The sequence below is a fragment of the Urinicoccus massiliensis genome, from assembly GCF_900120405.1.
GTDB lineage: Bacteria > Bacillota > Clostridia > Tissierellales > Peptoniphilaceae > Urinicoccus > Urinicoccus massiliensis.
Genome location: NZ_LT635492.1, coordinates 182,709 through 240,379 on the forward strand (window position 1 = coordinate 182,709; position 57,671 = coordinate 240,379).

The window sequence follows — 57,671 nt, forward strand, 5'->3', positions numbered from 1 at the left end:
GGTAAAAAATCCTTGGCAAATACGCCAAACCTTCTTCCAGTTTTAAAAGAGGCCAAGGTTGTAGATGCTGGGGGCCAAGGACTGATTCATATTTTAGAAGGAGCCTATTTGGCCTTAAAGGGTCAAGGTGTTCAATCCTTGACTGGAGAAGAAACCAAGGACCTTCCAAGTCAAAAGGCAGCCAGTCGGGAAAAAATTTCTACAGATGACATCCAATTTGGCTATTGTACAGAATTTATGATCCAAACAGATTCCAATGATATCGACGGTTTTCGCAATAAGCTTAAACCCCTAGGAGACTGCCTATTGGTAGTGGGTGGAGAAGGATTAATTAAGACCCACATCCACACCAACCATCCCGGCAAGGCCTTGGAATATGCTGTAGAGTTGGGTCAATTAAAAGATATCAAAATAGACAATATGCGCTTCCAACATGAAGAAGTTCTCTTAAAAGATGAGTTGGAGGAAATGCGGCGCCAGGAAGCAGAAAGTCCCCAAGAGGATAAGGACTATGGTTTTGTAGCCGTGTCCATGGGAGAGGGATTATCTGAAATATTTAAGGAAATCCAAGTAGACCAAGTTATCTTTGGCGGCCAAACCATGAACCCCAGTACCCAAGATTTTGTCAAGGCAATTCAAGCCATACCGGCAAGGACTATCTATCTTTTACCCAACAATTCAAATATCATCATGGCTGCCCAACAAGCTGCTGAAATTAGCGAAAAAGATGTTCGTGTCATTCCCAGCAAGACTGTACCTCAAGGAATTGCCGCCATGTTGGCCTTTAATGAAGAATCCGACCCCCATGAAGTGGAAGAAGCAATGACCCAGGCCATCCAAGAAATCCGGTCTGGATCTGTAACCTATGCGGTTCGAGATACCACTATAAAAAACCAAGAAATCAAAAAAGGTAACTTTATCGGCCTGCATGAAAAAGAAATTACAAGTTTTGGAGATGACCTAGAAGAAACAACCATCCAATTGATTCGGGATATGACCTTTGACGATGCCTACATGGTGACCATCTATTATGGACAAGACGTAGATGCCCAGGCTGCAGAAGACTTAAAAGTCAAGCTTGAAGAAGAGTTTGAAGATTTGGATGTAGATATTATTCCTGGAGGACAACCCCTGTACTACTATTTGATATCCATCGAATAAAGAAATGAAACCTAGGATCTTGTGTCCTAGGTTTGTTATTATGGAGGAAAAATGAACCTAGAGGGACCCATTTCGCAAATTAAGGGCGTTGGAGATAAGCGAAAAGAAAAATTTAAAAAATTGCGTATTGAGTCGATTCTTGACCTCTTATACTATTTTCCGAGAGACTACGAAGACCTATCCAGGTCCCAACTTTTTCAAGATGGTCAATTGGGAGAGAAAATCCTGGTCAGAGTAGAGGCCCGGACCAAGTATTCTGTGAATCGGCAGATGTGGAAATTAACGGTAGTGGACCAAGAACAGACCCAGGCGGAAATAGCCTTTTTTTCCCAAGACTATTTAAGGGGAAAAATTAAAGAGGGCTCTAACTACTATTTATATGGAGACCTAAAGGCCTTTCGAGGGCGCTACCAAATGGCCAATCCCAGAGTCTACAGTCTCTGGGAATTTAAAAAGGTCCAGGGAATCCGCCCCATCTATCCCCAGCAAAAAGGTCTCAAGCAATTTGAATTCGATCAATTGATTCAAAGGGTCTTACCTGAACTTCATGGCCTAGAGGAAGTGATCCCAAAGCCAGTGCGGCTTAAATACACTCTTTTATCCAGGGCTGCCAGCCTAAAAGAAATCCACCAGCCCACAAGCTATGAAAGACTTTTAGAGGCCAAGAAGAGGATGGTCTTTGAAGAATTTTTTATCTTGCAACTTTCAGTTTTTTATCGGCAGGGATACGACACCTCCCAAGAGGGCCTGCCCATGAAAAAAATTAATATGGGGAAAATTTTAAAAGAAATTCCCTTCCCCTTGACCCCAGGCCAGGCTAGAAGCTTAGATGAAATTATAGGAAGCCTTACTGGAGGCCGAGCCATGCGACGGCTCCTTCAAGGCGATGTAGGAAGTGGGAAGACCATGGTGGCCATGGTAGCCATGGCTTTTTGTATCGAAAATGGCTACCAATGTGCTATGATGGCGCCAACAGAAATTTTAGCCAGCCAGCACTACCAATCAGCCCTGGATTTTTTTAAGCCCTTTTCTTACCGGGTAGCCCTATTAACGGGAAAGACCAAGGCCAAGGACCGGAAGGAAATATTGGAGGATCTGAAGGCAGGAAAGATTGACATCCTATTGGGGACCCATGCCTTAATCCAAGATGACGTGGCATTTAAAAAGTTGGGCCTGGTAATTACCGATGAGCAACACCGCTTTGGAGTCAGCCAAAGAGAAAAACTTTTAGAAAAAGCCAAGGCCGTTCATTCCCTAGTTATGACAGCCACACCCATACCTAGGACCTATGCCATGGCCAGCTATGGAGACTTAGATGTTTCTTTTATTGACACCATGCCCCCGGGAAGAAAGCCTGTTCAAACAACAGCTGTGTCCAGGAGTGACTTAAAAAAGGCCCTGGACTTTACAAGGGCTCAATTGATGGAGGGCAGACAAGCCTATGTGGTGACGCCTTTAATTGAAGAAAATTACCAGCTGGACTTGGAGTCAGCCATTAAGACCTACCATGAATTGAAAGAAGAATTTAAGCCCTTTAAGGTAGCCCTTATGCATGGGCAGCTTTCTTCCAGTGAAAAAGAAAGCATTATGGAGGATTTTTACCAACATAAAATTGATCTTTTGGTGACTACCACAGTCATTGAGGTAGGAGTCAATGTGCCCAATGCCAACCTTATGCTAGTTTATGATGCCCAACAATTTGGTTTGGCCCAGCTCCACCAGCTAAGGGGACGGGTAGGCCGGGGAGATTACCAGTCCTACTGCATCCTCTACAATTCCAGCGACAGTGAAAAATCCTGGGAGCGGATGGGGATCATGCAAGAAACCACCAACGGTTTGTTGATTGCTGAAAAAGACCTGAGTTTACGAGGGGCTGGAGATTTCTTTGGCACAAGGCAAAGTGGGGCTTCTAGCTTTTTTATCGGAGACGTCTTGAGAGACTACCCCATCTTTAAGGAAGCCCAGCTAGAGGCACGAAGGTTTTTCCACCGCTACAAGTGGGACCAAGTAAAAGAAACTGCCTTGGCAAGAGAGATTCAAAGAAAAGAATCCTTAATTTCTAGGACCTAGCCAGGAGGGAGGATACATGCGAATTATTTCTGGAATTAAGCGAGGATTAAAATTAAATCCACCCAAGTCATTAGACACCCGCCCCACTGAAGACCGGGTTAAAGAAAATATGTTTAACCTCTTGGGAAACCTTCGGGACCTAAAAGTCCTAGATGCCTTTGCCGGGACAGGGGCTTTGGGTCTAGAAGCCTTAAGTCGAGGCGCCAGTTTCGTCTTGTTTTGCGAAAATAATCACAAAACTTTGACTACTTTAAAGGATAATATTGAAAAAGTTAATTTAAAGAGCTATACTATGTATAGTGGTGATGTCTATACTGCTCTAAACAAGACCAAAGAAAAATTCGATTTAGTCTTTTTAGATCCACCCTATCAAGATTTAGAAGCATATGGAAAAGTTTTAAATCACTTAGTAGACCTAGACCTTCTCAATCCTGGAGCAAGAATTGTCTGTGAAAGAAACCATGAAATTAACTTACCCCAGGGCTTTGATTGTTTGAAATCTCGCAAGTATGGTTCTAAATGGGTTGATATCGTAAAATGGAGTAAAAGATGAAAGTAATATATGCAGGCAGTTTTGATCCAGTTACCTATGGACATATGGATATTATTTACCGGAGTAGAGATATCTTTGGTGAAGTGGTGGTTGCAGTTTTAGAAAACAAGAGTAAGAAAAGTTTGTTTAGCCTAGAAGAACGGATGCAGCTCCTGGAAAAAACCTTTGAAAATGATAAAAATATCGAAATTGACAGTTTTCAGGGACTTTTAATTGACTATGCCAAGTCCAAGGGAAGCAAGGTCATTGTCCGGGGATTAAGAAGTGCAACGGACTACGAAGCTGAATGGGTTTTAGCCATGGCCAACCGTAGTGCAGAAAATTACGTGGAAACTTTATTTATTCCTTCATCCCATCATTTAGTCTATGTCAGCTCCTCATTAGCCAAAGAAATTGCAGCATTTGGAGGAGATGTATCGGATTATGTACCACCTATCGTCCAAGAGGCGCTAATAAATAAAATGAGAAAGGAGCACTAACATGGATGTATTAAAATATGTAGATGACTTAGAGGACATCGTCGAAACGTCAAGCACAATTCCCCTAACAGGAAAAATTATGGTGGAAAAAGAGGAGATCCTAGACCTACTGGAAAATTTACGTAGGGACCTACCCTTGGAATTAACAGAGGCAACTCAAATTCGCAAGGATAAGGATTTAATCATTAAAGATGCCCATAAGGAAGCAGAAAAAATTATCCAAGGAGCTAGGGCTCAAGCAGACCAATTAGTTGCTGAAGATGAATTGGTTCGTAAAGCCAATGCTCGGGCACAAGAATTGATGGATACTGCCAACAACGAATCCAACCAAATCAGAATAGGAGCTAGGGATTACGCCGATAAATTATTGGAACAAACCCAAGTACAATTGTCTGATGTAATTAAACTACTTAATGAAAATCGTCAAGAATTAAAATAAAAGCATTTAAAAACCTCTTTATCTTCGGATAAAGAGGTTTTCTTATAGGATTAAGGGGCTTTTTGTATAATCTGAAGGAGTCTGGGTTCCTAATAAGAGGTTCCTTAGGATGGTTTCTTGTAGAGACATCCGATAAATCTTTGCTACTGGGGAATCCAAGCCCTTGACAAACTTGGTTTGAAGCTTGTAGGGGCGTAAATAGGTCAAAGAATCTCTTCTGGCGGCTAGGAGTCTGTGGTAGTCTTGGACCAGGTCCAAAAGGTCTTTTTGGTCTTTTAAACTAAGGCCAAAAACTAAATGGATCAAGTCTCTTTGCAGGCGGGCCTGGGTGTATTTTTTTGTTGAAAGTTCTTTTAAGGGACGATTTTCTACCACCCAATTTTTATAGAGATAGCGGTGGATGCCGGGGTCTTGAAGGATTTGGTCCTGGCCTTGATGAAAGTGGTGGTCGTAGATAAAGAGTTCTTTCAATTTAGTCTCATAGGAAAAATTGGCCTCCTTGTAGGGAAGGTAGGAAAAGGGAGGCATGGACCGGAGGCCTTTTTCGTGGTTCTGGTCTTGGGCCCATCTTCGGAGTTGACTTGCTGAATGGACTGAGACCTTGTAGGGGTTATCTTGGTGGAGGCGGGAAATTGGGATTAGTTTTAGACCCAGATTAAAGTTGCTAATGGCCTGACAATATTCCAGGGCCAAAATGTCGTTGGGACTTTGGAGGATGGCACTTTCTTCTTTAGATAGGTCTATCCAAGCCTGGAGGGCTCTTGGCAAAGAAGCTTGCTTGAGAAGGTCTTGGAAGTCGGGGTCTTCTTTGGCCTTTATAATTTTTTTAGCCAGATTTAAATAGCTTTTAGGATCAGGAAATTCACTACCAAAAGAGAGATATTGGGCTCCCAGACTTTTCAAAAGAAGGATTCCGGCTTGAGCATAGCTTTCAGCCTTGGATGTGGCCAGGGCAAAGGGTAATTCAAAGACCATATCGGCTCCTGCTTGAACAGCACAAGCAGCCCGGGTCCACTTGTCCAAGATAGTGGGCTCGCCTCTTTGGCTAAAGTGGCCTACCATGCAGACTAGAATTTTAGACTCAGGATAGGTTTTTTTTAGTTTTTGAAGATGGTAGTAATGACCGTTGTGAAAGGGATTGTATTCTGCAATAACACCTATAATCATGGGAAACTCCTTTTTTATTTGTCTCTATTTTATCCAATGATTCTTGGAATTGCAACGGAGATTCTTCTTTTTGCTTGATAAAAACTAGGGGTTAATGGTATAATGGTACGAGTGTAATGAGCTTTATTTAGGAGGAATTGAATGAATATTTTAGTAATTAACTGTGGAAGTTCATCTTTAAAATATCAATTAATTGATATGAAGAATGAAAATGTATTGGCCAAGGGTTTAGTAGAACGGATTGGCATTGAAGGTTCTCAAATCAAACACGAAACCATTGGTAAGGAAGAAGTTAAAATTCAAGAAGCCATGAAGGACCACAAACGTGCTCTTGAATTAGTTTTAAATTCTTTAACAGATAAAAACTACGGAGCAATTGCATCCTTAGATGAAATTCAAGCGGTAGGGCACCGGGTTGTTCATGGTGGAGAATCTTTTGCAGATTCAGTTGTTATTGACGACCAAGTTATGAAGGCCATTAACGACAATGTGGAAGTAGCTCCACTTCATAACCCACCAAACATCATGGGAATTGAAGCTTGTAGCGAACTTATGAAGGGAGTTCCTCAAGTAGCTGTTTTCGATACAGCTTTTCATCAAACCATGCCTGAAAAGAACTACATCTATGCACTTCCCTATGAATACTATCAAAAATATAAGATTCGTCGCTATGGCTTCCACGGAACCAGCCATAAATTCATCACAGAAGAAGCTGCAAAGTTATTAAACAAGCCTGTAGACCAAGTGAATTTAATTACTTGTCACTTAGGTAACGGATCAAGTATTACTTCTGTTGTAAATGGAAAAAGCTACGATACAACCATGGGATTCACTCCCTTGGAAGGTCTAGTTATGGGAACTCGTACTGGGGACTTAGACCCGGCAATCATTCCATTTATCATGGACAAGGAAAACATGAATCCAAATGACATGAACACCTTACTAAACAAAAAATCTGGTGTCCTAGGCATTAGTGGAGTTAGCAGTGACTTTAGAGACTTGGAAGATGCTGCAAGCTCAGAACATAGGGCTCAATTGGCTCTGGATATCTTTGAAGCAAAGGTTCGTAAATATATCGGGGCTTACTATGGAACAATGGACCATGTAGATGGGATTATCTTTACAGCTGGTGTTGGAGAAAACTCCATTTCCATGCGGGAATCCATTATTGCAGGCTTAAAAAATCTTGGCTTAAAGATTGATTCTGAAAGAAATAATGTTCGAGGCAAAGCTCAATTGATTAGTACTGACGATTCCTCTTGCCCAATCTTTGTAATTCCTACCAATGAAGAATTAATGATTGCCAAGGAAACTTTGGAATTAACCAAGTAAAGCCAATTTACTATTGACATCCAGGCATATCCACCATATAATAAAGTGTATGTATATTTGAGGGGTGAATCATGGATTTATCTAAATTAAAAGATCTAACATTAGAAGGGCGACCTTATAAGGCAGAGATTTTAAAGGGTATCGACTCCATTGATACCGATGATTTATCGATAATTTTTCCGATTCATTATGAGGTCAGTGTGTATGCAACACATGACGTGTGGACTCTCATTGTAACTGTAAATTATGCGGTTCAAACAAATTGCAGTCGCTGCTTAAAGGAAATGGTGGATAAGGTTTTTGTAACATCGGAGTTTCTTGTTACTGAAACTGAAGAAGATGCTAAACTTTATAGTGGACAAACTGAAGATGAAGTCATTATCTGGCAAAAGAGGGATTCCTATCTCGACGAATTAGCCATGAGTATTGTGATTACATCACTTCCGATTCAGCCGCTTTGTTCGGAGGATTGTAAGGGTTTATGTCCAATATGTGGAAACGACTTAAACAAAGGAGATTGCCATTGCAGCGATCAGTCCATCGATTCTCGTTTCGCAGCATTGCAAGGTCTATTTGACGAAGAATAAGGAGGTGTAGAAATGGCAGTACCTAAGAGAAAAACGTCTAAGCAACGTCGAAATAAACGTCGTGCTTCATCTTACCAACTACCTAAGACAACAGTTGTTGAATGTCCAAATTGCCATGAAAGCAAACAACCACATCGTATTTGTCCTAAATGTGGCTATTATGATGGCAAAGAAGTTATTTCTATGGAAGACTAAGGATTTGACGAGAGTCATTTGACTTGAGGTAGATGTAAAACTACGAGCAAGGAACTTATAGAGAAGGAAGGGTCTTTTCATGAGTTGCCTGCTCGTATTTTTTTTGGAATCTTTAGAAAGAAGTCTTCTTATTTATTGCAAAGTCCCCTTAGTTAAGATAAACTATCTTTAGTAATAAAAGGAAAGATTGAAGGTGAAAAATGAAAGTAATCATAGATTGTTTTGGTCCTGACCTAGGTCCTGGGGTAATGATTGAGGGCGCCAGTTTATATGCAGCCGAAAAAGACTTTTATCCGATTTTTATAGGGAATGAAGACCAAATAAAGGAAGAATTAAGTAAGCATTCTTTTAAGGATTATGAAATTATTCATACAGACACTTATATTGAAAATACAGAGGAGCCTACAAGGGCCTTAAGGAAGAAAAAGGATTCATCTTTGGTCATGGCCTTGAGCCTATTAAAAGAAGGAAGGGCAGACGCAGTTTTAAGTGCGGGAAGCACCGGTGGCCTTCTTGCTGGAGGACTCTTTTTAATTGGCCGGAAAGAGGGGGTTGAAAGAGCCTGTCTTCCAGTGCCCATCCCTAAAGCCAAGGGACATGTGTGTCTTTTAGACGCTGGAGCCAATGTGGATTGTTCTGTAGATGTTATCCATTCCTTTGCCAAAATGGGGTCAGACTATGTTCGGAAGGTTTATTCTGTGGACCAGCCCAAGGTCTATCTCTTAAATATCGGCCTGGAACCGGGTAAGGGGAACAAACAAACCAAGGAAAGCTTTGACCGACTCAGTCAAGATCCCGATTTAAACTTCAAGGGAAACATTGAAGCTAGGGATGTTTTTAATACGGATGCAGATGTTATTGTTTGTGACGGCTTTGTGGGGAATATTTTCTTAAAAAGCATGGAAGGATTTGCTGAATTTATCTTTTCGAATTTTAAGAGTTTCTTAGTAAAAGATTCAGGGGCCCAAGAAAAAAATCCCCTATCAGAAAAGATGGTCCAATTAAAAAACATGTTTGACTACAAAAATGTAGGTGCTGTACCTCTTTTGGGGATAAAGGGCCTTGTCTTTAAAGCTCATGGCAGTTCAAATGCCAAGGCTATTTATAGTTCTTTAAAACAAATTGACCAGGCTGTTGACCATAAATTAGCGGATGAATTTTAATTTTAGGAGGAAATCATGAAAGACCGTATACTCGAAATTATCGCTGAACAGTTTAATGTAAAGGTAGAAGATTTAGATGAAGATACAAACTTTGTTGATGATCTAAACGTCGATTCTATTGAGCTTTTGGAACTTGTCATGACTATAGAAGATGAGTTTGACCTGGAATTAGAGGACGAAGTTCTAGAAAATCTTGCTACTGTTGGGGACGTCATTGACTATATCGACGCCCAAGACCTAAATGAATAAGTTTGAAAGCCTAGAAAAAAAGTTAAACTATGAATTTAAAAACAAGTCCAGTATAGAGGAGGCCTTCCAGCATGCTTCTTTTGCCAATGAAGAAGAGGGCTTGAAGAGTTACGACCGAAGAGAGTTTCTGGGAGATGCCCTCCTGGACATGGTTGTCAGCGAATACCTCTACCAGAAATATCCTTCAAAGGACGAGGGAGACTTGACAGTGCTCAGGGCCCAATATGTGGACGAGCATGCCTTAAATGCCATTGGTCTCTACCTAGACCTAGATTCTTACATCAAGTTTAGACCCCAAAAATACCACAAAAATCAAGTATCTGAGTCTATGCGAGGAGATGTCGTAGAGGCTATTTTTGCCAGTGTTTTTTTAGAAACGGGCTACCAGGAGGCCAGAGAGGTTATCCTCCATGTTTATCACTCTCTCCTTTCCCAGGATAAGGATGCTTTTGAGGGTCAAAAAAATTACAAGTCGATCCTTCAAGAGCACTATCAAAAAAAATACCATAAGCTCAGTATCAGCTACCAGGTCTATAAGACCCAGGGCCCCTCTTGGGACTGTACTTTTTACACTTATTGTAAAGACGGGGACCAGATTATTGGCCAGGGTTTTGGAGGGTCAAAAAAGGAAGCTTCACAAATGGCAGCCAAGGATGCCTTGGAAAGATTGAAGAAAAACCATGAGCAAATATAAAATTTTCCCCTTATTTATTAGTTTTCAGGGTTGTCCCCAACAATGTGTTTATTGCAATCAAAATGAAATTACTGGAAGTTCTGGAATGACACCAGACCTGGCTGGGCAAGAAATCAAAAAGGCAAGTCAAGAAATGACAGACTTTCAAGTGGCCTTTTATGGTGGAAGTTTTACGGCCCTGGACAAGGACTTACAATTTTCCTATTTTAATCAAGTCCAGGCTTATTTGGGCAAAGAAGTTAACAGTATCCGCTTAAGTACACGGCCGGATGCCATTGACCGAGACCATATAGGGGACTTGAAATCTAGGGGGCTAAGGACCATTGAACTAGGAGCCCAGTCTATGGATCCTAAAGTTTTGGACCAATCTCTCAGGGGACATTCGGACCAGGATGTTGTTGAGGCTGTTGGAGTTATTAAGAGTTTGGGACTGGAATTGGGAATCCAGCAAATGCTGGGTCTTCCGGGAGAAAACTGGGAGTCTTTTAAAGAGAGCCTAGATAGGATTTGTAAGCTCAAGCCGGATTTTGTTCGAATTTATCCTACTTTAGTCTTGAAAGAAACCCCCTTGGCCAGGCTCTATGAAGATAAAAGCTACACTCCCTTGAGCTTGGATGAGGCTGTTGAATGGGCAAGCTATGCCTATAGAAGATACAGAAAAGAGGGGATTGATGTCATTCGGATTGGCTTGCAAGCCACAGACCGGATAAACTTTCAAGGAGACTTGTTGGCCGGGCCCTTTCATCCTTCTCTGGGACAAATGGTTAAGAGTCGGGCTCTTGTAGATCAAATTAGCAGTTTTTTAGCTAAACGAGAAGTACATAGATTGGAAGAAATTCTTGCCTCAAAAAGAATGATTGCAAATATAGTAGGCCTCAAGGCCTGGGGGCGGAAGAAGTTAGAAGAGGACTTTGGCCCCATTCAATTTACCAAGCAAGAAGGAAAGCGGATAATCCTAAGGACAGAAGATCAGGAAATTGATCTTGGAGATGAAGAGAATGTATTTAAAATCCATTGAATTGCAAGGCTTTAAGAGCTTCGCAAAAAAGACAAAAATCAATTTTACTGAACCCATTACGGCCATTGTAGGTCCTAATGGGAGCGGTAAAAGCAATATTTTAGATGCAATCACCTGGGCCTTGGGAGAAACGCGGGTAAAGAGTCTAAGAGGGGCTAAAATGGCCGACGTAATTTTTTCTGGAACCCATCAAAGAAAGGCCCTGGGCATTGCAGATGTCAGTCTGACCTTTGACAACACATCAAAATGGCTGGATATTCCCTATAATGAGGTGACCATTCAAAGGAGGATGTACCGGTCTGGGGAAAGTGAGTATCGCATCAACCAAGAGACCTGTCGCCTAAAGGATATCCAAGAACTTTTTATGGATACTGGAATTGGGAAAGACGGCTACTCCTTTATAGGTCAAGGGAGGATTGATGCAGTTTTAAGCAATAAGCCTGAAGATCGACGGATGGTTTTTGAAGAAGCTGCCGGGATTACCAAGTTTAAAAAGAGAAAAAATGAATCCATTAAAAAACTACAAGAAACCCTGGATAATTTAGAGCGAATCCAGGATCTTTTGAATGTCTTAAAAAAGCAAGAACTTTCCCTGTCAGACGACCTGAAAAGATATTATGACTACAAGGAAGTCTATGAGAAAAGAAAATCTTTAGATGAGGATTTTTTTGTTTTAGAATACCAAAACTTTCAGGCTCGGAAGGGCAAGATCCAAGAGCTCATCCAAGAACTATCTGGGGAAATGGACCGGCTTAAAGAAGACCTGGCAAACAAGGCTCTGTCTTACCAAGAAATTAGTCAAGAGCTAGAGGAAAAAGAAAAAGACCTGGACCAAGACCAAGAAAAATTACAAGAAGCCATTGAAGAGTGGGTTCGCTTTGAGGAAAAAAGAGACCGCTATGAGGATCAAAAACGGTCCATCCAGGCCTCTCTGGATTTTGATAAAAATAACATAACCGATTTACAGGCAAGTCTACTGGAAAACCAAGAAAATCTACAAACAAACCAAGAAGACCAAGAAAAGAGTCTCCAGGAAGAAAAAGACCTGGAAGAAAAACTCCTAGGACAAAAAAAACTAGTTAATGAGAAAAAGGCTCTCTTAAATAACCTGGTCCAAAAAGAAAATCAGGTAAAGGGCTCTTTAGAAAGCGAAAACCAATCCAAATTGTCCAGAGACCTTAGGATCCAGTCCATGGAGGGAATGATCCGCGAAGTCCAAGCCAGACTTGAAAAATTAAAGAGTCTCTCCAATCAAATGGACAAGGAAATGGACTACTTAAAAGGTCAAATTCAAGAAGCCGACCAAGAAATCCAAGAAGTCACTGTCCAATCCAAGGACCAAGGTCAGGCCTTAGAAAAAACAAGACAAGCCTTACTTAAAAATGAAGAAGCCATCAAGGAAATATCTGAAAGTTTAAGAAAAATGGATTTAGACCGGAATGAACTTTTACGGAGTCAGGCTTTTTTACAAAACACCCTGGACCACTATGATGGTTTCAACCGGTCCGTAAAAAGTTTTTTAAAGATATCCAAAGACCAAGGTCTTTTTCAAGGGCAGATTTTAGGCCCACTGGCCAACTTATTCCAAGTGGATAAAAAATACGAGTTGGCCATGTCGGTGGCCCTGGGTTATGCCCTACAAAATATTGTAGTGGCCAATGATAGCCAGGTAAAAGACATGATTCGACTTTTAAAGGATAGGGCCCTAGGCCGGGTAACCTTTCTTCCCCTGAACCGATATGGGGATTATAGGATTTCCGGGAAAGCCCCCAAGGAAAGTATTGGCTATGCTAGAGACTTTATTTCATGTGATGATTCTCTAAAAAACCTCTTCCACCAGTTACTGGGAGATATTTTATTTGCTGAATCCTATGATGACGGTCTATTTTTAAGCCGGAACTACCGGAAAAAAATTATCAGCTTAAAAGGGGACCTTTTTCATCCCAAGGGGTCCATTACAGGGGGATCCATCCAAAAGGGATCTGTTCAAATCCTAAACCAAAAGAAAAAAATTCAAGAAAAAAATCAAGCTATCCAAGAAATCAACCAGGCTCTCCGGGAAAAAGAAGCCTTATTAAAGGAAAAACAGGAAGAAAAAGACAGATTGGATGCCAGCTATAGGGAGGGGAGCCAAGGACTTTCTGAAGCCAATGATAAAATTTTAAATTTAAGACAAAAAGCCTACTCCTTCCAGCAAAACATGGACTTGCAAGGCCAGCAAAAGAACCGCTACCAAGATGAAATTGACCAAATGGAGGCGGATTTAAAAGTTAAAATTGCGGACTTGGAAGCCTGTCACTTAGACCAAGAGCAAGATCAAAATCGCTTAAATTTAAGCCAGAACTTGGAAAAAATCCAAAAAGAAAAGAGCCAGGCAAGTCTTGAGTTAGAAGAAGAAAATGAAAAATTATTGCAAATGCGTCTCCAAGCAACATCTCTTAAGTCCACCATGGACTTCCAGACCAATGAGGGCAAGAGGTTGTTAACAGACCAAGAAAAAATAAACCAATCTCTGGATTCTGCCAAAAAACGGATGGAAGAGAATGAAAAGCTCCAGGCCCTGGTTGAGGAAAAACTCCTGGCTTGGGATGAAAATTATGGCTTGGGGGCAAAAGACCTAGAGCTAAAGAAACAAGCCCTCCAGGCTAAAAAAGATTTCCTATCTGCCTTGAACCAAAAAGCCAGCAAGTTAAACCAAGAGATTCTAGCCTTGAAGGAAGACCAGCAAGCAAGGGGAGAAGAAATCCAAAAAAGAGAATTTTCTCTGGAAAAGCTAGCCATGGAATATGGCAACCTGGAAGATCGATTTGTGGAAAGATATGGTATAATAAAAGACGATTTATTTAAGAAGGAGGTCCAAGAAAATCCCAAGATCATTGCCAGGGAGCTTTCCAAATTGAACAAGAAAATCGAAGAATTTGGGCCTTTGAATGAGCGAGTCGTTGATGAATACCAAGATTTAAAAGAGCGGATTGACTTTCAAGAAAAACAAAAGAGTGACTTAATTGAAGCCAAAGAGGAGCTTGACCAGGTCATTGAAAACCTAGACCGAAAAATGCGCCAGGTCTTTTTAAAAAGCTTCAAGGAGATTACGGAACACTTTAGCCTAATTTTCAAACAACTTTTCCGGGGAGGAACAGCCAATATTGACCTAGAGGAAGGTCCTGTTTTAGAGGCAGGTATTGACATTAAGGCCCAACCCCCTGGTAAAAAGCTCCAATCCCTCTCCCTCTTATCGGGAGGAGAACGGTCCCTTACGGCAGTTGCCTTAATTTTTGCCCTATTAAAATATCGACCGGCTCCATTCTGCGTTTTGGATGAAATTGACGCAGCCTTGGACGATGCAAATATCGACCGCTATGTGGACTATATCCGAAACTTAGAAGATACACAATTCATGATGATTACGCACCGGAAACCCACCATGGAGATTGCAGATATTTTATATGGTGTTACAATGGAAGAAAAAGGAATCAGTACCATTGTTCCGATGAAGCTCAAAAATATTTAATATAAGGAGGAGCCATGTTTGAGTGGATTAAAGACAAACTAAAGGGGACCAAGGAAAAGGAAGAAGACCTTTCCACCGGTAGCCCATTAGAGGATAAAGAAAATAATACCGAAGAATTCAGCCAAGAAGAAGGGGTTATTTTAGGCAAATCTTTAGAGGAAGCACTTTTAGAAAAAGCTGTAGACCCCATTGATGATTCAGAAATGGTCAACAACAACTTGGAAGTAGACCATGAGGGCCTGGTTGTCAAATCGGAGGAAGAAGACTCCCTAGAAGGCCTAGAAAGGGAGCTTGAAAAGGATTTTGATGAGGAAATCCAAGAAGACCCAGAAGAAGAGCATTTAAATCTGGAAGCCAAGGGCCAAGAAAAATTTACTGAACAGCTGGTGAATGAAAAAATAGAAGGATTTGAACCCCAAGAGGGAAATCAGACTTTAGAAGATCGCCAAGAAGAAGAGAAAATAGAAGACCAACCATTAGAAATTTCCAAGCCAGAGGAAGAGGCGGAAGAAGTCGTAGAAGAAGTAAAAGAAGAGACCGGGGGATTTTTTCAAAAGCTAAAGTCCGGCCTTTCAAAAACGCGTAAGCAAATGAGCCAAAAAATCAACCAAGTCTTGGGAGTCTATGTAAAAATAGATGATGACTTGATTGATGATTTGGAGGATGTCTTAATTTCTTCTGATATGGGCATGGAAACCACCATGGAAGCCATTGACCGGTTAAGAGATAAGATTATAGAAGATGAAATTAAAGATCCCCAAGCCATTTATCCTGCCTTAAAAGAGGTTATTCAAGAACTGTTGGACGAATGTAAGTTAAATGTAGAGTTGGAAACGGATAGCCCTATGATTATTCTTGTAGTGGGAGTCAATGGTGTAGGGAAAACCACAACTATTGGTAAGTTAAGCGCCCAATTAAAGGGGCAAGGGAAAAATGTTCTCATTGCAGCAGCAGATACTTTCCGGGCAGCAGCTATTGACCAGGTAAAAACTTGGGGAACCCGGGCCAATGTAGAGGTGGTCAGCCATTCGGAAGGAGCCGACCCAGCAGCCGTAACCTATGACGCCATCCAAGCAGCCAAGGCAAGAAATACGGATGTCCTTATTATAGATACAGCCGGCAGACTGCATAATAAGGCAAATTTAATGAAAGAATTGGAAAAAATAAGTCGCATTATAGAAAGGGAATATCCCGAGGCCAAAAGAGAAAATTTATTGGTCCTGGATGCAACAACAGGTCAAAATGCTATTTTGCAAGCCAAGACCTTTAATGAAGCCACCAATTTAACCGGCTTTATTTTAACCAAATTAGATGGGACAGCCAAGGGCGGAGTCGTCATAGGTCTCCAAAGGGAATTGAATGTTCCTATTAAATTTATTGGCGTCGGAGAACAAATAAATGACCTCCAAGTTTTTGACTCTGAAAAATTTGTAGAGGCACTCTTTGAAGATGAAGTAGAAATGTAAAAAGACAGGTGGGCCTGTCTTTTTAACTTTATGATTCGGAAAAAAAGTGAATGGAAGTCCCTTGGATAAAGGAGTATAAGATGAACATAACTCGACCAGCCTGGCTAGAAATCAACCTAGACCAGCTAGAAGAAAATATTAAAATCATTCAAAAAAACATTTCAAGCCAAAGCAAGATACTGTCTATTGTAAAAAGTGATGGCTATTGCTTGGGGGCGGCAAAAATCGTTGAAAGCCTCATTGACTTAGGAGTGGATTATTTTGGCCTGGCCACTACTAGCGAAGCCATCCAATTACGAAAAAAATATCCCAAGGTCGGTCTTTTGGTCCTAGGATTTACTCCGAATTTCTTACTAAAAGAATCCATTGACCAGGGAATTACCCTATCTGTCTATACTCTGGATATGGCTAAAGAAATTAATAATCATGCTGGAGAAGTAGGGAAAAAGGCAAAAATTCACATTGCCCTGGATACCGGGATGAACCGGATTGGTTTTTCCACCAATCAAGAAAAAATTCAAGAAACCTATCAAAAGATTGAAGAAATTAATGGCTTGGAGAACATTGAAATTGAAGGGCTCTTTACCCATTTTGCAGTAGCAGATACAGATGATGCCTTCACCCAACATCAATTTGACCAATACCAAATGGTCTATAGGGAATTGGGGAAAAGGGGAATTTCTATCCCCATGCGGCATGTAAGCAATAGCCATGCAATTCTTCGTCATAGGGCCTATGACTTGGACTATGTACGACCTGGGATTTTACAATATGGGTCTAGAGAAGAAGATCCCTATGGAGAAAATTTCTCTGTTAAGTTAATTGCCAACCTTAAGGCTCTAGTGGCCTATGTCAAGGAAGTTCCAGCTCATGAAGGAGTGAGCTATGGCTTAACCTATAAAACAAAGACTAGGACAAAAATAGCCACAATTCCCATTGGCTATGCAGATGGTTTGCCAAGAAACCTGAGTAACCAGTTGGAAGTTTTGATTCAAGGGAAACGGTGCAAGCAAATTGGCCGGATCTGTATGGACCAATGTATGGTGGATGTTACCGGTTTGGACGTCAAGGTAAATGATGAAGTCGTCTTATTGGGCCGCCAGGGGACAGAGGAAATAAGTATTGAAGAACTGGCCAAGAAGGCCGGGGAAATTCCAACCTCTTTTTTAACCCACTTTGGCAAAAGACTACCCAGGGTCTATTTAAAAAATCAAAAAGTAGAAGAAATTGAAGATATTATTTTAAAATGCTGATGAAATTTTTGTAATTTATTCTTGACATAAGTGGCTAATTTGATATAATTGTAAGGGTCAAGAAAAAAACTTGACCCCATGAAATGTGGTGATATGAAATGCTTGAAAGAACAGTTGAAATTGCCTTGCTCTTAGATAGTTATGAAAATTTGTTGCATGAGCGGACCAGGCAAGTATTGAAAGAATACTTTTCCTATGACCTCTCTTTGAATGAAATCGCGGAGAGACATTCAATTTCTAAACAAGCAGTCAGTGACCAGGTAAAAAGAGGAGAAGAAAAACTACACTCTTTTGAAGAAGCCTTGGGGCTAGTGGGGAAAAAACTGGCCCATGGTAGGGCAATCCAGGAAGCTCTCCTGCAAATTGAAAAATTTGAAAGAGAAAAAGACTTGGAGTCTTTGTCAAAAGCAAAAGAACTTTTAAAGGAGGTGTCCGATGGTCTTTGAAAATTTGTCTGATAAATTACAAAATACTTTAGGGAAATTAAAGGGCAAGGGTAAGGTATCTGAAAAAGATGTCGACGAAGCAATGCGTGAAGTTAAGCTGGCCCTCTTAGAAGCGGACGTTAACTTTAAGGTTGTTAAAAACTTTGTCAAAACAGTGAAAGAACGCTCCATTGGTAGTGAAGTAATGGAAAGTCTTACTCCTGGCCAACAAGTCATTAAAATCGTTAATGAAGAGTTGACAAACCTAATGGGGACTTCAGAGGTCAAACTCAACTTTGCCAAGCAAGGCCCTACAGTCATTTTAATGTGCGGCCTGCAAGGGGCTGGGAAAACAACAACTGTTGGTAAGCTGGCCAAAAAGTTAAAAAAAGAAGGTAAACGCCCCCTAATTGTTGCCTGTGACGTCTACCGTCCTGCAGCAATTAAACAGTTGGAAGTTGTCTCCCAACAAGTGGAGGTTCCCTTTTTCCAAATGGGGGATAAGATCTCTCCGGTAGATATTTCCAAGGCAGCCTTGGAACATGCCAAGAAGAATGGCAACAATGTCGTTATTATCGATACGGCAGGACGCCTGCATATTGATGAAGGCTTGATGGAAGAATTAAAAGAAATTAAGGCTTCTACCAATCCGGATGACACCTTGCTGGTACTAGATGCCATGACAGGGCAAGATGCAGTAAATGTTGCTCAACATTTTGACCAAGACTTAAGCATCACGGGAGTAATCCTAACCAAGCTGGATGGGGATGCCCGAGGCGGAGCTGCCTTATCCATAAGGGCAGTTACCGACAAACCCATTAAATTTATTACCATGGGTGAAAAGATGGACCAGCTGGAAGTCTTCCATCCGGACCGGATGGCATCAAGAATTCTAGGCATGGGGGATGTCTTAAGTTTAATTGAACGGGCCCAAAGTTCTGTGGATGAAAAAAAGGCCAGAGAACTGGAAGAAAAGCTAAGGTCCCAAAGTTTTACTTTTGACGACTTTTTAGACCAACTGGAACAAATGAAAAAGATGGGTCCCATCAGTGAATTAATGGGCATGATTCCAGGAGTAAATAAGCAGGCCCTCAAGGGCTTTGATGAAAGTGGCAGCGAAAAAGCCATGAAGCAAATGGAAGCCATCATCCGGTCAATGACTGTTAAAGAACGGGCCAATCCAGACATTATAGACAATTCAAGACGGAAGAGGATTGCCCAAGGATCAGGAACTCAACTTGTTGAAGTCAATCGCTTGATTAAGCAATTTAAAGATTTACGTAAAATGATGAAGCAATTTGGCAATTTTGGAAAGGGTAAAAAAAGACGGAAAATGAAACTACCCTTTTCCTTTTAAACTCGCTTAAAATTTATGAAGATAGATTTTATAGTTTTAATATGGAGGTGAAAATATGGCAGTAAAAATTAGACTTAGAAGAATGGGCGCAAAGAAAAATCCATTTTACCGTATTGTAGTAGCGGATTCAAGAGCACCTAGAGACGGTCGTTTTATCGAAGAATTGGGTTATTACAATCCATTAACTGAAGATAAAACAGTCAAGGTAGATGCTGAAAAGGCACAAAAATGGATTAAAAATGGTGCAAAGCCAACAGCAACTGTAGATCGCTTGTTTAAGGCAAATAACGTTTATGGACAAGAAGTTAAGGCAGAAGCTGAAGTTAAAGAAAATGAAGAAGCTTAAGGGAGGTTGACATGGTAGAGTTGATTGAATACATTGCTAAATCCATTGTTGAATTCCCAGACAAGGTTCTTGTAACCCAAGAAGAAAGTGAAAAGGGAATCGAACTTAGGCTATCTGTTGATAATAAAGATATGGGACGCATTATTGGTCGCGGTGGCAAGATCGCCAATGCCATGCGGACTGTATTAAAGGCTATTAGCACCAAGGAAAATAAGGCTGTTTTTCTAGAAATTGTAGAAGATGAGTAAGTACACAGTTTTAGGAAAAGTGGTCAATGCTCATGGCATCAAGGGAACCATTAAGGTTTATCCCTATACCGAGCACTTAGAACAATTTGTCCCAGGACAAGTTCTTTATCTGGGAGAAGACCACCAGGCTTTTGTCTTGGAATCTTCTCGGATACAAAAAAATATCTTGTATCTTAAGTTAAGGGAAATAAACACACGGACAGAGGCTGAGATGGTGAAAGATTGTCTTCTTTCCATCGAGAGCAAGGAACGTAGGAATTTAAAAGAAAATGAGTACTTTATTGAAGATCTCATTGGCTTTGATGTTTTTGACGACCAAATGCAAAAAATTGGCCAACTGAAAGATGTGGTTAAGGGAGCGGCAAATGATGTTTTTCGCGTTTCAGATGGTAAAACTGTTTGGAACATTCCCGTTGTCAAGGCTTTTGTCTTGGAAGTAAATCAAGAAGACCAGTTTATTCAGGTACATCTGATTGAAGGGATGGAAGAATGAAAATTTCTGTTTTAACCTTATTTCCTGAAGCATTTGCCTGGTTGAAGGACTATAGCATGATTGGTCGTGCCATAGAAAAGGGTGCTTTGGATTTAGATATTGTCCAAATTCGAGACTTTGCGGACAACAAGCATAAAAAAGTGGATGATTATTCTTTTGGCGGTGGACCAGGAATGGTTATGGCGCCACAACCTCTTTTTGATGCGATTACAAGCCTTCCTGATAGGCCAAAGGTTTACTATCTTTCCCCCCAAGGACGGGTTTTGGACCAGGAAAAGTTGTTTTCAATGAAAGAAGAAAAGAACATTATCCTATTAAATGGCCACTATGAAGGAATCGACCAAAGAGTCATTGATGAATTGGTGGATGAAGAAGTATCCATCGGAGACTATGTTTTAAGCGGTGGTGAAATGGCTAGTTTAGTCATTATTGATGGAATTAGCCGGCTACTGGATGGAGTTTTAAGTTCTGAGGAAAGCTATATGGACGAATCCCATATGGGAGGGTTTTTGGAATTTCCCCAATATACCAGACCAGCTGACTTTAGGGGCTTGAAAGTGCCTGAGGTTTTGCTCAGTGGCCACCATGAAAAAATTGAAGACTACCGGCTCTATCAAAGGATGAAAAAAACCTTGTTAAAAAGGCCGGACATCTTTGAAAAAATTTCCTTAAATGAAAAAGAAGAGAAAGTTTACAGACAAATAAAAAATGATCTAGAGAAGGGAGGTCAAAGTAACTAATGGATATCATTAAGAACATAGAAGATGCACAAAAAAGAGAAGTTGCTGAATTTAATACCGGTGATACTGTCCAAGTATTTTATCGAATCATTGAAGGTAGCCGTGAAAGGGTACAAGTTTTCGAAGGAACTGTTATTAAACGTCAAGGAACTGGAGTTAGAGAAACTTTCACTGTAAGAAGAATTTCTTACGGAGTAGGTGTTGAACGTACTTTTCCAGTTCACTCTCCTAGAATCGAACAAATCAAAGTTGTTCGTAAAGGACGTGTACGCAGAGCTAAATTATATTATTTACGCAAGCGTCAAGGTAAAGCAGCTAAGATTCGCGAACGTAAAACATTCTAAGCAAACGAAACAATCTCTAGAAGACTCATATAGCGGATTAAGAGGCGATGCCACTTGTCCGAGATATGACTCTAGAGTCTTGCGGGTGTAGCTCAGTGGTAGAGCCCCAGCCTTCCAAGCTGGTTGCGAGAGTTCGATTCTCTTCACCCGCTCCAGGGACCTGTAGCTCAGCTGGTTAGAGCGCACGCCTGATAAGCGTGAGGTCGGTGGTTCGAGTCCACCCAGGTCCACCAGAAATAAAAAAACTGCCTAGGGAAGTAGCAGTAACTTCCTAAGGCGGTTTTTTGCTAATTGTAAGAGATCTTGCTTTTGAAATTTTTTCTCAGCATAGATTAAGATTAAGTCACCCGGTAAGTTCAAGTCTTCGTAGGAGGACCGCTTTAGGTCTTTGTCAAAGGTATAATAACATGGACTGGAAAATAAACTTCCTTGGGAAAGAGGAATTTCAAGTGTAAAGCCCCCATCTTTCACAAGGAGGTTTCCCAAGGGCCTATAGATTTCCATATTTTTATGGGGAGTGTACCCCTGGTAGATGAGATCGGATCCCAACAATTGAATGGATTGAAAGCGGTAATTGTCATCTAGGTTTAGGCTGCTTTCATACTTGTCCAGGTCCTGGTCCAAAAGGGGAAGCCAGTGGACTTGCTCTTCAAGGGCCATAAAAAGCTTGGTTTTATCCTTGCTATTAAAGTGTGTATAGTAGGATTCAATCAGCTTTTTTTCTTCCTTAAAGTCCATGACCTTCTTTTTTGTATAGTGGCTATGCCAGTCTTGAATTGTTCGGGCAGGAAATTCTATAAAGGGGCTGAGATTTTTTTGCCTAAGCCATAGGTCTTCTTGCTGGATTAAGGGAGTTTGAAGCTGAAATTGGTCTAATTTTTTTTGCAAAAAAGGCAAATCAAATTGACTTCCTCGAAAGCTTTTGATTTGACTAGGTAAATTTTGGATCAGTTCTTGTAAAAAGGGCAATTCTTTGCTAAAGTCTTCCAGGAAAAAGTGTTTTTTGGCCCCTTTAGAAGGGGTATAAATAATACATTGGTAGATGATATCTTTTTTTGGGTTGATGCCGGTTGTTTTGAGTTTAAAATAGGATGCAGTCATTTTCTTCCTCCTTCTAACAAGTGTACCACAAAAAGGGAGAAATGAAATAAGGAGATGTAATTTGATTTATTTAGATAATTGTGCAACGACAAGGGTAAAAAAAAGTGTCTTAGATGCCATGGTAAAGGCCATGACGGAGGATTATGCGAACCCATCCAGCCTACATACTTTTGGTCTTGATATAGAGAAAAAGATAAGATCTTGTCGTCAGGAAATTTTAGATTTCTTACATGGTTCAGGCAACCTTTACTTTACTTCTGGAGCCACGGAAGGGAACAATACTATTATCCGTAGTTTTTCCAAAGATAAGCCCCAGGGAACGATTCTTACATCTCCCCTGGAACATGCCTCTTTAAAGGAACCCATCCAAGACTTAAAAAATCAAGGCTTTCAAGTCAAGACTCTAAAAGTGGATTCCTTGGGAAATATCGATTTGGGGGACTTAAAGGAAAAAGTAGACCAGGGGGCAGACCTATTGGCCCTAACCCATGTGAACTCTGAATTGGGAAATATTTTGCCCCTGGACCGGGTTTTGGAAATTATTGAAGGAAGGGGGATCCACTTTCACCTAGATGGGGTTCAGGCCTTTGGAAAGATTCCTGTGAGCTTAAAGGGAGTTGACTCCTATGTCTTTTCTGGTCATAAGATCCATGGGCCCAAGGGCATTGGAGGTCTTTATATCCGAAATGGTATTAAGGTTCACCCCCTGGTTTATGGTGGTGGACAGGAAGGAAATTTCCGGTCTGGAACAGAAAATGTGCCAGGAATTTTTGGCCTTTACGAAGCAGTCAAGGAAGCCCGGGACCAGCTAGAAGAAAACTACAGTAAGGTTTTGGGTTTAAAAAACTACCTGCTGGAAAATTTGGAAGAAAAAATTCAAGGACTCCACATCCATGGGGACTTAAACCAGTCCAGTCCCTACATCCTGTCTTTAGCAGTTGAGGGGACTAGGGGAGAGGTCCTACTTCATATGCTGGAGCAGGATGAAATATATCTTTCAACGGCTAGTGCTTGTTCTAGTCATAAAAAAGAGGGGAAAAATCCCATCCATCAAGCCATTGGACTAGATTCGGCAGAGTCTATTGCCACAATACGCATTTGCTTGAATGATGAGCTTTCCAAAGAGGACATGGATGTATTTTTAACCCGCTTTAAAGAACACGTGGAAACTTTACAGGCAATTATAGGAAGGTGCTAATGTATTATATAAGTTTAAGCTTGGGAGAGCTGATTTTAAAAGGGAAAAATAGACAAAGCTTTGTCCATAAGCTAAGAAAAGATATTTCAAGAGTCTTAAAAGATGAATCGATTGAAGAGATTTACCAAGAAATGGGCAAAATTTATATCAAAACCGACAAGGATCAAATTCAGGAAAGGGTCAAAAAATTAAAGCATTTATTTGGCATCGTCTATATCAGTCCATGTATCCGGGTTGACAAGGACCTTGACTCAATGAAAAAAGCCTCGGTAGATTTTGTGGGGGACTATTTAAAAGACCATCCATCTAAGACTTTTAAGGTGGAAAGTTCAAGAGCAGATAAGCAATTTGCTTTAAAATCACCAGAATTGAACCAGTTATTTGGGGCCACAATCTTGCAAAATATTCAGGGCCTATCTGTAGATGTCCATCATCCAGATTTTCACCTATATTGTGATGTAAAAAAATATGTTTACTTCTATATTGACAAAATAAAAGCGTATGGGGGACTTCCTATGGGTACAAATGGAAGAGGACTCTTGTTGCTTTCTGGAGGTATTGATTCTCCCGTAGCCGGGTTTTTAATGGGGAAGAGGGGCGTACAAATCGATGCCGTTCACTTCCACTCCTATCCCTTTACCAGTCCTAGAGGGGAAGAAAAGGTAAAGGAACTGGCTAGAATCTTATCCACTTATACAGGTCGCTTGACCCTATATAGTATCAACCTTCTGGAGATTCAAAAAGCAATTAACAAAAATTGTCCTTATGATGAAATGACCATACTGTCTCGTCGATTTATGATGCGGATTGCACAAAAAATTTGTGATGACTATAGCTATGACTCCATGATTACAGGAGAAAATCTAGGTCAAGTGGCCAGTCAAACTATCCATGGATTGACGGTGTCCCAAGATGCTGTTCATAGCCTAGTTTTCCGTCCCTTAATTGGGATGGACAAGGTGGACATCATTAAGATTTCGGAAGAAATAGGGACCTACGAGACATCTATCCAACCCTTTGAGGATTGTTGCACTGTCTTTTTACCAAAGCATCCCGTCCTAAAGCCTACAGTTGAACAAATGGGAAAGTCAGAGGGGGAATTGGCTGTAGAAGGTTTGGTCAATGAAGCTGTAAAATCAATGAAGGTATACCACATTTCATAGGAGGTAGTATGAAAAAATCTTTACCAATTATTATCCTTGTTCTTGTCCTAGTTTTGTTGGCAGGAAGAGGCGTGTCCACTTACAATCGTTTGGTAGCCAAGGACGAAGCTGTTAATCACCAATGGGCCCAAGTTGAAAATGTCCTAAAGAGAAGGGCAGATTTGATTCCAAACTTAGTCAATACAGTAAAGGGCTACGCAGGTCACGAATCTCAAGTTTTAACGGATATTACCAAGGCTCGATCTTCAGTTAGTGCAGCCAAGGGTCCTGAAGAACAAGAAAAAGCCAATGCAGAACTTAATAAGGCCCTGGGTAATATCAATGTAGTTGTAGAAGCCTATCCTGAATTAAAGGCCGATAAGAACTTTCAAGACCTACAAGCCGAGTTGGCGGGAACAGAAAATCGGATTGCTGTAGAGCGTAAGCGGTACAATGACCAAGTGTCTGAGTTTAACCAAGATGTCCGTCGTTTTCCAACCAAGCTCATTGCATCCCTTCTAGGCTTCCAGGAAAAGCAATATTTTGAAATTTCCCAAGCAGAAGCCCAAGTCCCGGAAGTGAGTTTTTAGATGAAGAGGCTAAGGGCCCTTGTAATCACAATTTTACTCCTCTTTTCTTTGCAAGGGCTTGTATTTGCCGCCCAATCCCTTCCAGACCCATCCTATGAAGGCTATGTCTATGATGAGGTGGGTCTCTTAGATGCAAGTACAAAAAATAAAATCATTGCATCGGCCAAGGAACTTGACCGGGCAACTAAGGCACAAATTGTTGTGGCTATCGTTAAGGACCTGCAAGGACTTCCCATAGAGGACTATAGCCAGGAACTCTTTCAAAAATGGAAGATAGGGAACCGTCAAGACCAAGGGGTTTTGCTATTAATTGCTTTTGACGACCACAAAATTCGTATTGAAACAGGCTATGGCTTGGAAGGAGCCTTGCCAGATATGGTTTGCAAGCGAATCATTAATGAAATGGCCCCTTCTTTTCAAGACCAAGATTATAATGGAGGGATTCTAAAGGCCTATACCCATATTTTTTCAAAAGTAAGCGATGAAGTTGGCTTTGATAAGGACTCCATTCAAAATTTGGACCAGGAAGATTTAAATACAGAGGTTGAAGAGGAAGAAAACAGCGGAAGCTCTGTAAATTTTAGAATTATTTTTATCCTGGTTATCTTAATTATTCTCTTTTCCGGCCCAAGAGGTGGCCGAAGGAGAAGAAGCTTTGGTGGAGGATTCTTCTTCCCTGGCGGAGGCTGGTTTAGTGGTGGATCCGGCGGTTGGCCCGGTGGAGGATCTTCCGGAGGCGGTTGGTCATCCGGCGGTGGTGGCTGGTCCGGAGGTGGAGGATCTTCCGGTGGCGGTGGAGCCAGCGGAGGATGGTAAAATAGAAGAGAAGCTCTTAATGAACTGACCCTCAAAAGTTGGACTTAAAAACCAACGAATGGAGGTTAGTTCATAAGGGGCTTCTTTTTGGCTCTTTGTCAAATGTTGGGGTGAGATTCATTCTCGCCCCTTTCTTATGCTCGAAAGACCATTAAAATGCGACTCTTAAAGTTCTCAAAATTCCGATACCCATAGGAAACCCGTTTAATCACTTTGATTTTGTTGTTAAAGCCTTCTGTTTGTCCATTGGTGATGCCTGTGGAAAAGGCGTTTAGGATTTCTTCTTTCCAGTTTTCATAGGCCCGAATACTGGCTTTAAATTCCTTTAATCCACTTTCTTTAGCAACCCACAGCCACTTGTCTAAGGCCTGTCTTGCTTCTTCTTTGCTGGAGGCATCTAAGACGTCATAAAAGCGTTCTTTTAAAAGATAAGCTTCTTTGATTTCCTTGTCTTGCCAAAGCATTAGCTCCAATTTTTCTTTTTCTTCGGGGCTTAGCCGACTGCCTTTTTTCCGTAGGATGGACTTGGACCGTTTAAAGTAGAGACGATACTTTGCATCCCTTGTCTTTTGTCGTGTCTTGCGGACATTCTCTAAGGCCCAAAAGACTTGTCTGGCAAAATGAAACTTATCCGCAATGAAGGTTGCCTGAGGGAAGAATTCCTTTAAGACGGCGTAGAAAAGATGACTCATATCCATAACCACATACTTCACCCTTCTTCGTTCTTCCTTGGGAAAAGAAGAAAAGTAGTCCATTAAAGCCTTCTTTCGTCGAGAGGGTAAAATATCCAGTACCTGGTGATGGATTGGATCCACTAAAATACATTGGTATTTATCCCCACCAGCATTTCCCTTAAACTCATCCATACTTAAGACCCGAGGAAGATTTGGCCGCCTCCTTGGAGCCAACTTTAGATAGCTTGTGAGACAAGAGGAAGATAAACCCAAGTCCTTGGCAATAGAAGATAAAGACCGGACCTGTTTTAATTGGTCTTGGATAAAGAAGTGGAGATCCTTAGTCCGTCTAGAATAGGGAGCTAAGAAATCCAAAGACTCATAAAAACGCTTCTGACAATGAGGACAAACAAAGCGCTTCTTCCGAAGAAAAAGAAAGACCTTCCGCAAGCCAATGGGCGTATGTTGGATCCTTTGCAGACGATAATCATGGATGCGAGAGGTCTTATGCCCACAAACAGGACAAAGTCCCTCCTTGTATAAAGAATGGAGTTTTACATCAATGTGATCATCAAAAGAGACCACCTCGTCAATAGAGACACCTTTTAAATTCAATAGATTTGTGTTAGTATAGTTTTGCACTTATCTCACCCTTTCATTTTGTTGTGGTAACTTTATTGTAAAGGAAAAAAGAGATAAGTGCATTTTTTATGGCAAAAAATAAATGTTGGAGTCTAGGGGGACCCCAACATTTATTATAGAACCTTTTTTTGTAGAGAATTGTAAGAAGGAGTTACAACAGGTATTTAAATTGATTTTTACTAGAATAGGGAAAGACAAGACTATAGTAGAGGGAAAACACTTATAACTTGCCTTTCGTTGACCGATTCTAGGATAAATGATAAAATATGAGTGATTTACAAGCGTCCTAAGAGAAGTATTCTTTTGTAAATGTATAGGTGATAGGGTGGGCAAGTTCATTTTATTTGATTTAGATGGAACTTTATTAACAGATGATAAAAAAATTGGCCAAGAGGATATTGAAAGACTGGGCTGTTTTATTCAAGAGGGGCACCATTTAGCCGTTGCAACTGGACGGCGGTATTTTAGTGCCCGGGAAATTTTGAACCGCTATGGAATCAAGATGCCAATTATAGCCAATAACGGGGCGGTAATCCGAGACCAGGACGACCGTCTTATTTTCCGGAAGGCTTTGGATATGAACCTTATTGAAAAAATTATAGAAACAAGCAGGGATTTTCCTGTCTGCCCCGTCTTTCATATTGATGGTTTTCATAAGGCCTATGACATGGTCTATCATGCTAAGAATTTCAATTCAGATCTGTTAGACTATTTAGAGGATGAACCTATTCGGGTTTTAAAGATAGACAACTACTTGGACCTAAAAGATGAGGAGGTTTTATCGACAATTTATTTTGGTCGAGATGACATTTTGGAGGACTTTCAAGAGAAACTGCAAGAACACTATCCGAATTCTCTGTCCATGCATATTCTTAGAAATTTAGATCAACATGTGGGAATTTTGGAAATTATGCCCCACCAAGTCAATAAATTTTTTGGAGCACAAATTATGGCTCAAAGGCTCCACAAGGGGCCTTGTGACATGATTACTATTGGAGACGATGTAAATGACCTTGTCTTGATTCAAAATGCAAGAGTGGGGATTGCTATGGCCAATGGACCGGCCAGTGTAAAATCTATTGCAGATTTTGTTAGTGATTATGACAACAACCACTGTGGTGCCACCCAAGCCATTGAAAAATATTTAAAAGGAGGGTTTTGCCATGAATATTAACTGGTTTCCCGGACATATGAAAAAAACCATGGATGACTTGTCAACCAAGGCAAATATGATTGACTTTATGATTGAAATGTTGGATGCAAGAATTCCCTTTAGTTCTCAAAACCCTAAACTATCAGACTTATTGCCAGATAAAAACCGCCTAGTCTTAATCAATAAAAGTGACCTTGCAGATCCTAAGATGAACCAGGACTGGCTAGACCGCCTTAATGGAGAAAGGAATACTCGGGCAATTTTGTATAACAGCAAAGACAGCAAGATGAAGCAGCTTCTGAAGCAGGAGGCCTACAAACTCAACCAAGACTTGTTGGAGAAAAAGGAGAAAAGAGGCTTAAAAAACCACTCCCTAAGGGCCATGGTTATTGGGATTCCCAATGTTGGGAAGTCAACCTTTATTAATTCCTACATTGGCAAGAAAAGTGCACGGATTGGCAATAGGCCTGGGATTACTAAGACTAACCAATGGATCCGGTTAGGGGACGGGATTGACCTATTGGATACGCCTGGAGTCTTGTGGCCCAAATTTGAAAGTGAAAGGGTGGCCAAGCACTTGGCTTATGTAGGGTCTATCAAGGATGAACTATTGGATTTAGAAACCCTGTCTCTCCACTTTATTCAGGAGATTTTAAATCTTGATCCAAAAATTCTTGAAGGCAGGTATGGGGTCCGGACAGACCAGGCTCCCTTGGAGATTTTAGATGAAATTGGGGAAAAAAGAGGAGCCATCATGAAGGGTGGCTATGTGGATTATGAAAAAGTATCCAATCTTTTATTTGATGATTTTCGCAAGGGGCGACTAGGACGAATTACCTTGGAGGATGCACATGAATGGCTGTGAATTTGATGGAGTTTATTATAAAGAGGGTTATGGGTCTATTGTAGGGATTGACGAAGTGGGTCGAGGCTGCTTATTTGGTGATGTGGTAGCCTGTGCCATAGTTATGCCCAAGGAATCTTCTATCCTTGGGGTCAAAGATTCAAAAAAATTATCGGAAAAACGCAGAGAAACCCTCTATGAAGAAATTTTAAAGGAATGTAAGGCCCTAGGCATTGGTCGGGTGGATGCAAAAGTTATTGATGAAATCAATATCAAGCAGGCCAGCAGGCTGGCCATGAAAAGGGCTCTAGAAAACTTAAGAGACCAAGAGGGACAAGTCTTTAAACCGGACTTGGCCTTGATTGATGCAGAAAATATTGATTCAGATATAGAGCAAAAAGCCATTATCCATGGGGATGACCTAAGTTATAGTATCTCCTGTGCCTCTATTGTTGCCAAGGTTTATCGAGACCGCCTTTGTATCGGATGGAGCAAGGATTATCCCGGCTATGGCATTGAAAAACACAAGGGATATGCAACTTCTTTGCACAGGGGAGCCATTAAGGCGCTGGGCCCCAGTCCTATGCACAGGAAGACTTTTTTAAGGAAGATTTTGTCCAATGAACCACATTAGTTTTGGGGCCAGGGGCGAAGAAATTGCCGCCAATTATCTTAGCAATCTAGGCTATAAAATTTTACGCAGAAATTATAAAAATTCCATTGGAGAGTTGGATATTATTGCCTTGGATGGAATCACCCTGGTGGTTGTAGAGGTAAAAACTCGAAAAAATGACCGTTATGGGCATGCCTTTGAGGCGGTTCACGAATCCAAGCAAAGAAAGATTAAAGATACAACTCTTTTATTTTTACAAGAAGAAGGGAATCGCTTTTTAGAATGCCGGTTTGATGTCATAGAAGTTTATCCCTATAGGGAAAAACAGTGCAATCATTTTATTGATGCTTTTTGGTAGGAGGGCAAGATGTATTCGAGAATTAAGACATGTACATTAGAAGGTCTTGAAGGACATATCGTTCAGGTTGAATGTGATTTATCTAGAGGATTACCCAAAATAAATATTGTAGGGCTTCCGGATGCAGCAATTAAGGAGTCGTCTGAAAGAGCCAGGGCGGCAATTAAAAACAGTCAATTAGATTTTCCTTTGAAGCGAATTACCATCAACTTAAGCCCTGCCAGTCTAAAAAAAGATGGAACGCAAATGGATCTCGCTATTTGCATTGCAATCTTGGCTGCCAATGGAGAAGTGGCAGAAGATAAGATTGAAGACTACATATACATAGGTGAGGTCAACCTGGATGGCCAGGTAACGGCCATAGAAGGGGCCCTACCTATGATTATCTCTTTAAGGGAAAAGGGCTATCGAAAAGTCATCGTCCCCTATAAGAATCGGAAAGAATGTGCAGCTATTTCTGATATGGAAATTTATCCAGTAAATTCACTAGTGGAAGTGGTGGAGTTTATTAATGGGGAAAGGGAAATTAAGCCCCAAGCTGCAGAAATTTTTCAAGAGTCAAGTAAACGTTATGATGTAGACTTTTCTGAAATTAGGGGTCAACACCTATTAAAGAGAGCCATGGAAATTGCGGCTGCTGGCGGACACAATCTATTAATGATTGGGTCTCCTGGTTGTGGAAAGAGCATGGCGGCAAAAAGGCTATCAACCATCCTTCCTCCTTTAACCTTTGAAGAGTCCATAGAAGTGACAAAAATATATAGTGTAGCGGGACTTTTAAAGGACGAAAATTTAATTAAAGAGCGGCCCTTTCGGTCTCCCCACCACACCAGTTCTTCTGTTTCCTTGATAGGAGGAGGACGGATTCCAAAACCGGGGGAAGTATCCTTGGCCCATAATGGAGTCCTCTACCTGGATGAATTGGCTGAATTTTCTAGAAATGTCCTGGAAGTTTTACGCCAACCCATGGAAGATCACTCTATTCATATAGCCAGAGCACAAGCTTCCCTTACTTACCCTGCAAACTTCATGTTTGTAGGATCTATGAACCCTTGCCCATGTGGTTATTATGGCCACCCTACTGAACCTTGCCAATGCTCCACCCAGAGCATACAAAGATACCTGGGAAAAATCAGCCATCCCCTTTTGGACCGAATTGATATCCACGTAGAATTGTCGCCGGTTAAATTTAAGGATATTTCAGCGGATATAAAGGAAGAAACCAGTGAAGAAATTCGCAAGAGGGTCATTGGAGCAAGAAACCGTCAAATTGAACGATTTAAAGAGTCTAATTATTTCTGCAATGCCAATATTAAGGATAGAGAAATAAAAAAATACTGTAAGATTGACCGGGATAGTGAAAAAATAATCGAGATGGCCTTTAAAAAATATCATTTTTCCGCCCGAAGCTACCATAAGATTTTAAAGGTTGCTAGGACCATTGCTGACCTTAGTGGGTCAGAAAATATAAAGCAAGACCATTTATTGGAAGCCATTCGCTATCGAAGCGTGGAATCAAAATATTGGGGGAGTAGATGAAAACAGTCAGAGAAGGAAAGATAGCCCTTTCTCTTTTGGGATTTACTGCCGAGCAAATCCATAAAATCGAGGAGGACCTACCTAGCTATTTTCAAAATAAGGAGCTTTTTCTAGAGCAAGTCAAAAAGAATCTAGGGCCCAATCTGGTTCAGAAGATAAAAAATGCAGATGAAGAGGCCTTGCTGGCCAAGCTTAGAGAGGATATGAACCGTTTGAAATTCCAAGTCTCGGTGGACCAGGATGAGGACTATCCTGATGAATTTAACTATATTGAAAATCCACCAGTAGTCTTATATATTAGAGGAGACCTAAGGCGTGTTTTGGAAAAAGAGCGTTGTGGTATTGTAGGAGCCAGATCTCATACAGCCTATGGCAAGGCTGTAGCCCAGGATATCTCTCGTGGGTTAGTGGATCGGGATGTGGCAGTTGTAAGTGGGATGGCTTTAGGCATTGATGCCATTTCTCAATGGGCCTGTCTGGACCAAGGAGGACGATCTATTGGCGTTTTAGGAACTGGGGTGGATGTTATTTATCCCACCAGAAACAAGGATTTATACTATAAGCTGGTGGAAGAAGGGGCTATTATAACAGAGTATCCTCCGGGATCCCAAGCCCTTCCACATCATTTTCCCCTGAGGAATCGAATTATTTCAGCTTTGAGCCAATGCGTCATTGTCATTGAAGCAAAAGAAAAGTCAGGGTCCTTGATTACGGCCCGGTATGCAGCAGAACAGGGCAAGGACATTTTTGCCGTTCCAGGAAATATTAACTCTCCCTACAGCCAGGGAACAAATCTTTTAATCAGAGATGGTGCCTTGATATATACCAAGCAAGAAGACCTGGATTTTATCTTTAAAAAGAAGACGAGACAAGCTGTTGACTTGGATATTGATGAAGATGAAAGACTATACTTGCAATGGATAGCCCAGGGCATGAATACAGCAAACTTGATATGTTTAAAAACTGGACATAAAATTGCAACAGTAAATATGATTCTTACCTTGTTAGAGATGAAGGGAATTATCCAGTCTCAAGGAACGGATCAATTTGTCCTATGTGCAGGCGTTCAAATTGATTAAGGCGCTGGAGCATAAAATCTAACAGATAGGGTTGAGGTGTTAAATGAAGAATTTAGTAATTGTGGAGTCGCCAACTAAGGCCAAGGCAATAAAAAAAATGTTAGGAAGAAATTATAAGGTATTGGCTTCTGTTGGTCACGTTCGAGACTTACCCAAAAGTACCTTTGGTATCGACATTGAAAATGATTTTGAGCCAAAATACATCAACATTCGGGGAAAGGGCCCCTTGATTAATGAGTTAAAGGCAGAAGCCAAAAAAGTGGACAGAGTCCTCTTGGCAACAGACCCCGACCGGGAAGGAGAGGCCATTTCGTGGCATTTAGCCTATATATTAGACCTGGATTTAAACGACGAAATCCGAGTGGAGTTTAATGAAATTACAGAAGAAACAGTTAAAAGACAAATAAAGTTACCTAGAAAAATCGATGAAGATTTAGTCGATGCCCAACAAGCCAGAAGAATTTTAGACCGGATTGTGGGTTATAAGATCAGCCCTCTTTTGTGGAAAAAGGTAAAAAGTGGCCTTTCAGCTGGTCGTGTTCAATCAGTGGTCTTAAAGCTTATTTGCGAAAGAGAAGAAGAAATTGAACAGTTTGAGCCGGAAGAATCCTGGACCATAGAAGCAGTCTTAAAAAAATCTAGGAATAAGTTCAATGCCAGCTATATTGGGCAACGAGTAGGGGATAAGATTGAAAAGAGGACTTTTGAAACACAAGAGCAAGCACAAAAAATCTACAATGAAGTCAGGGTAAAGGAACTTGAAGTATATAGCCTGCAAGAATCTAAAAAGAACCGAGTGACCTTTAAACCATTTACGACATCAACCCTACAACAGGAAGGTTCTCGGAGGTTAAACTTTAATACTAGAAGAACTATGCAGGTGGCCCAGGGTTTGTATGAAGGGATTGACATTCCGGGAGAAAAAACAGTGGGTTTAATTACCTACATGCGTACAGATTCAACTCGAATGTCAGACCAGGCCAGGAATGCTTGCCGGACTTTTATTAAAGACAACTATGGACCTGAATATTTAGGACCAAACTATAGAGCGAGTGGAAAAAAAGAAGGGGTTCAAGATGCCCATGAGTGTATTCGCCCTACAGATGTAAGTCGAACTCCGGCAAAAATTAAGGATTCTTTAACCAAGGAACAATTCCAGCTATATGAATTAATTTGGAACCGTTTTGTAGCATCACAAATGGCACCTGCCCAAATCCAGTCCATGACGGCCCTATTTAATACAAAAGACCATATCTTTAAAAGTACAGGGTCAAGAATTGCCTTTGATGGATTTTTAAGAGTCTACCATTATGCCAAGAGCAAGGATGCCTATTTACCAGCATTGGAGGAAAAAGAACGAGTAAATGTCTTATCCATGGAGTGTGAGCAGCACTTTACTCAACCGCCGGCAAGGTACAATGAAGCCTCCCTAATTAAGACCCTAGAAGATCTACAAATCGGGCGTCCTTCAACCTATGCATCCATGGTTAGCACTCTTTTAACTCGTTATTATGCAGTTTTAGAACAGAAAAAAATCACACCAACAGAATTGGGGATGACTGTCAATGATCTTTTAAGCAATTATTTCCCAGACTTGGTCAATGTAGACTTTACAGCAGGAATGGAAAAGTCCCTAGATGAAATTGCAGAAGGAGAAATTCCCTGGAAGGAGCTGGTTCGGGAGGTCTATAAGGTTTTAGAAAAAGACCTGGTGAAGGCAGAAAAAGAAATTGACCGCATTAAAATTCGAGATGAAGAAACCGATGAAAAGTGTGAAAAATGTGGCCGAAATATGGTCATCAAAATGGGAAGATATGGCAAATTTTTAGCCTGCCCTGGTTTTCCAGAATGTCGTAACGCAAGGCCCTTGGAAGAAAAAATAGGTCTTGCCTGTCCCAAGTGTAAGAGCGGGGAAATTGTTGTGCGTAGAAGCAAAAAGGGTCGTGTATTTTATGGATGTAGCAACTATCCAAAGTGCGATTTTGTTTCCTGGCACGAACCCACCAATGAAAAGTGCCCAAAATGTGGCGATATTATGACTAAAAGGGTCACTCGAAAGGGAACGAGACTTCAGTGCAACAACAAGGAATGTTCTTATATCAAAAAATGAGGCTATTATGAATGAGATCATCACAAAAGAGAAATTAAAACAATGGAATTTAGAAGTCGTCAAAAAAGAAGATGGGAAAATCTACTTGATGAGTTTCGAGGATTCGGACAAGTATAGGGAAGCCATTGAGTGTTTAACCGACTTAGAAGTTGTTTTTATGGATCAAAAGGGTCAGATTATCTGTAAAAAAGATGGGGCCGACATGCTGGATGAAGAGGATGTGGCCCCGGTCTATGAAGAGGAAGAGCATGAGCTCATCCAGGTCAGTAACCAAATGATTAAAGATGGTCTGGCAGTCGGAGCCTCAGATATTCACATTGAACCCCTATCAGACAAGCTAAGAATTCGCTTTAGAATTGATGGGAAGTTAAAAAACTATAAGTTTATGCCCCTGGCCTATAGTGATAAATTACTTGTCCGCTTAAAAATTCTAGCCGGTCTGGATATTTCCCAAAAGAAACTTCCCCAAGACGGGCGGTTTTTCATAGAGGACAAGCAGGGCCAGGTGGATATTCGCCTGTCTACTTCTCCTGTCTATCGGGGAGAAAAAATAGTTTTGCGTTTATTAAAAAAGAAACCGGAGCTTTTAACCATGGAGGGCTTGGGATTAAATAGCCAGCAAAGAGAGGACCTGACTTTCTTACTTAAACAAAGCAATGGTTTAATTTTATTTACGGGACCTACAAATTCAGGGAAAACTACCTCGATTTACACTCTTTTGCAAGAAATAAATAGGGAATCTATGAACATTATGACCATAGAAGACCCCATCGAATACCAAATTGAAGGCATCAACCAAATGCAGGTGAACCCGGTTGTCCACATGGACTTTACCCAGGGATTAAGAACCATGCTAAGGCAGGATCCGGATGTTTTAATGGTAGGGGAAATCAGAAATCCCGAAACTGCAAAAATAGCTATTCGAGCAGCGATTACAGGTCGTCTGATTTTTTCCACTATACATACAAGGGATGCTATTTCTGCAGTCTATCGGTTGGAGGAAATGGGGATTCAGCCTTATTATATTGCAGATGGTCTTTTGGGGATTGTGGCCCAAAGGCTTCTTACGACTCTTTGCCCCCATTGTAAGGAGCCTGTGAAGATGAAAGTTCCAGCTTTTTTTGACCAGGAAGTTGTACTTTACCAGGCTCGTGGATGTCCACATTGTAACCAAGGCTATTTGGGCCGCAAGGCTGTGTTTGAGATTATTCTCTTTAAAGATTGGTTGGTGGACTGTATCAACCGGGGAAAAGACTTGGCTTATATGAGGAACGAGCTAAAAAAACGTGGAATTCCTAGCCTTAAAGACCGGATTACGGAAGAATTACTTAATGGAACCATCAGCTTAGATGAAGCCTACCGCTGTTTAAATACCATTTAGGAGATTAAGGTGAAGTTTAAATATAAGGGTTTTAGTAAAGACCAGGAAATTATTTCAGGGGAAATCACCTGTAGGAATAAGGAAGAGGCTCTTCTTTATTTAAAAAATAGGGAAATTTTACCTATTAAAATTAGCCAGGTATTTCTTTCGCTGAGTCCCCGTGTGTTTTCAGAGTATGAGTTAAGTAACTTTTCAAGAGAGTGCTACTTTTTATTATCAGGGGGTCTTAGCCTGACGGAGACCTTTAAATTATTGAAGGGTCAAGCAAGGAAAAAGAAGCATGCCTTATTTTATCAAGACTGCCTAGACCAGCTGTATTTAGGGGAAAATTTGTCGGCGATTTTTAAAAAGTGGAGGTTGCCAGATCTTTTTATTTCTTCTTTTGAAGTGGCGGAAAATTCAGGTTTATTACTGGACATGTTTAAAGAACTGGGAGAATACTACCAACAGCAAAGCGACATCAAAAAAGCTTTTATCAATGCCATTAGCTATCCGGTTCTCTTGATTATAGTAATGACAGGAATGGTTCAATTTTTATCTATTCATGTCTTACCGATTTTTGAGGAACTTTTTATTCAGAGGCAGGTAATCTTACCTTGGCAGACCAAGGTTCTCCTATTTCTAGCTCGTGGGGTTCGAAATTATTCTGTGGCTTTTCTTATTGCCTTTTTAGGACTCCTTCTAGCATTTTACCTGGCCTTAAAAAATAAGAACTTTAAGTACAGGGTAGACTATCTTGTCTACCATTTTCCGATTTTTTCAAAAATAAGTCAGCACCAGCTAACCATGCGTCTATCCAGAAACCTCTACCTGCTATTACAGGGAGGTCAGGACATCTTAACCGCTTTTGCCATTATGGAAAAATCCACCGACAACCTATATCTCAAGGATGTTTATGGTCAAATTCAAAAGGAATTAGTGGCGGGGAGGGACTTATGGCACAGCCTGGGCCAGCAAAAGATTTTTCTTCCAACCTTTCCAGCCTTGGTTCGAGTTGGAGAAGAGGCAGGATCTTTAAAAGAAACCTTCAGCCATAGCTCTCTACTTTATCAAAATGACTTTTTAAACCTATGTAAAAAATTAAATACCTTGATCGAACCGGTCCTGTTAATTTTACTTTCTGTCGTTGTTGCCTTTATTGTCATCAGTATTATTAGTCCCATGTTTGAAATGATTAATCAATTCTAGGAGGAAGAAATGAAAAAGAAAAAAGGTTTTACTCTATTGGAAATGGTCATTGTAATAGGCATCATCGCCTTGCTTTTATCCATTGCCATTCCAAGATTTCAAAAAACCAATCGGTCGGCAGAGATATTAACCCATGATGCCAATGTGAAGATGTTAAAAAATGCAGCCATCCTATACTTAAATGACCATCCTGAAGCCGATACGGTGCCGATAGACCAACTCAAGGTCTATATTGAAGGGGACATTCCAAAACCTGCCCGCTTTTTACCGGAAAAATCTTTTTCGATAAAGTATGATAAGTCCAAAGGAACCATCGAGGTTATACCGGGAGAGGTTGATAAGAGCAAGTACAATGGGTAACTTGTTAATGTTAATTTTAATAAATAGCCTTTTTTATTTCTTTCGATATAAGAAAATAAAAGGGAATGGAGCAGGGGATAGGGAGTTAAGAATCATCTATCTTATCTATTTGGTCTATATTTTTGCCTATGGAATCCATGGACACTTTCATGAAATACCAAAACTCGAACCCCAGCTAGCCCTGACCTATATTTTTTTCATAGGCCAGGGAATCTCCATGGCCATAGGGGACCTGGTTAAGGGAGATTTTTATCTTTTCGACTTAATCTGGCTTTTTTTACAGGGGCTTTTTATCTTGGTCCAAAGAGGCAGCTACTATTTAGTTTTGCCTGGATTTTGCGTTTTTTTGTTTTTCTGGATTATTGAAAGGGCCTTTGGGGGCTTTGGAGATGGAGATAAGGACTATGCATGTGCCTTGGCCCTAGCCTGCCAATCAAGTTTGGGCATTTATGGATATTTGACAAGCTCTTTTATCTTGGCGGGAGCCGTGGGCTTGGTAGGACTTTTGTGTCTGGGCTGGACCCGGGATAAAAAGCTTCCCTTGGGACCTTTTTTAATGCTGGGTTGGATTCTTGTAAATACTCTAAGGTGGTGGAAAATATGAGGGGAATTTTAAGGATAGAAAACGGAAGGTTTCTTTTGTCCAGCCAGGCAGGGAACCTAGAATACTTTTTTCCTTGGGATATTGTAAAACAGGGGAAGATTCGGGACTATTATCAATTTTACTACCATATTCATCAATTTTTAGATGGACATAAAGACATCCAGGAATTAGTGGTTTTTATGCCTATGAAAAATCTTAAGACCTTTCAATATCCTACAGACAAGCTGACAAAAGCCGAAGGTAAAGACCTGGAAAGCCTCCAAGAAGAAAAATTGTCCATTGACTTGGAACAAAGCAAAAAATTGACCTACAAGTCCTGGAATAAAAAGTGTTATATGTCTTATTATCCCAAGGAGACGGTGGATTTATTGGAAAAATGCTTTGTAGATTTACCCTTACAGGTGAAATTGACAGATCGGCCCCTTTCAGACCATTCTTTTATCTATACTTCCATCGATATTATTTTTTATCAAAATAAAGATAGCTTTAAAACACAGAGCTTTTCAAATGGGGATTGGGTTGAATATTTAAAGAAAGAAAAAATAAGTCCGGAAAGGGCTTATAAATTTATGTCCCAGCGACTAAATTTAGAAAATCAAGAAGTTTTAGACCAATACTATATGGTCTACTTTATGGAGGGGATATCTCAAGTAAAAAAATCCCTAAGTCAAGAAAATCTCTTGGAGGTGAATTCGGAAACCAGGGGAGACCTCTTAAAAAGATTTCAAGTAGAAAATATCCAAGAATTGAAATTCCTAACGACTACTTGGGAAGATGGGGAAGAGAGAAGAGCCCCAGGCTTTAAAAAACTTCATGTGGATTTATACAAGCTGGCTATGTCGGCCTTAATTTTCTTTACCATTTTAGGCATGTTGATTCATTATGCCTCCTTAAAAAGAGACTATAAAAAACTTCTTCATGCAAAGGCTAATCCTGTGACAAATCAAGTCCAGACAAGGATTGATCTGGGACCCCTTCTAGACTTTCAAGATCAACGCCTCATTGAATATGAAATTACAGAAAAAGATAAAACCTTTGACTTAAAAGCAAAAAGCAATTCTCTAGACTACCTACACTACTTAAAAGAGGAAGTTGCAAAAAAGGGCTATCATATTTTAGAGGATGAGCTATCTTATGAAGATGAAAGTTACTGCTTAAAAATCAAGGGGCAATAATTATTACAAAATAGTAACAACGGTTAAGAATTATTGACATTCGCCAGCTTAAAGTGTATTCTCAAATATGTTAAAAGGAGGATGCTATGAAAAAAATAGTCGGTTTATTACTTTGTTTTATACTTTTTTCACAAAACATATATGCCAATCCAACATTTGTGCTTATTCAAAACAAAAGGACAAGTGTTGATCCTGTCAAAGTTGAAGTCAATGGAAATACCTTACAGTCAGTATTTCAGCCCTTTGCCTATGGGAATAGGACTCTAGTACCTATTCGAGAAATTACAGAATCCATGGGGGCAAATGTAGCTTGGAATAATCAAAATAAAACAGCACAAATTTCCCTAGGAGACAATAAGGTTGTCCTACAAATTAATAGTCGGGCAGTTTACATCAACGGAAAGAAAAAACTCATTGATAAGAGTTCTATTCCTGTGTTTGCAACCTATCCAAAGGAAAATGAAACCAAAACCATGGTTCCCTTGCGTTTTTTGTCCGAGGCCTTGAATTTTAATGTGGACTGGAATCAAGAAAAACAGCAAGCCTCAATCTCTAATGTTAAGACGGTCTCTGTCATCAATACAAAAGATGTTTCAGAAGATAGTGGAAAGAAAACATCAGACAAGGCAGTGGATTTGACAAAAAAACCTGATGACAAAAATACAGATCAAGGGGAAAAAAGAGAAATTGCCAAAAAAGTAAAGGCGACAGGACCTGTAACAGTAGTTATTGACGCAGGACATGGTGGCAAGGATAGTGGGGCTATTTCTCCCATAGACCCAAGTGTTAAAGAAAAAGATTTAACCTTAAAAGTAACAGGAATCCTAAAAGACCTCCTAAGAGCGAAAAACTATGAAGTTATTGAGACCAGGACCAGGGATGAATACATCGGTCTTGCTCAAAGAGCGGAAATTGCCAATAGCAACCAAGCAGAAATTTTTGTAAGTATCCACTTTAATTCATCTACCAGCGGAATTGCCAGTGGGATTGAAGTCCTGTATGCACCTGAGGATAGGGTAAAAATTAAAAAACATGAACAAATCCACCTAGCTAGAGCCTTGAATGACGAATTGAAAAAAGCTACAGGCTCAAGCATGAGAACTATGAAAAAAAGGCCGGATTTAGCTGTTCTTCGTTTGACAGAAATGCCTGCAGCCCTTTGTGAATTGGGCTTTGTTTCCAGCCCGACAGACCTAGAAAATATCACTCAAGATAGCTATATTGAAAAATTAGCTCAAGGGGTAGCCAATGGTATTGAAAGATATGTAAATAACTATGTGGAGTTTGAATGAAAAAGCTTATCTTATCAACAGACAATAAAAACAAAGTACTTGAAATAAAAGAGGCCTTGGCAGGACTCCCCTTAGAAGTTTATGCTAAGTCAGATTTTGTGGATAGGGAAATTCAGGTGGATGAAAAGTATGACAGCCTAGAGGAAAATGCGAGAGTAAAGGCAGAAGCTTTGAAAAAATACGCTTCGGATTGCCTTATCCTGGCAGATGATACGGGACTCTTTATCCAAGCCTTGGGAGGAGAACCGGGCGTTCATTCTGCCCGCTATGCTGGAAACCATGATGACGATGCAAATATTAAAAAGGTTCTGGAAAAGCTAAAAGACCAAGAAAATCGGTCGGCCTATTTTAAAACAGTATTCGTTTTGCTGGACCCAGAAGGCGGAGAAAAGATTATTGAGGGAATCTGCCAGGGAAATATTCTAAAAGACATTCAGGGACCCAGGACCTTTGGATATGATCCAATTTTCCAACCCAAAGGCAGAGAGTCTTCTTTTGCTGAAATGACCATTCATGAGAAAAATGAGATTAGCCATCGGGGCAAGGCTCTTGAAGGCTTGAGAAAATACCTAAAGAATCTTTTAGGAGAAAGTCAAAATTAAAAAATCAAAAATAAAGCTTGACACTATCTAGGATCGATGATAAGATATTTTATGTTGTCAATACAATTTTGACAGATGGTGGGTATGGCCTAGTTGGTTAGGGCGCCAGATTGTGGCTCTGGAGGTCGTGGGTTCGAATCCCACTATCCACCCCAGAGATCCATTAGCTCAGTCGGTAGAGCACCTGACTTTTAATCAGGGTGTCCCGCGTTCGAGTCGCGGATGGATCACCAAGATGCGGGAATGGCGGAATTGGCAGACGCGCTAGACTTAGGATCTAGTGTCTTTGACGTGGGGGTTCAAGTCCTCTTTCCCGCACCATAAGAATAAAAAAGCGTGTACAGTTTTTACTGTACACGCTTTTTTATTCTTAACCACTTTTAGGCAGAAAATAGGGTGCCTATAATAACCGCTGGGACAAGGATTCATAGATCCTAAAAACTAGATTTGGCTGGAAAATCTGGAGGGTCTATGTCTTTGAAAATTTCCTTAAATATCAATTCTATGTGGTATAATATAGCTGATAAGAAATATCAAATTTATTCTATTTTGCGTAAAGGTTCTTATATTATTTTGTAAAGAGGCCATGCTCAGTATTGTCTTATGTAGAATATTTAAAAATAAGAGGATTATTGGGGCGTGGAGGAGGTGAAAAATGACTCTAACATATAAAATAGCAGCAGGGATTGTAAGCTTGTTGGGAGTAAAAAAGATTTTTAGAAGGTCTAAAGAAGATATATTGAACTATGCCAAGAAACAAAATGCCAAGTCAACCTTTGATATAAACAAGGCCATGAAAAGGGCGAGTAGGAAGAAATATTTTCTTTTTGACAGAAAGGTCCAGGAATATAGGCTTTTAACTTATCAAAAAAGCGAAGAGCCAGCAGAAGGGGCAGTCTTCTACCTATTTGGTGGAGGGATGATTACAGGGCCGGATAAGTTGGATTTTTCCCTTGCTGAAAGAATCATGAACAAAACCGGTAAGGACGTTTACTTTTTATTTTATCCCCTATGCACTGAAGATGGAAATATAAGAAAAACTTATGAGGTTTGTTTCGAAAGCTATAAAATAATGACAGGGGTATATAGGGCGGAAAATATAGGGATATTGGGCTTTTCGTCCGGGGCTTGCCTAGCCCTTGGAATTTTCTTGCATAACAATGCCTTGGGGAGGCCCCTTCCCATGCCGGGGAAAATTATCGCTGTTTCTCCAGGTGGACTTCCGGATTTAAGGCTGGATAAGAATAAGGAAATTTGGAGAAAAGTAAATGCCTTGAGCCATAAGGACATCATCCTGGATCCAACTTACTTCAAAACAGCCAGAGAAATTTTAAGAAATTCGGAAGACTTGCCTGAATATATGCTAGATGGAACAGTGGGGGACTTTACAGATTTTCCAAAGACCTATTTGTATTATGGTGGAAATGAATGTCTTTATGCCTTTGCAGAATATTTCAAAAAATCCATGGAAAAGTACAAGGCTCCATATAAAGTCGTTATTGGAGAAGGAATGTGCCATTGCTATCCCCTATTAAGATTTTTCAAAGAAGGTAGGGATGCACAAGATGCCATTATTGGATTGTTAAAGGCTTAATCCGACAATAAAAATAGGCAAGTAAGAATCCAAGAATCAAGTCAAAAAATATTTTTGTATGGGCATTAAACTCATCTTCCCTACGAAGAGTGGAATTAAATGGAGAGAGTGGAAAATGAAATCAAAAGAATTTGAAATGCCCGCTTTTGGAGTAGGGCCAATCTATGTTTTAACTTGTTTGTTACTGACTATAGGAGGACTATACTTACATTTTAAAGGCTTTTTGAGTCTAGGCCAATGTAAACAGGGACAATTCATTTTTAGGATTACGGGTCTTGTCTTAATATTGGCAGGTTTATATTTATGGATACAAGCAGTTATAGTCGAGAAGATAAACAGGAAAACCCATGAAGGCAAATTGATTACTACAGGCGTCTATAGTCTTGTTAGAAATCCAGTCTATACAGCCTTTATATTTGTCTTTACAGGTATATTGCTTTTGACAGGCAACATCATTTTATTGGGACTTCCAGTATTCTTTTGGGCTTTTTTAACCATACTGATGAAAAAAACTGAGGAAAAATGGTTGAAGAATAAATTTGGCCAGGAATATCAAATATATTCAAGTAAAGTCAATAGGGTAATACCTTGGTTTAAGAGGAAATAGCTTCTATAATGGAACATGAAGCTAGAAACAAAATGAACCACCTGGGATATAAAATCCAGGTGGTTCATTTTGCTTGTATATTTAAAATTCCTTGGCAAAGTTTCCGTTTTCAAAAATTTGAATTCTTTTGCCATCTTTTGTTAGGCCAATAATGCTCAGGTCTTTTGACCCTACCATAAAGTCTTCGTGGACCAAGGAGTCGTTAGCCCCTCTTTCAAGAAGATCTTGGGAAGACAGGTTTCCAAACCCTTCTAAACAAGTGGGATAGGCCTTGCCAATAGCTAAGTGGCATGAGGCATTTTCATCGTATAGGGTGTTGTAAAAAAGCAAGTTTGTGTTGGAAATAGGAGAGTCGTAGGGGACCAGGGCTACTTCTCCCAGTCGTTTAGATCCCTCATCAGTGTCGATTAATTTAGCCAAGATATCTCGACCTTCTTTAGCATCAAACTCTACGACTTTTCCTCCTTCAAAACGAAGTTTAAAATCACGAATAATATTTCCGCCATAGTTAAAAGGTTTTGTCGAATAAACGACACCATCCACTCGGTCCCTATGAGGGAGAGTAAAGACTTCTTCTGTTGGAATATTTGGCACAAAGGGAATATCTTTTGGAGTCTTTGAATCGGCAGCAGACCAAATATGGTTTTCTGGCAGGCCAATGGTAAGGTCTGTTCCAAGAGAGTTTTTGTAGATTAAAGAATCAAATTGGTAGTGGTTTAATTTATCTGCCAGGGCATTGAGACGGTTGAGGTGGTTTTCCCAATTTTCTAAGGTATGGTCATCAATCCGGCTAGTGGAAAAAATTTGTTCCCAAAGTTTTTCCAGGGCTTGGTCATGACTTAATTCAGGGAAGAGGTGGGTGGCCCAACTTTTTACAGCGACACCGGCAACACACCATTGGTGTTGGTCGCTCATCATGTCTTCGTTGAAATTTTTTAAGGCAATGGAACGGGCGGTACTAGCACCTTTAATCTTATTGGCATCAATTTCTTTTAATAAAGAGGGGTCTTGTCCCACCAGACTTAATAGGGCGATGTTGTCTTGACGATATTCTTCGTATTGGGTTTGCAGAGTCTTACTTACTTTTGAAAGATTTTCTTGGGACATGTATTGGTAGTTTAAGAGAGTGAGCTTTTCATCATTCCAAAGAACTTCTACTTCTCTGGCACCTTGTTCATAGGCGACTTTAGCACACATTTCAGCAAAAAAGGCGACTTCAATCGGGCAGCGAATGACTAACTTTTGACCTATTTGTATATTAACCCCCTTAAGGATTAGAACTTTAGCATATTCATTAAAACGAAAATCCATTTTTACCTCCTATATATTTTCAAACTAACATATCTATTATATACTAAAAAATTCTAAGTTAAAACTATGAAATTTCTTGTATTCACACCTCTTCTATGGTAGAATAACAAAGAAATGAATACACACATCTTTCGATGTTTTGTAGTTGCCTTTCAGGTTTGCAAAACGCTAAAAAAGATGGAGGAAAAAACAAAAGGAGGAACTATGTCAGTAGTTAGTATGAAAAGCCTATTAGAGGCAGGTGTACATTTTGGACACCAAACAAGAAGATGGAACCCTAAAATGGCAAAGTATATCTTTACAGAAAGAAATGGGATTTATATCATTGACCTACAAAAAACTGTAAAGAAAATTGAAGAAGCCTATGATTATGTTCGAGAAGTTGCAGCAAACGGTGGGGAAATTTTGTTTGTAGGAACAAAAAAACAAGCCCAAGATGCAATTGGTAAAGAAGCAAGCAAATGTGGCATGCCTTACATCAACCAACGTTGGTTAGGGGGCCTATTAACGAATTATAAAACAATCCGTAAGAGAATTGACCGTCTAGAAGAATTAGAACGCATGGAAGAAGATGGCACTTTTGATGTACTTCCAAAGAAAGAAGTTATTAAATTACGCCATGAAGCAGAACGTCTTGAAAAATTCTTAGGTGGAATCAAGAATATGAATGGGACACCAGATGCAATTTATATTGTTGACCCCAAGAAAGAACAAATTGCAGTAAAAGAAGCTCAAATTTTAGGAATTCCTGTAATTGGAATCTTAGATACAAACTGCGATCCAGACGAAGTTGACTACCCAATTCCTGGAAACGATGATGCAATTCGTGCGGTAAAATTAATTACTGAAACTATGGCCAATGCAGTTATTGAAGGAAAACAAGGTCTTCAAGACTCTGAAGAAGTAAGCCAAGAATCAGAAGACAAGGAAGAAGAAACAACAGAAGAAGTCGAAGCTTAAGCAATTAAATAGGGTTCCTGCCTTTGGGAACTCTTTTTTTATGAAAGGATGGAGGATATTATGGCAGTTACAGCAAAAATGGTAAAAGAATTACGTGAACAAACCGGTGCAGGAATGATGGACTGTAAAAAAGTTCTAACAGAAACCAATGGAGACATTGACAAGGCAGTTGACCTATTAAGAGAAAAGGGTCTAGCAAGTGTTGCTAAAAAAGCCGGAAGAATTGCATCTGAAGGATTGGTAGATTCTTATATTCACGCTGGACGTATTGGGGTTTTAATTGAAGTAAACTCTGAAACTGATTTTGTTGCAAAAAATGAAGAGTTCAAGAGCTTCGTTAAAGACATGGCTATGCAAGTTGCAGCAGTAAACCCTCAATATGTTTCTAGAGAAGAAGTACCTGCTGAATTGGTTGAACATGAAAAAGAAGTTTTAACTGAACAAGCTAGACATGAAAACAAACCTGAAAAAATCATCGAAAAAATGGTTCAAGGTCGTCTTGAAAAATACTATGAAGAAATTTGCCTTCTTGATCAACACTTTATCAAAGATGGTGATTTAAAAGTACAGGATGTTCTAAACAACCTAATTGCTAAAATTGGTGAAAACATTAAAATTCGTCGATTTGTACGTTTTGAAGTTGGCGAAGGTCTAGAAAAGAAAGAAGAAGATTTTGCTGAAGAAGTAGCAAAACAAATGGGAACAAACGCATAATAAGGAGGTCTTATGGGTCCTAAGTATTCCAGAATAGTTCTTAAACTCAGTGGAGAAGCAATGGCTGGGAATGCAGGGGTCGGAATTGACACCGACATTGTCCAAGTGATTGCAAAAAAAGTTAAAGAAGTGCATGATTTGGGAGTTGAAACGAGTATCGTAGTTGGTGGTGGAAATTTTTGGCGGGGACGAGATTCCGGAGACATGGACCGCGCAACCTCTGATTATATGGGAATGCTTGGAACGGTAATGAATGCCTTGGCCTTGCAGGATGCCCTCGAGGGCTTAAATGCCGTAACAAGGGTACAAACGGCCATTGAAATGAAACAAGTGGCTGAACCCTATATTCGAAGAAGAGCCATACGCCATCTTGAAAAAGGGCGGATTGTCATCTTTGCCGGAGGCACAGGCAACCCATACTTCTCTACAGACACGACGGCAGCATTAAGGGCTGCAGAAATAGATGCGGATGTAATCTTATTAGCTAAAAAAGGTGTGGATGGAATCTATGATTCTGACCCTAAAACCAATGAAAAGGCAAAGAAGTTTGATGAGTTGACGTATTTTGAAATTCTGAAAAGGGAATTAAAAATTATGGATTCAACGGCTACAAGCCTGTGTATGGATAATAAGATTCCTTTAATTGTTTTTGGTATTGATGAACCTTCCAATATTGTAGATGTTGTAAAGGGATCTACAATAGGAACAAATGTAAAGTAAGGAGATTCTTATGATTTCTGATATAAAAAATGATGCTACTGGTCGCATGAAAAAGACAATCCAAGTCTTAGAGGAAGACCTGCAATCCATTCGAGCTGGACGGGCCAATCCAAGCTTATTGGACCGTATTCACGTTGACTATTATGGACAAAGTACACCATTAAACCAAATGGCTGGAATATCAGCACCAGAACCAAGACTCTTAGCCATTCAACCTTGGGATGCAAATGCAATACCAGAAATTGAAAAGGCAATTTTAAAAAGCGATCTTGGCTTAAACCCCTCCAATGATGGCAAAATTGTTCGATTGGTGATTCCACAACTGACTGAGGAAAGAAGAAAAGACTTAATCAAGGTTGTGAAAAAAGATGGAGAAGATTCCAAAATCGCGATTCGAAACATAAGACGTGAAATGGTTGATTCTGTGAAAAAAATGGAAAAAGATAAGGAAATTTCCGAAGATGAATTAAAAGTCGCAGAAAAAGAGATTCAAGACCTTACAGACAAGTATATTAAAGAAATTGATGCTGTAGTGGAGAGAAAAGAAAAAGAATTGTTGGAAATATAAGAAACTCCCTTAAGGGAGTTTTTTATATTAAGGAGATTTTATGGAGCTTTTGAACTTACCAAAACACGTTGCGATTATCATGGATGGGAATGGTCGCTGGGCAAAAAAAAGAAATTTACCCAGGACAGCAGGACACAAGGCTGGGGCATCTAGGGTAAAGGAAATCATTGAGACCAGTGGGAATCTAGGAATAAAAAGTTTATCCTTGTTTGCTTTTTCAACAGAAAACTGGAAAAGACCTGAAAAAGAGGTTAAGAACATTATGAAGTTATTGGAGTACTATTTAAAAAATAACTCTGATGACTTGAAAGATAATGGTATCCGCTTGAATATACTTGGAGATTTGTCTAAGCTGTCAAAATCACTCCAGGAAGAAGTAAACTTGGCGTTGTTGAAAACAGAAAATAATGATAAAATGATATTAAATATCGGGTTAAATTATGGGAGCCAAGATGAAATTTTCCGAGCCATGAAAAAGACACTGGAGGACTTTATTGACCAGGGGAAAGACCCCCTTACAATCAGTCAAGAGGATTTTGAAAACCATTTAGATACTAAGGGTCAAGACATGGTCGACTTTTTAATTAGACCAAGTGGCGAGTATCGGATAAGCAACTTTTTATTGTACCAATGTGCCTATGCAGAGTTTTGGTTTTCAGATATTTTATGGCCGGATTTCACCAAGGAAAAGTATATGGAAGCCTTAGATGAATATTCCAAAAGACAGAGACGATTTGGAGGAATAAATGTCTAATTTTATAAAAAGAACAATTACAGCAGTTATAGGAATCATTATTTTCGCCTTGATCTTGACTCAAGGGGGTTACCTATTAAAGGCAGCTTTATTTGTCCTGTCTTTAGGCATGCTTTGGGAGATTCGAAATAGTCTGAAAAATATAGAGATTGACCTATCTTTTCCCCTGCTTGCCCTATTTAATATGATTCTTTTTTTGGCAATTTCCGTCTACAATAATTTGGCCTTAGGGTTTTTATCAATTTTATTTATTTTGATTATTGTCTTTGTCTTGCTGGATAAAGTTAAACTGGCGGATTTGGGTCTATATAGTCTAGTTGTAACCTATATTCCTTTTAGTATTTTTCAATTAGCTCATCTGGACCACACTATATGGATGTATTGGATTTGGATATTGGCCTTTGGAACAGATACCTTTGCTTATTTAACTGGAATGTTGTTTGGCAAGCACAAGTTGATTCCTAAATTAAGTCCCAAGAAATCTATTGAGGGAGCCCTGGGTGGAATTCTTGGAGCTCTTGTCTTAAGTTGGGTCTATTTTCAATACGTCAATGTAAACTATAATTTGACCCTGGTTCTTCTTACCCTAATGGCTTCGGTAGTTTCTCAGTTTGGAGACTTGTTTGCTTCAAAAATAAAGAGGATAACAGGGATTAAAGACTACGGGAAAATACTGCCGGGGCATGGGGGCTTTTTAGACCGGTTTGATTCGAGTATTCCTGTTATTGCACTCATTTCAATTTTTGTGCAAGTGATGATTAAATAGTTGGGAGTGAATATGGCAACATTAATTGGTTCAATTGTTGTATTTTTATTAGTCGTATTATTGCATGAATTTGGACATTTTTTTGTCGCAAAAAAAGTTGGGATTCGGGTTAATGAATTCTCTGTAGGCATGGGACCAAAAATTTACCAAAAGAAAAAAGGTGAAACAATGTATTCCTTGCGGGCCTTGCCTATAGGTGGCTATTGCGCCATGGAAGGAGAAAATGGGGAGTCTCAAGATCCAAGAAGTTTTGAGAAGGCTCCAATCCTATCGAGGGCTATGGTCGTTGTGGCTGGGGCTGCTATGAATTTTGTCCTGGCCCTGGTTGCTTTTTTTCTAGCCTTACTTCTTATGGGAACGCCCACCAATATTATTGGACAAACCATGGATAAATATCCAGCAGTAGAAGCAGGACTAAAACCTGGAGATCAAATTATTGAAGTAAACAGCTTTAAGGTTGGATCTGGCAAGGAGGTTACAGAAAAAATTTCCCATGCCACGTCTGTGGATTTAACGTATAAGCGGGATGGACAAATAAGAAAGGTCAAACTGGAAACCAAAACAGAAAATAACCGACAAGTTGTAGGAATTACTTTTCAAAATCAACACAATCCCTTAGAGGCTTTAAAGGGGTCTTTTTCCATGACCCTTGGAGTCGTTGTAGGAATTTTTAGTGTATTTAAGATGCTTTTTTCCGGAAGCTTTCAAACGCAAATGTTGGCTGGACCAGTAGGAGTGATCCAAGTTATCGGTCAATCAGCTTCCATGGGAATTGGGTCTCTCCTTTACATTCTAGGGATTATCAGTGCAAATTTGGGAGTAGTTAACCTTTTGCCGATTCCAGCCCTGGATGGAGGAAAGCTAGTCTTTCTTTTGATTGAAGCAGTTCGAGGCAAGCCCGTTGATGGAAACAAGGAAGCCTTAATTACTATGGCGGGGATGGCCTTATTGTTTGGCCTAATGCTTTATATAACTATTTTTAGTGATTTAAAGAGAATTTTTTAAAGGTTGAGGGGATTTATGCGTAGAAAAACGAGACAAATTTTTGTAGGGGATGTTGCCATTGGTGGTGATGCCCCTATTTCTATTCAATCCATGACAAACACAAAGACCAGTGATTTGGAGGGAACGGTGAAGCAAATCTTAGCTTTGGAGGAAGCTGGCTGTGACATTGTTCGCTTTGCCGTTAATTCAGAGGAAGACGCCAAGACCATTCCTGAAATTAAAAAGCGAATTCATATTCCCACCATTGCAGATATTCAATTTAATTACCAGCTAGCTCTCTATGCCATTGAATATGGTGCCGATGGCCTGCGGATTAATCCTGGGAATATTGGAGAAAAATGGAAGGTTAAGGAAGTTGTAGATGCGGCCAAAGGGGCGGGAATCTCCATTCGGGTTGGTGTCAACTCTGGGTCTGTTCATCAAGAGTATATTGAAAAATACCATGGGGTTAATGTAGACTCCTTATGTTATAGTGCCTTAGATGAAGTAAGAGTTTTGGAATCTCTGGGATTTTCAGATATTAAGGTCTCCATAAAATCTTCAGATGTAAATCAAAGTATTGAAGTGAACCGAAAGTTTGCTTCTATGACTGACTACCCCTTGCACCTAGGCATTACCGAAGCAGGGAATAAGGAACAGGGCTTGATTAAGTCCTCTGTAGGGATAGGATCTCTTTTGCATGATGGGATTGGGGATACTATTCGAATTTCCTTAACGGACGATCCTTGTAGAGAGGTAGAAGCTGGAAAAATATTACTCAGGACCCTGGGGCTGAGAAAGGAAGGGGTAGAAATTATTTCCTGCCCAACCTGTGCCCGAACAGATATAAACTTAATCCCCCTTGTCAATGAGGCTCAAGAAGCCTTTAAAAGCTATAAGAAGCCTTTAAAGATAGCCATTATGGGTTGCCCGGTTAATGGTCCAGGAGAGGCAAAGGAAGCTGATTTTGGTATTAGTGGAGGCAAGGGCAAGGGAATTATTTTTAGTAAGGGGAAAATTATTCGTACAGTAGAAGAAGAAAACCTGTTAAAGGCCTTACTTGAAGAAATGGAAAGATATTAAAATGAACCTTTTAGAATTATTCCAAAAACTGGGACTTGATCCAGCAACAGAAAAAGCTGTAGATATAAGAATTGAAAAGGTCTATTATTTTGAAGACCAAAAGAAGCTAGAAATTCTTTTTAAGGGAGAAGAGGATGTAGAGCTTTTAAAAAAATGTCAAACAGGGCTTGAAAAGAAATTTCAAGACCACAAAGTTCTTTGGCAAAGGCTTCAAGAAGCTTCAGAGGAAACTTGTAGACAATATATCCTTAGTTATATCTATGACAAGGAACCTTCATCTTGTGCTTGGTTGAGAGACCAAGGTCTGGTTGAAAAAGATGATTTGATAGAGGTTGTGGTTCCAAACCAAGTTCTATATGAAAATTATAGCAGGAGCCAATATTTTAAGGATTTAGTGGAAGAAGTTGCCAGGATTTACAAGAAAAAACTTTCCCTAGTTTTAGCAGAAGAAAATCCAGACCTGAAAGACTATGTTGAGGATTTGAAAAAAGCAGAATCCACCATGGCCAAAGAGACGCAAATCCACTGTCCTATCCCTAAAAAACAACCCATCGCCAAATCTTTAGAGGGTGGTTACCAAATTGGAAAGAAGCGGTCCTACCCCTTAATGTCCTTTGATGAAATTGATATTTATAGCAAGGGATTTTATTTGCAAGGGGAAGTTTTTGAGTTGGACTGCATTGAGTTTAGCCGAAACAATAAAAAAAGCTATATTGTCAAATTTTCTTTAACAGATAAAAAAACTTCCTACACTGCAAAAACATTTTTTTCTGATGGAAAGAAAAAAGATGAATTCTTTGAGAATGTAAAAAAGGGTAGTACAGTCCTCATTGCTGGAAAATTAGAAATGGATTCTTTTGAACATGGGCCTGTGATTAAATTGGAACACCTGGAGTTACAGGACAAGATCCAAAGGCAAGATAGTTCTGAAGAAAAGCGTATTGAATTACACTTGCATACGAAGATGAGCTCTATGGATGGGATGAATACAGCCAAAGAATTTATTAAACAAGCAGCTGAATGGGGGCATCCGGCCATTGCCATTACAGACCATGCTGTGGTTCAAAGCTATCCGGAGGCCATGCAGGCAGCCAAAGACTTTGATATGCACGTAATTTATGGCATGGAAGCCAACCTGGTAGATGATGGGGTTCTCCTACTTCATGGAGAGGGACTTTACGATAGGGAAAACCCAGAGTTTGTGGTTTTCGACGTTGAAACTACAGGGTTTTCTCCAATTCATGACCGGATTACAGAAATTGGTGCTGTAAAAGTAAAAAATGGCAGGGTGGTTGACCGCTTTAGTCAACTAATCAACCCCTTAAAACCCATTCCACCAAGAGTTGTAGAATTAACTTCAATAAGTAATGAAATGGTGGCCAATGAGCCTAGCTTTGAAGGAGTTGCCCAAAACTTCTTGGACTTTACAAAAAATTGCATTATGGTAGCCCACAATGCATCTTTTGATATGGCTTTTATGACAAAGTCTTTTGAAAGAAATGGATACGAATTTCAAAGGGCCTATATGGATACCCTGGCCCTGGCTAAAAATTATATTTTAAAAACAAAAAATTACAGGTTGGGAACCCTGTGTAAGAAAATGGGCATTTCACTTCTAAATGCCCATAGGGCTGTTCATGATGCGGAAGCTACAGCTGAATTATTTATAAAGCTAATGGTCCTGGCTGAAAAAGACGGCAAAAAATCGATCCAAGATTTTTTAGGAGCCAAGAGCCAGCAAGATTTTAAAAAAGAGAGACCCAGCCATCTTGTTCTTTTGGCGAAGAATAAAATCGGCTTAAAGAACCTATACCTACTGGTATCTAAGTCCCACATTGAAACTTTTTACAGGGAACCTAAAATCTTGAAATCAGACCTCTTAGAAATGAGGGAAGGGCTTTTGCTGGGAAGTGCCTGTCAAAATAGTGAATTTTTCGAAAAAATTCTTCAGGGGTCGGATTTTGACCAACTTTGTCAGCATGCAAAATTCTATGACTATTTAGAAGTTCAACCCTTGGACCAGTACCATAAGCTCATTCAATCTGGAATGATTTCTTCTGTAGAAGAATTAAAAAGCTTGATTAAGATGATTGTTGACATTGGAGAAAGGGTCAATATCCCCGTTGTTGCAACAGGAGATGTCCACTATTTAGAGCCGGAAGATGATATTTTCCGTAGAATTTTAATAGCGGGAACCTATACAAGCAAGCGGCCCTCCCAAATTCCTCATGAATCCCTCCATTTTAGAACAACAAATGAAATGCTGGAGGACTTTAGCTTTTTAGGGGAAGACTTGGCTAGAAAAATTGTTATAGAAAATCCTCAAAAAATCCACGAGCAAATCGAAAGGTTTGATCCAATTCCTTCTGGGAAATACCCCCCATCCATTGATGGAGCGGAAGAAAATTTAAAGAGGATGACTTATGACAATGCCCATGAAAAATATGGAACCCCCTTGCCGGAGATTATAGAAAAAAGATTAGAAAAAGAGCTTAATTCCATTATATCCAATGGCTATGCCGTTATGTACATGATTGCCCATGAGCTTGTAGCCAAGTCCAATTCAGATGGCTATTATGTAGGTTCAAGGGGGTCTGTAGGATCCTCTTTGGTGGCGACTATGAGTGGGATTACAGAAGTAAATCCTCTACCTGCCCACTATGTCTGTCCAAAGTGTAAGCACACGGAATTTTCAGACAATAAGACAGGGGGATCAGGGGTAGATTTACCTGATAAAAATTGCCCCCACTGCCATGTTCCCATGGTCAAAGAAGGCCATGACATCCCCTTTGAAGTTTTTTTGGGATTTTATGGAGACAAGGAACCGGATATTGACTTAAACTTTGCGGGTGAATATCAACCTACGGCGCATAAGTATGTAGAAGAACTTTTCGGGGAAGGTTATGTTTTTCGGGCTGGGACCATAGGAACTTTGGCAGATAAAACAGCCTATGGATTTGTTAAACACTTTATTGAAGACAGAGAAGAACAAACTCCTAGAGCGGAAATTAATCGTTTAGTTAGTGGCTGCGTAGGGGTAAAAAGAACCAGTGGCCAACATCCTGGTGGGATTATGATTTGTCCTAAAAATATGGATATCCATGATTTTACTCCCATCCAATATCCGGCCAATGACAAGTCTTCCGGCCGAATTACAACCCACTTTGAATATCACGCTATCAGTGAGAATATTTTAAAGCTGGATATTTTAGGCCACGATACCCCCACCATTATCAAGATGTTGGAAGATTACACTGGCTTTATGTCTAGTGAAATTCGTCTGGACGATGAAGAGGTTCTTTCTCTTTTTCGATCTACAGAGGCCCTAAATTGCGATGAATCTATTTTCCAATGCTCTACAGGAACTCTAGGGATTCCTGAATTTGGGACAGAATTTGTTCGTAAGATGCTAGTAGACACCAAACCCAAAAACTTTTCTGAATTGGTTCGAATTAGTGGGTTGTCTCATGGGACAGATGTTTGGATTGGGAATGCCCAAAGTCTAGTAGAAAACAACCAGGCGACATTAAGTGAGGTCATTTCTACCCGAGAAGATATCATGGTTTATTTAATGAACGCCGGAGCGGACAATAAGATGGCTTTTGATGTCATGGAAAAAGTAAGAAAGGGAAAGGGAATTCCGGATAAATACTATGAGAAGATGCTAAAACTTCCCCTTCCAAAATGGTATATCAACTCTTGTGAAAAGATTAAGTATATGTTCCCCAAGGCTCATGCCGTGGCCTATGTCATGATGAGTTTTCGAATAGCCTACTATAAGATCAACTATCCCGAGGCCTTTTATGCCAGTTACTTTTCGCAAAAAGTAGCAGACTTTAATTCCGAGGTTTGCCTTAAAGGGGCACAAGCAGTACAAGACCGGCTAGACCAGCTGAAATTTGCCCAAAAAGAGACAAAACTTACGACCAAGGAAAAGAATGAACAAACTGTTTTAGAAGTGGCCCTAGAAATGCTTAGTCGGGGATATAAATTTTACAATGTTGACTTATACCAATCCATGGCCAGCAATTTCACAGTAAAAGACCAGGGTATTTTACTCCCCTTACAGGCAATAGCAGGCCTGGGTCAAGCCGTCGCTGAGCAAATTGTAGAACAAAGGGAAGTCAGTGAATTTATTTCCATTGAAGACTTCACCAATCGGACAAAGGCGTCAAAGACCGTTGTTGAACTTTTAAAAGAAAATCACTGCTTAGACAAATTGCCCGATAGTGACCAATTAAGTATATTTACACTTTAAATATATTTGTATTTGTGGTATACTTGTAATAAGAAATAGGTAGGATTGTAACTAGAGTGGGCACCCACTCTAGTTTTTTTACGAAGGGAGGAGTATGGAACATTCAATTGTCAAAAAACTGGAAGAACTAGCAGAAAAGACCGCCTTGGAAATGGATGATGAGCTGGTTGAGTTAAACTGCACAAAGTCTGATGATGGGCTCCATATTGAAGTAATTATTTATAATGCTCAGGGGACAAGCCTAGACCATTGTGTTGAATTCAGCCGGGCCTACGACAAGAAAGTAGAAGAATTAAACATTAGTGACGGTACTTATTTCATTGAAGTTGCATCTCCCGGTTTGGATCGGCCCATAAAAACAGATGATGATCTTAGACGAAATTTAGGCAAGAAGGTAGAAGTAAAGCTCTACAAAAAAATTAATAGTAAAAAAGACTTTATCGGGGAAATCCTAGATTATTCCAAGGAAGAAGTGGTTATTCGCACAGATTCTTCTGAGGAAAAAATTCCCAGAGAAGCCATATCCTTGATGCGACAAGTGATTGAGTTTTAGGAGGTATAATGAATCAAGAATTTATTTTAGCGCTTGGAGAAATAGAAAGAGAAAAGGGCGTAGACAAAGAGATTATTTTTGAAGCCCTGGAATCTGCAATGATTTCAAGTTATAAGAAAAACTTCGGATCTGCACAAAATGTAGATGTGGAAATGAATCGGGAGACAGGGGATGTTGCCCTTTATGCTTTAAAAGAAGTTGTGGGAAACGAAGACCTTACAGACAGTAACCTGGAGATCACACTTTCAGATGCTCAAGCCATTAATGCCAGCTACCAACTCGGAGATACAGTTCGTATACGGTTGGAACCTGAAAACTTTGGTCGAATTGCGGCGCAAACAGCTAAGCAAGTAGTCATCCAAAGAATTAAGGATGCTGAAAGAGATGTTATTTTTGAAGACTATACCGATAGGGAAAATGAAATTATAACCGGAGAGGTGCGTCGGGTCAGCAATCGGAATGTATTTTTTGACCTTGGGAAAACAGAAGCCCTCCTGCCTTTTCAAGAGCAAATTCCGGGAGAGCACTATGGCCAAGGGGAAAGATTTAAACTATTACTATTAGAAGTTCGTCGGACACCCAAGGGGCCACAAGTCATCCTATCAAGATCTCATCCAAACCTAATTAAGCGTTTGTTTGAAATGGAAGTGCCAGAAATCCTTGATGGAGTTGTTGAAATTTATTCCATCGCTAGAGAAGCGGGATCTAGGACTAAAATTGCAGTCTTTTCAAAGGATCCTTCTATTGACCCCCTAGGAGCATGTGTTGGCTTTAAAGGAAACCGCGTCAAGGCTATTGTCGACCAACTTTATAATGAAAAAATAGACATTGTGATTTACGAAAAAGATATTGCAGAATTTATTGCCAACGCCTTAAGTCCATCCAAGGTTGTAGAAGTTTTTATCAAAGAACGAGAAAAAGAAGCCTTGGTTGTGGTTCCAGACTATCAACTTAGCTTGGCCATTGGCAAAGAAGGACAAAATGCCCGCCTAGCAGCCAAGTTGACGAATTGGAAAATTGATATAAAGTCTGAAAGTCAATTTGCAGA

General features: G+C 40.0%; 57 protein-coding genes and 5 tRNA genes (2 of these 62 cut by a window edge). 58 read left to right on the forward strand and 4 right to left on the reverse strand.

Annotated features, from left to right (window positions below):
- The 5 genes in view from BQ7400_RS01195 to BQ7400_RS01215 are tightly spaced (at most 51 nt apart) and all read left to right on the forward strand, a layout consistent with a single transcriptional unit that may run on beyond the window.
- Positions 1-1,161, forward strand: the 3' portion of a protein-coding gene (locus tag BQ7400_RS01195) for a DAK2 domain-containing protein (RefSeq protein WP_072469175.1). 486 nt of this gene lie to the left of the window's left edge; only the last 1,161 of its 1,647 coding nucleotides appear in the window; its start codon lies beyond the left edge, outside the window; the stop codon is at positions 1,159-1,161.
- A 51-nt stretch (positions 1,162-1,212) separates the two neighbouring features.
- On the forward strand, positions 1,213-3,231 hold the full coding sequence (gene recG / locus BQ7400_RS01200) for an ATP-dependent DNA helicase RecG (protein ID WP_072469176.1): 2,019 nt from the start codon (positions 1,213-1,215) through the stop codon (positions 3,229-3,231).
- Positions 3,232-3,247: 16 nt separating this feature from the next.
- Entirely contained in the window at positions 3,248-3,784 is a 537-nt protein-coding gene (gene rsmD, locus BQ7400_RS01205; RefSeq protein WP_072469177.1) for a 16S rRNA (guanine(966)-N(2))-methyltransferase RsmD, read from the forward strand.
- The gene (coaD, locus tag BQ7400_RS01210; RefSeq protein WP_034440057.1) at positions 3,781-4,263 is read left to right on the forward strand and encodes a pantetheine-phosphate adenylyltransferase; all 483 of its coding nucleotides are present in this window, start codon (positions 3,781-3,783) and stop codon (positions 4,261-4,263) included. Before rsmD ends, coaD begins: the two co-directional genes overlap by 4 nt.
- Before the next feature lies 1 nt (position 4,264).
- Positions 4,265-4,702 carry an ATP synthase subunit B family protein gene (locus BQ7400_RS01215; RefSeq protein WP_034440055.1) on the forward strand — a complete coding sequence of 146 codons (438 nt, stop codon included), beginning with the start codon at positions 4,265-4,267 and terminating at the stop codon, positions 4,700-4,702.
- Positions 4,703-4,744: 42 nt separating this feature from the next.
- Here the strand turns inward: BQ7400_RS01215 and BQ7400_RS01220 are convergent, their stop codons facing one another.
- Positions 4,745-5,869, reverse strand: a complete 1,125-nt coding sequence (locus tag BQ7400_RS01220; protein ID WP_072469178.1) for a nucleotidyltransferase family protein — start codon at positions 5,867-5,869, stop codon at positions 4,745-4,747.
- Between the two features lie 141 nt (positions 5,870-6,010).
- Here BQ7400_RS01220 and BQ7400_RS01225 point away from each other — a divergent pair, with 141 nt between their 5' ends.
- The 19 genes from BQ7400_RS01225 to BQ7400_RS01315 all read left to right on the forward strand — a co-directional run bounded on the left by BQ7400_RS01225 (position 6,011) and on the right by BQ7400_RS01315 (position 21,523).
- Positions 6,011-7,201, forward strand: coding sequence for an acetate/propionate family kinase (locus BQ7400_RS01225; protein ID WP_034440051.1), 1,191 nt, complete (start codon positions 6,011-6,013; stop codon positions 7,199-7,201).
- Between the two features lie 71 nt (positions 7,202-7,272).
- Positions 7,273-7,788, forward strand: coding sequence for a YceD family protein (locus BQ7400_RS01230; protein WP_072469179.1), 516 nt, complete (start codon positions 7,273-7,275; stop codon positions 7,786-7,788).
- A 12-nt stretch (positions 7,789-7,800) separates the two neighbouring features.
- Entirely contained in the window at positions 7,801-7,983 is a 183-nt protein-coding gene (rpmF, locus tag BQ7400_RS01235) for a 50S ribosomal protein L32 (protein WP_072469180.1), read from the forward strand.
- A 200-nt stretch (positions 7,984-8,183) separates the two neighbouring features.
- Entirely contained in the window at positions 8,184-9,146 is a 963-nt protein-coding gene (gene plsX / locus BQ7400_RS01240; RefSeq protein WP_072469181.1) for a phosphate acyltransferase PlsX, read from the forward strand.
- A 15-nt stretch (positions 9,147-9,161) separates the two neighbouring features.
- Positions 9,162-9,395 (forward strand): acyl carrier protein, encoded by a 234-nt coding sequence (locus tag BQ7400_RS01245; protein ID WP_072469182.1) that lies wholly within the window; start codon positions 9,162-9,164, stop codon positions 9,393-9,395.
- Entirely contained in the window at positions 9,388-10,089 is a 702-nt protein-coding gene (gene rnc / locus BQ7400_RS01250; protein WP_072469183.1) for a ribonuclease III, read from the forward strand. The genes BQ7400_RS01245 and rnc overlap by 8 nt, the downstream gene beginning before the upstream one ends.
- Complete coding sequence (locus BQ7400_RS01255) at positions 10,076-11,107, forward strand: elongator complex protein 3 (RefSeq protein WP_072469184.1); 1,032 nt, start codon at positions 10,076-10,078, stop codon at positions 11,105-11,107. The genes rnc and BQ7400_RS01255 overlap by 14 nt, the downstream gene beginning before the upstream one ends.
- On the forward strand, positions 11,088-14,618 hold the full coding sequence (gene smc, locus BQ7400_RS01260; protein WP_072469185.1) for a chromosome segregation protein SMC: 3,531 nt from the start codon (positions 11,088-11,090) through the stop codon (positions 14,616-14,618). Before BQ7400_RS01255 ends, smc begins: the two co-directional genes overlap by 20 nt.
- Before the next feature lie 14 nt (positions 14,619-14,632).
- A complete protein-coding gene (gene ftsY / locus BQ7400_RS01265) occupies positions 14,633-16,084 on the forward strand; it encodes a signal recognition particle-docking protein FtsY (protein WP_072469186.1) in 1,452 nt (483 codons plus the stop codon).
- Between the two features lie 80 nt (positions 16,085-16,164).
- Entirely contained in the window at positions 16,165-17,337 is a 1,173-nt protein-coding gene (gene alr / locus BQ7400_RS01270; protein WP_083553229.1) for an alanine racemase, read from the forward strand.
- Between the two features lie 98 nt (positions 17,338-17,435).
- Positions 17,436-17,783, forward strand: a complete 348-nt coding sequence (locus tag BQ7400_RS01275; protein ID WP_072469188.1) for a sigma factor-like helix-turn-helix DNA-binding protein — start codon at positions 17,436-17,438, stop codon at positions 17,781-17,783.
- Positions 17,773-19,119 (forward strand): signal recognition particle protein, encoded by a 1,347-nt coding sequence (gene ffh, locus BQ7400_RS01280; RefSeq protein WP_072469189.1) that lies wholly within the window; start codon positions 17,773-17,775, stop codon positions 19,117-19,119. Before BQ7400_RS01275 ends, ffh begins: the two co-directional genes overlap by 11 nt.
- Positions 19,120-19,174: 55 nt before the next feature.
- The gene (gene rpsP / locus BQ7400_RS01285) at positions 19,175-19,465 is read left to right on the forward strand and encodes a 30S ribosomal protein S16 (RefSeq protein ID WP_034440031.1); all 291 of its coding nucleotides are present in this window, start codon (positions 19,175-19,177) and stop codon (positions 19,463-19,465) included.
- 11 nt (positions 19,466-19,476) lie between these two features.
- A complete protein-coding gene (locus BQ7400_RS01290; RefSeq protein WP_034440029.1) occupies positions 19,477-19,713 on the forward strand; it encodes a KH domain-containing protein in 237 nt (78 codons plus the stop codon).
- Positions 19,706-20,206 (forward strand): ribosome maturation factor RimM, encoded by a 501-nt coding sequence (rimM, locus tag BQ7400_RS01295; protein WP_072469190.1) that lies wholly within the window; start codon positions 19,706-19,708, stop codon positions 20,204-20,206. Before BQ7400_RS01290 ends, rimM begins: the two co-directional genes overlap by 8 nt.
- Positions 20,203-20,946, forward strand: coding sequence for a tRNA (guanosine(37)-N1)-methyltransferase TrmD (trmD, locus tag BQ7400_RS01300; protein ID WP_072469191.1), 744 nt, complete (start codon positions 20,203-20,205; stop codon positions 20,944-20,946). Before rimM ends, trmD begins: the two co-directional genes overlap by 4 nt.
- On the forward strand, positions 20,946-21,290 hold the full coding sequence (gene rplS, locus BQ7400_RS01305) for a 50S ribosomal protein L19 (protein WP_034440023.1): 345 nt from the start codon (positions 20,946-20,948) through the stop codon (positions 21,288-21,290). Before trmD ends, rplS begins: the two co-directional genes overlap by 1 nt.
- 81 nt (positions 21,291-21,371) lie before the next feature.
- Positions 21,372-21,445: transfer RNA gene (locus BQ7400_RS01310), tRNA-Gly, on the forward strand.
- Between the two features lies 1 nt (position 21,446).
- A tRNA-Ile gene (locus tag BQ7400_RS01315) sits at positions 21,447-21,523 on the forward strand.
- Between the two features lie 16 nt (positions 21,524-21,539).
- Here BQ7400_RS01315 and BQ7400_RS01320 read toward each other — a convergent pair.
- Positions 21,540-22,391 carry a ribonuclease H-like domain-containing protein gene (locus BQ7400_RS01320; RefSeq protein WP_072469192.1) on the reverse strand — a complete coding sequence of 284 codons (852 nt, stop codon included), beginning with the start codon at positions 22,389-22,391 and terminating at the stop codon, positions 21,540-21,542.
- A 61-nt stretch (positions 22,392-22,452) separates the two neighbouring features.
- On the opposite strand from BQ7400_RS01320, the gene BQ7400_RS01325 reads away from it, so the two are divergent.
- From BQ7400_RS01325 to BQ7400_RS01340, 4 genes are read left to right on the forward strand one after another with little or no spacing between them, the layout of a single operon-like run.
- Complete coding sequence (locus BQ7400_RS01325) at positions 22,453-23,589, forward strand: cysteine desulfurase family protein (protein WP_072469193.1); 1,137 nt, start codon at positions 22,453-22,455, stop codon at positions 23,587-23,589.
- Complete coding sequence (gene thiI, locus BQ7400_RS01330) at positions 23,589-24,752, forward strand: tRNA uracil 4-sulfurtransferase ThiI (RefSeq protein ID WP_072469194.1); 1,164 nt, start codon at positions 23,589-23,591, stop codon at positions 24,750-24,752. The genes BQ7400_RS01325 and thiI overlap by 1 nt, the downstream gene beginning before the upstream one ends.
- Positions 24,753-24,760: 8 nt before the next feature.
- A complete protein-coding gene (locus tag BQ7400_RS01335; protein WP_072469195.1) occupies positions 24,761-25,321 on the forward strand; it encodes a LemA family protein in 561 nt (186 codons plus the stop codon).
- Complete coding sequence (locus tag BQ7400_RS01340; protein WP_072469196.1) at positions 25,322-26,137, forward strand: TPM domain-containing protein; 816 nt, start codon at positions 25,322-25,324, stop codon at positions 26,135-26,137.
- 134 nt (positions 26,138-26,271) lie between these two features.
- On the opposite strand, the gene BQ7400_RS01345 is transcribed toward BQ7400_RS01340, so the two are convergent.
- Entirely contained in the window at positions 26,272-27,426 is a 1,155-nt protein-coding gene (locus tag BQ7400_RS01345) for an ISL3 family transposase (protein ID WP_165478613.1), read from the reverse strand.
- A 352-nt stretch (positions 27,427-27,778) separates the two neighbouring features.
- On the opposite strand from BQ7400_RS01345, the gene BQ7400_RS01350 reads away from it, so the two are divergent.
- The 19 genes from BQ7400_RS01350 (at position 27,779) to BQ7400_RS01440 (ending at position 43,952) form a co-directional block, all read left to right on the forward strand.
- On the forward strand, positions 27,779-28,627 hold the full coding sequence (locus BQ7400_RS01350) for a Cof-type HAD-IIB family hydrolase (RefSeq protein WP_072469198.1): 849 nt from the start codon (positions 27,779-27,781) through the stop codon (positions 28,625-28,627).
- The gene (gene ylqF / locus BQ7400_RS01355) at positions 28,617-29,471 is read left to right on the forward strand and encodes a ribosome biogenesis GTPase YlqF (protein WP_034438618.1); all 855 of its coding nucleotides are present in this window, start codon (positions 28,617-28,619) and stop codon (positions 29,469-29,471) included. The genes BQ7400_RS01350 and ylqF overlap by 11 nt, the downstream gene beginning before the upstream one ends.
- Entirely contained in the window at positions 29,458-30,084 is a 627-nt protein-coding gene (locus tag BQ7400_RS01360; protein WP_072469199.1) for a ribonuclease HII, read from the forward strand. The genes ylqF and BQ7400_RS01360 overlap by 14 nt, the downstream gene beginning before the upstream one ends.
- Positions 30,071-30,421: a YraN family protein gene (locus BQ7400_RS01365; RefSeq protein ID WP_072469200.1), complete on the forward strand. Its 351-nt coding sequence runs from the start codon at positions 30,071-30,073 to the stop codon at positions 30,419-30,421. The genes BQ7400_RS01360 and BQ7400_RS01365 overlap by 14 nt, the downstream gene beginning before the upstream one ends.
- Before the next feature lie 9 nt (positions 30,422-30,430).
- On the forward strand, positions 30,431-31,960 hold the full coding sequence (locus tag BQ7400_RS01370; RefSeq protein WP_072469201.1) for a YifB family Mg chelatase-like AAA ATPase: 1,530 nt from the start codon (positions 30,431-30,433) through the stop codon (positions 31,958-31,960).
- Positions 31,957-33,039: a DNA-processing protein DprA gene (dprA, locus tag BQ7400_RS01375; RefSeq protein ID WP_072469202.1), complete on the forward strand. Its 1,083-nt coding sequence runs from the start codon at positions 31,957-31,959 to the stop codon at positions 33,037-33,039. Before BQ7400_RS01370 ends, dprA begins: the two co-directional genes overlap by 4 nt.
- A gap of 43 nt (positions 33,040-33,082) precedes the next feature.
- Positions 33,083-35,149 (forward strand): type I DNA topoisomerase, encoded by a 2,067-nt coding sequence (gene topA / locus BQ7400_RS01380; RefSeq protein ID WP_072469203.1) that lies wholly within the window; start codon positions 33,083-33,085, stop codon positions 35,147-35,149.
- A gap of 7 nt (positions 35,150-35,156) precedes the next feature.
- Complete coding sequence (locus tag BQ7400_RS01385; RefSeq protein WP_072469204.1) at positions 35,157-36,530, forward strand: GspE/PulE family protein; 1,374 nt, start codon at positions 35,157-35,159, stop codon at positions 36,528-36,530.
- 9 nt (positions 36,531-36,539) lie between these two features.
- Positions 36,540-37,718, forward strand: a complete 1,179-nt coding sequence (locus BQ7400_RS01390; protein ID WP_072469205.1) for a type II secretion system F family protein — start codon at positions 36,540-36,542, stop codon at positions 37,716-37,718.
- Positions 37,719-37,727: 9 nt separating this feature from the next.
- Positions 37,728-38,078 (forward strand): type II secretion system protein, encoded by a 351-nt coding sequence (locus tag BQ7400_RS01395; protein WP_072469206.1) that lies wholly within the window; start codon positions 37,728-37,730, stop codon positions 38,076-38,078.
- A gap of 109 nt (positions 38,079-38,187) precedes the next feature.
- On the forward strand, positions 38,188-38,682 hold the full coding sequence (locus BQ7400_RS01400; protein WP_144019914.1) for a hypothetical protein: 495 nt from the start codon (positions 38,188-38,190) through the stop codon (positions 38,680-38,682).
- Complete coding sequence (locus tag BQ7400_RS01405; RefSeq protein WP_072469208.1) at positions 38,679-39,857, forward strand: hypothetical protein; 1,179 nt, start codon at positions 38,679-38,681, stop codon at positions 39,855-39,857. Before BQ7400_RS01400 ends, BQ7400_RS01405 begins: the two co-directional genes overlap by 4 nt.
- Positions 39,858-39,943: 86 nt before the next feature.
- Positions 39,944-41,149: an N-acetylmuramoyl-L-alanine amidase gene (locus BQ7400_RS01410; RefSeq protein ID WP_072469209.1), complete on the forward strand. Its 1,206-nt coding sequence runs from the start codon at positions 39,944-39,946 to the stop codon at positions 41,147-41,149.
- Complete coding sequence (gene rdgB / locus BQ7400_RS01415; protein ID WP_072469210.1) at positions 41,146-41,751, forward strand: RdgB/HAM1 family non-canonical purine NTP pyrophosphatase; 606 nt, start codon at positions 41,146-41,148, stop codon at positions 41,749-41,751. The genes BQ7400_RS01410 and rdgB overlap by 4 nt, the downstream gene beginning before the upstream one ends.
- A gap of 78 nt (positions 41,752-41,829) precedes the next feature.
- Positions 41,830-41,906: transfer RNA gene (locus tag BQ7400_RS01420), tRNA-His, on the forward strand.
- A 2-nt stretch (positions 41,907-41,908) separates the two neighbouring features.
- Positions 41,909-41,984 (forward strand) — tRNA-Lys (locus BQ7400_RS01425).
- 4 nt (positions 41,985-41,988) lie between these two features.
- Positions 41,989-42,072: transfer RNA gene (locus BQ7400_RS01430), tRNA-Leu, on the forward strand.
- 334 nt (positions 42,073-42,406) lie between these two features.
- Positions 42,407-43,345, forward strand: coding sequence for an alpha/beta hydrolase (locus tag BQ7400_RS01435; RefSeq protein ID WP_072469211.1), 939 nt, complete (start codon positions 42,407-42,409; stop codon positions 43,343-43,345).
- Positions 43,346-43,460: 115 nt separating this feature from the next.
- Positions 43,461-43,952 (forward strand): methyltransferase family protein, encoded by a 492-nt coding sequence (locus BQ7400_RS01440; RefSeq protein ID WP_072469212.1) that lies wholly within the window; start codon positions 43,461-43,463, stop codon positions 43,950-43,952.
- Positions 43,953-44,033: 81 nt separating this feature from the next.
- On the opposite strand, the gene BQ7400_RS01445 is transcribed toward BQ7400_RS01440, so the two are convergent.
- On the reverse strand, positions 44,034-45,263 hold the full coding sequence (locus BQ7400_RS01445; RefSeq protein WP_072469213.1) for an aminopeptidase: 1,230 nt from the start codon (positions 45,261-45,263) through the stop codon (positions 44,034-44,036).
- Positions 45,264-45,467: 204 nt separating this feature from the next.
- Between BQ7400_RS01445 and rpsB the strand changes: the two genes are divergently transcribed.
- The 11 genes from rpsB to nusA form a co-directional block, all read left to right on the forward strand.
- Positions 45,468-46,223 carry a 30S ribosomal protein S2 gene (rpsB, locus tag BQ7400_RS01450; RefSeq protein WP_034438576.1) on the forward strand — a complete coding sequence of 252 codons (756 nt, stop codon included), beginning with the start codon at positions 45,468-45,470 and terminating at the stop codon, positions 46,221-46,223.
- A gap of 60 nt (positions 46,224-46,283) precedes the next feature.
- Positions 46,284-46,937: a translation elongation factor Ts gene (gene tsf, locus BQ7400_RS01455; RefSeq protein WP_034438574.1), complete on the forward strand. Its 654-nt coding sequence runs from the start codon at positions 46,284-46,286 to the stop codon at positions 46,935-46,937.
- A 12-nt stretch (positions 46,938-46,949) separates the two neighbouring features.
- A complete protein-coding gene (pyrH, locus tag BQ7400_RS01460; protein WP_034438572.1) occupies positions 46,950-47,657 on the forward strand; it encodes a UMP kinase in 708 nt (235 codons plus the stop codon).
- A 10-nt stretch (positions 47,658-47,667) separates the two neighbouring features.
- Positions 47,668-48,225, forward strand: a complete 558-nt coding sequence (frr, locus tag BQ7400_RS01465) for a ribosome recycling factor (RefSeq protein WP_034438570.1) — start codon at positions 47,668-47,670, stop codon at positions 48,223-48,225.
- Between the two features lie 40 nt (positions 48,226-48,265).
- Entirely contained in the window at positions 48,266-48,979 is a 714-nt protein-coding gene (gene uppS / locus BQ7400_RS01470; protein ID WP_072469214.1) for a polyprenyl diphosphate synthase, read from the forward strand.
- Positions 48,972-49,745, forward strand: coding sequence for a phosphatidate cytidylyltransferase (locus BQ7400_RS01475; RefSeq protein WP_072469215.1), 774 nt, complete (start codon positions 48,972-48,974; stop codon positions 49,743-49,745). The genes uppS and BQ7400_RS01475 overlap by 8 nt, the downstream gene beginning before the upstream one ends.
- 12 nt (positions 49,746-49,757) lie before the next feature.
- Positions 49,758-50,750 carry an RIP metalloprotease RseP gene (rseP, locus tag BQ7400_RS01480; RefSeq protein ID WP_072469216.1) on the forward strand — a complete coding sequence of 331 codons (993 nt, stop codon included), beginning with the start codon at positions 49,758-49,760 and terminating at the stop codon, positions 50,748-50,750.
- 15 nt (positions 50,751-50,765) lie between these two features.
- On the forward strand, positions 50,766-51,812 hold the full coding sequence (gene ispG, locus BQ7400_RS01485; RefSeq protein WP_072469217.1) for a flavodoxin-dependent (E)-4-hydroxy-3-methylbut-2-enyl-diphosphate synthase: 1,047 nt from the start codon (positions 50,766-50,768) through the stop codon (positions 51,810-51,812).
- 1 nt (position 51,813) lies between these two features.
- Entirely contained in the window at positions 51,814-56,070 is a 4,257-nt protein-coding gene (locus BQ7400_RS01490) for a PolC-type DNA polymerase III (RefSeq protein WP_072469218.1), read from the forward strand.
- Between the two features lie 94 nt (positions 56,071-56,164).
- A complete protein-coding gene (locus BQ7400_RS01495; RefSeq protein WP_072469219.1) occupies positions 56,165-56,623 on the forward strand; it encodes a ribosome maturation factor RimP in 459 nt (152 codons plus the stop codon).
- Positions 56,624-56,631: 8 nt separating this feature from the next.
- A protein-coding gene (gene nusA / locus BQ7400_RS01500; RefSeq protein WP_034438557.1) for a transcription termination factor NusA crosses the window boundary here: on the forward strand, positions 56,632-57,671 show its 5' portion. The gene runs 214 nt beyond the window's last position; only the first 1,040 of its 1,254 coding nucleotides appear in the window; its start codon is at positions 56,632-56,634; its stop codon lies beyond the right edge, outside the window.

Bases quoted from the DNA above. Each gene is read 5' to 3' on its own strand.
- rimM (WP_072469190.1), top strand. From the start codon at position 19,706: ATGAGTAAGTACACAGTTTTAGGAAAAGTGGTCAATGCTCATGGCATC.
- BQ7400_RS01290 (WP_034440029.1), top strand. From the start codon at position 19,477: ATGGTAGAGTTGATTGAATACATTGCTAAATCCATTGTTGAATTCCCA.
- uppS (WP_072469214.1), top strand. From the start codon at position 48,266: ATGGAGCTTTTGAACTTACCAAAACACGTTGCGATTATCATGGATGGG.
- BQ7400_RS01225 (WP_034440051.1), top strand. From the start codon at position 6,011: ATGAATATTTTAGTAATTAACTGTGGAAGTTCATCTTTAAAATATCAA.
- tsf (WP_034438574.1), top strand. From the start codon at position 46,284: ATGGCAGTTACAGCAAAAATGGTAAAAGAATTACGTGAACAAACCGGT.
- BQ7400_RS01490 (WP_072469218.1), top strand. From the start codon at position 51,814: ATGAACCTTTTAGAATTATTCCAAAAACTGGGACTTGATCCAGCAACA.
- BQ7400_RS01405 (WP_072469208.1), top strand. From the start codon at position 38,679: ATGAGGGGAATTTTAAGGATAGAAAACGGAAGGTTTCTTTTGTCCAGC.
- rsmD (WP_072469177.1), top strand. From the start codon at position 3,248: ATGCGAATTATTTCTGGAATTAAGCGAGGATTAAAATTAAATCCACCC.
- rplS (WP_034440023.1), top strand. From the start codon at position 20,946: ATGGATATCATTAAGAACATAGAAGATGCACAAAAAAGAGAAGTTGCT.
- BQ7400_RS01435 (WP_072469211.1), top strand. From the start codon at position 42,407: ATGACTCTAACATATAAAATAGCAGCAGGGATTGTAAGCTTGTTGGGA.
- dprA (WP_072469202.1), top strand. From the start codon at position 31,957: ATGAAAACAGTCAGAGAAGGAAAGATAGCCCTTTCTCTTTTGGGATTT.
- ispG (WP_072469217.1), top strand. From the start codon at position 50,766: ATGCGTAGAAAAACGAGACAAATTTTTGTAGGGGATGTTGCCATTGGT.
- recG (WP_072469176.1), top strand. From the start codon at position 1,213: ATGAACCTAGAGGGACCCATTTCGCAAATTAAGGGCGTTGGAGATAAG.
- rpsP (WP_034440031.1), top strand. From the start codon at position 19,175: ATGGCAGTAAAAATTAGACTTAGAAGAATGGGCGCAAAGAAAAATCCA.
- coaD (WP_034440057.1), top strand. From the start codon at position 3,781: ATGAAAGTAATATATGCAGGCAGTTTTGATCCAGTTACCTATGGACAT.
- BQ7400_RS01320 (WP_072469192.1), bottom strand. From the start codon at position 22,391: ATGACTGCATCCTATTTTAAACTCAAAACAACCGGCATCAACCCAAAA.
- BQ7400_RS01245 (WP_072469182.1), top strand. From the start codon at position 9,162: ATGAAAGACCGTATACTCGAAATTATCGCTGAACAGTTTAATGTAAAG.
- ylqF (WP_034438618.1), top strand. From the start codon at position 28,617: ATGAATATTAACTGGTTTCCCGGACATATGAAAAAAACCATGGATGAC.
- BQ7400_RS01275 (WP_072469188.1), top strand. From the start codon at position 17,436: ATGCTTGAAAGAACAGTTGAAATTGCCTTGCTCTTAGATAGTTATGAA.
- smc (WP_072469185.1), top strand. From the start codon at position 11,088: ATGTATTTAAAATCCATTGAATTGCAAGGCTTTAAGAGCTTCGCAAAA.
- frr (WP_034438570.1), top strand. From the start codon at position 47,668: ATGATTTCTGATATAAAAAATGATGCTACTGGTCGCATGAAAAAGACA.
- BQ7400_RS01385 (WP_072469204.1), top strand. From the start codon at position 35,157: ATGAATGAGATCATCACAAAAGAGAAATTAAAACAATGGAATTTAGAA.
- BQ7400_RS01230 (WP_072469179.1), top strand. From the start codon at position 7,273: ATGGATTTATCTAAATTAAAAGATCTAACATTAGAAGGGCGACCTTAT.
- BQ7400_RS01365 (WP_072469200.1), top strand. From the start codon at position 30,071: ATGAACCACATTAGTTTTGGGGCCAGGGGCGAAGAAATTGCCGCCAAT.
- rpsB (WP_034438576.1), top strand. From the start codon at position 45,468: ATGTCAGTAGTTAGTATGAAAAGCCTATTAGAGGCAGGTGTACATTTT.
- BQ7400_RS01410 (WP_072469209.1), top strand. From the start codon at position 39,944: ATGAAAAAAATAGTCGGTTTATTACTTTGTTTTATACTTTTTTCACAA.
- rnc (WP_072469183.1), top strand. From the start codon at position 9,388: ATGAATAAGTTTGAAAGCCTAGAAAAAAAGTTAAACTATGAATTTAAA.
- trmD (WP_072469191.1), top strand. From the start codon at position 20,203: ATGAAAATTTCTGTTTTAACCTTATTTCCTGAAGCATTTGCCTGGTTG.
- BQ7400_RS01475 (WP_072469215.1), top strand. From the start codon at position 48,972: ATGTCTAATTTTATAAAAAGAACAATTACAGCAGTTATAGGAATCATT.
- rdgB (WP_072469210.1), top strand. From the start codon at position 41,146: ATGAAAAAGCTTATCTTATCAACAGACAATAAAAACAAAGTACTTGAA.
- BQ7400_RS01370 (WP_072469201.1), top strand. From the start codon at position 30,431: ATGTATTCGAGAATTAAGACATGTACATTAGAAGGTCTTGAAGGACAT.
- plsX (WP_072469181.1), top strand. From the start codon at position 8,184: ATGAAAGTAATCATAGATTGTTTTGGTCCTGACCTAGGTCCTGGGGTA.
- BQ7400_RS01340 (WP_072469196.1), top strand. From the start codon at position 25,322: ATGAAGAGGCTAAGGGCCCTTGTAATCACAATTTTACTCCTCTTTTCT.
- BQ7400_RS01335 (WP_072469195.1), top strand. From the start codon at position 24,761: ATGAAAAAATCTTTACCAATTATTATCCTTGTTCTTGTCCTAGTTTTG.
- BQ7400_RS01255 (WP_072469184.1), top strand. From the start codon at position 10,076: ATGAGCAAATATAAAATTTTCCCCTTATTTATTAGTTTTCAGGGTTGT.
- BQ7400_RS01495 (WP_072469219.1), top strand. From the start codon at position 56,165: ATGGAACATTCAATTGTCAAAAAACTGGAAGAACTAGCAGAAAAGACC.
- pyrH (WP_034438572.1), top strand. From the start codon at position 46,950: ATGGGTCCTAAGTATTCCAGAATAGTTCTTAAACTCAGTGGAGAAGCA.
- alr (WP_083553229.1), top strand. From the start codon at position 16,165: ATGAACATAACTCGACCAGCCTGGCTAGAAATCAACCTAGACCAGCTA.
- rpmF (WP_072469180.1), top strand. From the start codon at position 7,801: ATGGCAGTACCTAAGAGAAAAACGTCTAAGCAACGTCGAAATAAACGT.
- topA (WP_072469203.1), top strand. From the start codon at position 33,083: ATGAAGAATTTAGTAATTGTGGAGTCGCCAACTAAGGCCAAGGCAATA.
- BQ7400_RS01445 (WP_072469213.1), bottom strand. From the start codon at position 45,263: ATGGATTTTCGTTTTAATGAATATGCTAAAGTTCTAATCCTTAAGGGG.
- ftsY (WP_072469186.1), top strand. From the start codon at position 14,633: ATGTTTGAGTGGATTAAAGACAAACTAAAGGGGACCAAGGAAAAGGAA.
- rseP (WP_072469216.1), top strand. From the start codon at position 49,758: ATGGCAACATTAATTGGTTCAATTGTTGTATTTTTATTAGTCGTATTA.
- BQ7400_RS01360 (WP_072469199.1), top strand. From the start codon at position 29,458: ATGAATGGCTGTGAATTTGATGGAGTTTATTATAAAGAGGGTTATGGG.
- thiI (WP_072469194.1), top strand. From the start codon at position 23,589: ATGTATTATATAAGTTTAAGCTTGGGAGAGCTGATTTTAAAAGGGAAA.
- BQ7400_RS01395 (WP_072469206.1), top strand. From the start codon at position 37,728: ATGAAAAAGAAAAAAGGTTTTACTCTATTGGAAATGGTCATTGTAATA.
- BQ7400_RS01440 (WP_072469212.1), top strand. From the start codon at position 43,461: ATGAAATCAAAAGAATTTGAAATGCCCGCTTTTGGAGTAGGGCCAATC.
- BQ7400_RS01215 (WP_034440055.1), top strand. From the start codon at position 4,265: ATGGATGTATTAAAATATGTAGATGACTTAGAGGACATCGTCGAAACG.
- BQ7400_RS01220 (WP_072469178.1), bottom strand. From the start codon at position 5,869: ATGATTATAGGTGTTATTGCAGAATACAATCCCTTTCACAACGGTCAT.
- ffh (WP_072469189.1), top strand. From the start codon at position 17,773: ATGGTCTTTGAAAATTTGTCTGATAAATTACAAAATACTTTAGGGAAA.